General features: G+C 56.1%; 52 protein-coding genes, 1 tRNA gene and 3 pseudogenes (2 of these 56 running past the window's edge). 26 read left to right on the top strand and 30 right to left on the bottom strand.

Annotated elements, in window-relative coordinates:
• Positions 1 to 207, bottom strand: the 5' portion of a protein-coding gene (msbA, locus tag J8G15_RS05055; RefSeq protein WP_210546451.1) for a lipid A export permease/ATP-binding protein MsbA. The gene continues 1,539 nt to the left of window position 1, outside the view; only the first 207 of its 1,746 coding nucleotides appear in the window; its start codon is at positions 205 to 207; its stop codon lies off the left edge, out of view.
• A 111-nt stretch (positions 208 to 318) separates the two neighbouring features.
• Between msbA and J8G15_RS05050 the strand changes: the two genes are divergently transcribed.
• From J8G15_RS05050 to J8G15_RS05020, 7 genes are all read left to right on the top strand, one after another.
• Positions 319 to 1,080, top strand: a complete 762-nt coding sequence (locus tag J8G15_RS05050; RefSeq protein WP_210546450.1) for a glycosyltransferase family 2 protein — start codon at positions 319 to 321, stop codon at positions 1,078 to 1,080.
• 3 nt (positions 1,081 to 1,083) lie between these two features.
• On the top strand, positions 1,084 to 1,935 hold the full coding sequence (locus tag J8G15_RS05045) for a glycosyltransferase (RefSeq protein WP_240538450.1): 852 nt from the start codon (positions 1,084 to 1,086) through the stop codon (positions 1,933 to 1,935).
• Positions 1,936 to 1,968: 33 nt separating this feature from the next.
• Positions 1,969 to 3,246, top strand: coding sequence for a Tol-Pal system beta propeller repeat protein TolB (tolB, locus tag J8G15_RS05040; protein ID WP_210546449.1), 1,278 nt, complete (start codon positions 1,969 to 1,971; stop codon positions 3,244 to 3,246).
• A gap of 18 nt (positions 3,247 to 3,264) precedes the next feature.
• Positions 3,265 to 3,804 (top strand): OmpA family protein, encoded by a 540-nt coding sequence (locus J8G15_RS05035; protein ID WP_210546448.1) that lies wholly within the window; start codon positions 3,265 to 3,267, stop codon positions 3,802 to 3,804.
• Positions 3,805 to 4,587: a tol-pal system protein YbgF gene (gene ybgF, locus J8G15_RS05030; protein WP_210546447.1), complete on the top strand. Its 783-nt coding sequence runs from the start codon at positions 3,805 to 3,807 to the stop codon at positions 4,585 to 4,587. It begins immediately after the preceding gene.
• Between the two features lie 222 nt (positions 4,588 to 4,809).
• Positions 4,810 to 5,553 carry a ThiF family adenylyltransferase gene (locus tag J8G15_RS05025; protein WP_210546446.1) on the top strand — a complete coding sequence of 248 codons (744 nt, stop codon included), beginning with the start codon at positions 4,810 to 4,812 and terminating at the stop codon, positions 5,551 to 5,553.
• Positions 5,554 to 5,620: 67 nt separating this feature from the next.
• Positions 5,621 to 5,696, top strand: a tRNA-Lys gene (locus J8G15_RS05020).
• A gap of 109 nt (positions 5,697 to 5,805) precedes the next feature.
• On the opposite strand, the gene purM is transcribed toward J8G15_RS05020, so the two are convergent.
• Positions 5,806 to 6,849: a phosphoribosylformylglycinamidine cyclo-ligase gene (gene purM / locus J8G15_RS05015; protein WP_210546445.1), complete on the bottom strand. Its 1,044-nt coding sequence runs from the start codon at positions 6,847 to 6,849 to the stop codon at positions 5,806 to 5,808.
• A 93-nt stretch (positions 6,850 to 6,942) separates the two neighbouring features.
• On the opposite strand from purM, the gene J8G15_RS05010 reads away from it, so the two are divergent.
• From J8G15_RS05010 to folK, 5 genes are all read left to right on the top strand, one after another.
• Entirely contained in the window at positions 6,943 to 8,034 is a 1,092-nt protein-coding gene (locus tag J8G15_RS05010; RefSeq protein ID WP_210546444.1) for an AI-2E family transporter, read from the top strand.
• Positions 8,035 to 8,721 (top strand): DnaA regulatory inactivator Hda, encoded by a 687-nt coding sequence (gene hda, locus J8G15_RS05005; RefSeq protein ID WP_210546443.1) that lies wholly within the window; start codon positions 8,035 to 8,037, stop codon positions 8,719 to 8,721.
• 3 nt (positions 8,722 to 8,724) lie between these two features.
• Positions 8,725 to 9,396: an HAD family phosphatase gene (locus tag J8G15_RS05000; RefSeq protein WP_210546442.1), complete on the top strand. Its 672-nt coding sequence runs from the start codon at positions 8,725 to 8,727 to the stop codon at positions 9,394 to 9,396.
• A gap of 72 nt (positions 9,397 to 9,468) precedes the next feature.
• Positions 9,469 to 11,046, top strand: a complete 1,578-nt coding sequence (pcnB, locus tag J8G15_RS04995) for a polynucleotide adenylyltransferase PcnB (protein WP_210546441.1) — start codon at positions 9,469 to 9,471, stop codon at positions 11,044 to 11,046.
• 5 nt (positions 11,047 to 11,051) lie between these two features.
• Entirely contained in the window at positions 11,052 to 11,525 is a 474-nt protein-coding gene (gene folK, locus J8G15_RS04990) for a 2-amino-4-hydroxy-6-hydroxymethyldihydropteridine diphosphokinase (protein ID WP_370627495.1), read from the top strand.
• Between the two features lie 41 nt (positions 11,526 to 11,566).
• Here folK and J8G15_RS04985 read toward each other — a convergent pair whose 3' ends face one another.
• The 4 genes from J8G15_RS04985 to J8G15_RS04970 all read right to left on the bottom strand — a co-directional run bounded on the left by J8G15_RS04985 (position 11,567) and on the right by J8G15_RS04970 (position 16,930).
• Complete coding sequence (locus tag J8G15_RS04985) at positions 11,567 to 12,022, bottom strand: RidA family protein (protein WP_210546440.1); 456 nt, start codon at positions 12,020 to 12,022, stop codon at positions 11,567 to 11,569.
• A gap of 96 nt (positions 12,023 to 12,118) precedes the next feature.
• A complete protein-coding gene (locus J8G15_RS04980; protein ID WP_210546439.1) occupies positions 12,119 to 13,090 on the bottom strand; it encodes a transglutaminase family protein in 972 nt (323 codons plus the stop codon).
• Positions 13,087 to 15,765, bottom strand: coding sequence for a circularly permuted type 2 ATP-grasp protein (locus J8G15_RS04975; protein WP_210546438.1), 2,679 nt, complete (start codon positions 15,763 to 15,765; stop codon positions 13,087 to 13,089). The genes J8G15_RS04980 and J8G15_RS04975 overlap by 4 nt, the downstream gene beginning before the upstream one ends.
• Positions 15,766 to 15,838: 73 nt before the next feature.
• A complete protein-coding gene (locus tag J8G15_RS04970; protein ID WP_210546437.1) occupies positions 15,839 to 16,930 on the bottom strand; it encodes an SPOR domain-containing protein in 1,092 nt (363 codons plus the stop codon).
• An 84-nt stretch (positions 16,931 to 17,014) separates the two neighbouring features.
• On the opposite strand from J8G15_RS04970, the gene J8G15_RS04965 reads away from it, so the two are divergent.
• Entirely contained in the window at positions 17,015 to 17,752 is a 738-nt protein-coding gene (locus tag J8G15_RS04965; RefSeq protein WP_210546436.1) for a ProQ/FINO family protein, read from the top strand.
• On the opposite strand, the gene J8G15_RS04960 is transcribed toward J8G15_RS04965, so the two are convergent.
• Both J8G15_RS04960 and J8G15_RS04955 read right to left on the bottom strand, forming a co-directional pair.
• Positions 17,727 to 21,263, bottom strand: a complete 3,537-nt coding sequence (locus J8G15_RS04960) for a DUF2126 domain-containing protein (protein ID WP_210546435.1) — start codon at positions 21,261 to 21,263, stop codon at positions 17,727 to 17,729. The genes J8G15_RS04965 and J8G15_RS04960 overlap by 26 nt on opposite strands.
• Positions 21,264 to 21,383: 120 nt before the next feature.
• On the bottom strand, positions 21,384 to 22,520 hold the full coding sequence (locus tag J8G15_RS04955) for an iron-containing alcohol dehydrogenase (protein WP_210546434.1): 1,137 nt from the start codon (positions 22,518 to 22,520) through the stop codon (positions 21,384 to 21,386).
• 52 nt (positions 22,521 to 22,572) lie between these two features.
• Between J8G15_RS04955 and J8G15_RS04950 the strand changes: the two genes are divergently transcribed.
• On the top strand, positions 22,573 to 23,535 hold the full coding sequence (locus J8G15_RS04950) for an alpha/beta hydrolase (protein ID WP_210546433.1): 963 nt from the start codon (positions 22,573 to 22,575) through the stop codon (positions 23,533 to 23,535).
• Positions 23,536 to 23,548: 13 nt separating this feature from the next.
• A complete protein-coding gene (locus tag J8G15_RS04945) occupies positions 23,549 to 24,427 on the top strand; it encodes a YbgC/FadM family acyl-CoA thioesterase (protein WP_210546432.1) in 879 nt (292 codons plus the stop codon).
• A gap of 18 nt (positions 24,428 to 24,445) precedes the next feature.
• On the opposite strand, the gene J8G15_RS04940 is transcribed toward J8G15_RS04945, so the two are convergent.
• Complete coding sequence (locus J8G15_RS04940) at positions 24,446 to 25,363, bottom strand: folate-binding protein YgfZ (protein WP_210546431.1); 918 nt, start codon at positions 25,361 to 25,363, stop codon at positions 24,446 to 24,448.
• Here J8G15_RS04940 and mltG point away from each other — a divergent pair.
• Genes mltG through J8G15_RS04910 form a run of 6 tightly spaced genes read left to right on the top strand, consistent with a single transcriptional unit; the run spans position 25,362 to position 29,956 of the window.
• Positions 25,362 to 26,393, top strand: a complete 1,032-nt coding sequence (gene mltG, locus J8G15_RS04935) for an endolytic transglycosylase MltG (RefSeq protein ID WP_210546430.1) — start codon at positions 25,362 to 25,364, stop codon at positions 26,391 to 26,393. The two genes, J8G15_RS04940 and mltG, sit on opposite strands and share 2 nt — an antisense overlap.
• Positions 26,394 to 26,399: 6 nt before the next feature.
• Positions 26,400 to 27,047, top strand: coding sequence for a dTMP kinase (gene tmk / locus J8G15_RS04930; RefSeq protein ID WP_210546429.1), 648 nt, complete (start codon positions 26,400 to 26,402; stop codon positions 27,045 to 27,047).
• Positions 27,044 to 28,060, top strand: a complete 1,017-nt coding sequence (locus tag J8G15_RS04925; RefSeq protein ID WP_210546428.1) for a DNA polymerase III subunit delta' — start codon at positions 27,044 to 27,046, stop codon at positions 28,058 to 28,060. Before tmk ends, J8G15_RS04925 begins: the two co-directional genes overlap by 4 nt.
• Positions 28,057 to 28,437, top strand: coding sequence for a PilZ domain-containing protein (locus tag J8G15_RS04920; RefSeq protein ID WP_210546427.1), 381 nt, complete (start codon positions 28,057 to 28,059; stop codon positions 28,435 to 28,437). The genes J8G15_RS04925 and J8G15_RS04920 overlap by 4 nt, the downstream gene beginning before the upstream one ends.
• Before the next feature lie 44 nt (positions 28,438 to 28,481).
• Positions 28,482 to 29,279, top strand: coding sequence for a TatD family hydrolase (locus J8G15_RS04915; protein WP_210546426.1), 798 nt, complete (start codon positions 28,482 to 28,484; stop codon positions 29,277 to 29,279).
• Between the two features lie 8 nt (positions 29,280 to 29,287).
• On the top strand, positions 29,288 to 29,956 hold the full coding sequence (locus J8G15_RS04910) for an ankyrin repeat domain-containing protein (protein ID WP_210546425.1): 669 nt from the start codon (positions 29,288 to 29,290) through the stop codon (positions 29,954 to 29,956).
• A gap of 320 nt (positions 29,957 to 30,276) precedes the next feature.
• Here J8G15_RS04910 and J8G15_RS04905 read toward each other — a convergent pair.
• The 6 genes and pseudogenes from J8G15_RS04905 to guaB form a co-directional block, all read right to left on the bottom strand.
• Positions 30,277 to 30,588, bottom strand: a pseudogene (locus J8G15_RS04905) (hypothetical protein); the annotation flags it as partial.
• A gap of 300 nt (positions 30,589 to 30,888) precedes the next feature.
• Entirely contained in the window at positions 30,889 to 31,803 is a 915-nt protein-coding gene (locus J8G15_RS04900; protein ID WP_210546423.1) for an adenylate/guanylate cyclase domain-containing protein, read from the bottom strand.
• 79 nt (positions 31,804 to 31,882) lie between these two features.
• Positions 31,883 to 32,935 (bottom strand): LD-carboxypeptidase, encoded by a 1,053-nt coding sequence (locus J8G15_RS04895; RefSeq protein ID WP_370627493.1) that lies wholly within the window; start codon positions 32,933 to 32,935, stop codon positions 31,883 to 31,885.
• Positions 32,892 to 34,262 carry a tRNA adenosine(34) deaminase TadA gene (tadA, locus tag J8G15_RS04890; RefSeq protein WP_210547469.1) on the bottom strand — a complete coding sequence of 457 codons (1,371 nt, stop codon included), beginning with the start codon at positions 34,260 to 34,262 and terminating at the stop codon, positions 32,892 to 32,894. Before tadA ends, J8G15_RS04895 begins: the two co-directional genes overlap by 44 nt.
• A 140-nt stretch (positions 34,263 to 34,402) precedes the next feature.
• Complete coding sequence (guaA, locus tag J8G15_RS04885) at positions 34,403 to 36,013, bottom strand: glutamine-hydrolyzing GMP synthase (protein ID WP_210546422.1); 1,611 nt, start codon at positions 36,011 to 36,013, stop codon at positions 34,403 to 34,405.
• 14 nt (positions 36,014 to 36,027) lie between these two features.
• Positions 36,028 to 37,497 carry an IMP dehydrogenase gene (guaB, locus tag J8G15_RS04880; protein WP_210546421.1) on the bottom strand — a complete coding sequence of 490 codons (1,470 nt, stop codon included), beginning with the start codon at positions 37,495 to 37,497 and terminating at the stop codon, positions 36,028 to 36,030.
• Between the two features lie 141 nt (positions 37,498 to 37,638).
• On the opposite strand from guaB, the gene J8G15_RS04875 reads away from it, so the two are divergent.
• Entirely contained in the window at positions 37,639 to 38,142 is a 504-nt protein-coding gene (locus J8G15_RS04875; protein WP_210546420.1) for a DUF4124 domain-containing protein, read from the top strand.
• A gap of 22 nt (positions 38,143 to 38,164) precedes the next feature.
• On the opposite strand, the gene J8G15_RS04870 is transcribed toward J8G15_RS04875, so the two are convergent.
• Complete coding sequence (locus tag J8G15_RS04870) at positions 38,165 to 38,509, bottom strand: RnfH family protein (RefSeq protein ID WP_210546419.1); 345 nt, start codon at positions 38,507 to 38,509, stop codon at positions 38,165 to 38,167.
• Entirely contained in the window at positions 38,499 to 38,942 is a 444-nt protein-coding gene (locus J8G15_RS04865; protein ID WP_210546418.1) for a type II toxin-antitoxin system RatA family toxin, read from the bottom strand. Before J8G15_RS04865 ends, J8G15_RS04870 begins: the two co-directional genes overlap by 11 nt.
• 68 nt (positions 38,943 to 39,010) lie before the next feature.
• Here J8G15_RS04865 and smpB point away from each other — a divergent pair, with 68 nt between their 5' ends.
• A complete protein-coding gene (smpB, locus tag J8G15_RS04860; RefSeq protein WP_210546417.1) occupies positions 39,011 to 39,484 on the top strand; it encodes an SsrA-binding protein SmpB in 474 nt (157 codons plus the stop codon).
• A 131-nt stretch (positions 39,485 to 39,615) separates the two neighbouring features.
• On the opposite strand, the gene J8G15_RS04855 is transcribed toward smpB, so the two are convergent.
• Positions 39,616 to 40,845, bottom strand: coding sequence for an IS256 family transposase (locus J8G15_RS04855; protein WP_210546416.1), 1,230 nt, complete (start codon positions 40,843 to 40,845; stop codon positions 39,616 to 39,618).
• Between the two features lie 140 nt (positions 40,846 to 40,985).
• On the opposite strand from J8G15_RS04855, the pseudogene J8G15_RS04850 reads away from it, so the two are divergent.
• From J8G15_RS04850 to J8G15_RS04840, 3 genes and pseudogenes are all read left to right on the top strand, one after another.
• Positions 40,986 to 41,301, top strand: a pseudogene (locus tag J8G15_RS04850) (hypothetical protein).
• Between the two features lie 51 nt (positions 41,302 to 41,352).
• A pseudogene (locus J8G15_RS04845) lies at positions 41,353 to 41,892 on the top strand (RNA polymerase sigma factor).
• Between the two features lie 294 nt (positions 41,893 to 42,186).
• On the top strand, positions 42,187 to 42,765 hold the full coding sequence (locus J8G15_RS04840; RefSeq protein ID WP_370627492.1) for an anti-sigma factor: 579 nt from the start codon (positions 42,187 to 42,189) through the stop codon (positions 42,763 to 42,765).
• Here the strand turns inward: J8G15_RS04840 and J8G15_RS04835 are convergent.
• The 12 genes from J8G15_RS04835 to J8G15_RS04780 form a co-directional block, all read right to left on the bottom strand.
• Positions 42,762 to 43,862 carry an enoyl-CoA hydratase/isomerase family protein gene (locus J8G15_RS04835; RefSeq protein ID WP_210546415.1) on the bottom strand — a complete coding sequence of 367 codons (1,101 nt, stop codon included), beginning with the start codon at positions 43,860 to 43,862 and terminating at the stop codon, positions 42,762 to 42,764. The genes J8G15_RS04840 and J8G15_RS04835 overlap by 4 nt on opposite strands.
• A gap of 26 nt (positions 43,863 to 43,888) precedes the next feature.
• Complete coding sequence (locus J8G15_RS04830; RefSeq protein WP_210546414.1) at positions 43,889 to 44,764, bottom strand: DMT family transporter; 876 nt, start codon at positions 44,762 to 44,764, stop codon at positions 43,889 to 43,891.
• 80 nt (positions 44,765 to 44,844) lie between these two features.
• On the bottom strand, positions 44,845 to 46,668 hold the full coding sequence (gene typA / locus J8G15_RS04825; RefSeq protein WP_210546413.1) for a translational GTPase TypA: 1,824 nt from the start codon (positions 46,666 to 46,668) through the stop codon (positions 44,845 to 44,847).
• A gap of 12 nt (positions 46,669 to 46,680) precedes the next feature.
• Positions 46,681 to 47,664, bottom strand: a complete 984-nt coding sequence (gene truB / locus J8G15_RS04820) for a tRNA pseudouridine(55) synthase TruB (protein WP_210546412.1) — start codon at positions 47,662 to 47,664, stop codon at positions 46,681 to 46,683.
• Positions 47,665 to 47,668: 4 nt separating this feature from the next.
• Positions 47,669 to 48,037 (bottom strand): 30S ribosome-binding factor RbfA, encoded by a 369-nt coding sequence (gene rbfA, locus J8G15_RS04815; protein ID WP_210546411.1) that lies wholly within the window; start codon positions 48,035 to 48,037, stop codon positions 47,669 to 47,671.
• A gap of 16 nt (positions 48,038 to 48,053) precedes the next feature.
• A complete protein-coding gene (infB, locus tag J8G15_RS04810; RefSeq protein WP_210546410.1) occupies positions 48,054 to 50,978 on the bottom strand; it encodes a translation initiation factor IF-2 in 2,925 nt (974 codons plus the stop codon).
• Between the two features lie 24 nt (positions 50,979 to 51,002).
• Entirely contained in the window at positions 51,003 to 52,499 is a 1,497-nt protein-coding gene (gene nusA / locus J8G15_RS04805) for a transcription termination factor NusA (RefSeq protein ID WP_210546409.1), read from the bottom strand.
• Positions 52,500 to 52,521: 22 nt separating this feature from the next.
• A complete protein-coding gene (gene rimP, locus J8G15_RS04800; protein ID WP_210546408.1) occupies positions 52,522 to 53,136 on the bottom strand; it encodes a ribosome maturation factor RimP in 615 nt (204 codons plus the stop codon).
• A gap of 123 nt (positions 53,137 to 53,259) precedes the next feature.
• Positions 53,260 to 54,870 (bottom strand): ABC transporter ATP-binding protein, encoded by a 1,611-nt coding sequence (locus J8G15_RS04795; RefSeq protein WP_210546407.1) that lies wholly within the window; start codon positions 54,868 to 54,870, stop codon positions 53,260 to 53,262.
• The gene (locus tag J8G15_RS04790) at positions 54,867 to 55,943 is read right to left on the bottom strand and encodes an ABC transporter permease (RefSeq protein ID WP_210546406.1); all 1,077 of its coding nucleotides are present in this window, start codon (positions 55,941 to 55,943) and stop codon (positions 54,867 to 54,869) included. The genes J8G15_RS04795 and J8G15_RS04790 overlap by 4 nt, the downstream gene beginning before the upstream one ends.
• Entirely contained in the window at positions 55,909 to 56,937 is a 1,029-nt protein-coding gene (locus tag J8G15_RS04785) for a microcin C ABC transporter permease YejB (RefSeq protein ID WP_210546405.1), read from the bottom strand. The genes J8G15_RS04790 and J8G15_RS04785 overlap by 35 nt, the downstream gene beginning before the upstream one ends.
• A gap of 3 nt (positions 56,938 to 56,940) precedes the next feature.
• Positions 56,941 to 57,011, bottom strand: partial view of an extracellular solute-binding protein gene (locus J8G15_RS04780; protein WP_210546404.1) — the 3' end only. Its footprint extends 1,726 nt past the window's final position; only the last 71 of its 1,797 coding nucleotides appear in the window; its start codon lies off the right edge, out of view — the gene reads right to left on this strand; it ends in the stop codon at positions 56,941 to 56,943.

Genomic DNA, 57,011 nt, shown 5'->3' with positions numbered 1-57,011 from the left:
AACTGGTATCACCCAGACCATACGAGGATCAGCGGTTTTGAATCCGTTGTCCAGCAAGTACTTCATGATGGCCGGAAAAACGGGTTCTGTTGCAGCTGTTCCAATCATGCCAATCACAGCAAGAACGACAACCTTCCAATGTGGTTTGATATACGACAGCAATCGAAGATATAAGTCCTGATTGCTTTTGGGCTGGTCTTTCGTCATCTGTGATTTGAATTCACGGCATCTCAAACCGCCGTCGTGATCAGGATCCACTCCTGAAGAGGGGCGCTTCGCTTGATTATGCCGGCAACTTGCTACACTCCTAACATTCCTATGCGCCTTTCAGTTATCGTCATCACTCGCAACGAACGAGCTAACATTGTGGACTGTCTGTCGAGTGTCGACTTTGCTGATGAAATTGTTGTTGTCGACAACGCCAGTACGGACGGAACGGCAGACTTGGCTCGAAGTTTGGGCGCACAGGTTTCTGTGACATCAGATTGGCCTGGATTTGGGCCCCAGAAGAGCCGAGCGTTGTCGCTGGCTCGAGGTGAATGGGTTCTCTCTATTGACGCAGACGAGCGGGTGACACCCGAGCTTCGTGCAGAAATAGTTTCGCTCATAGTAAGTTCATCGTCTCTAAATGTTTACCGCATTCCAAGACTTTCCAGCTATTGTGGTCAATTCATGCAGCACTCTGGGTGGAATCCAGACTACGTAACTCGACTTTTTCGGCGTGGGCTGGCGAATTTTTCCGATGACTTGGTGCATGAACGCTTGGTCACAACCGAGGCTGTTGGAACACTTCGATCTCGGATCGTGCATTTGAGCTTTCCGAATTTTGAGTCAGTGCTTGATAAAGTGAATCGGTATTCGACGGCCGGCGCCCTTAGTATGGAGAAAAAGGGACGATCAGCAAATCTATGGAGCGCGTTGGGCCATGGGTTCTGGGCATTTTTTCGCACGTATTTTTTGCGCCTCGGTTTTCTCGATGGACAGTTGGGACTGGCGTTGGCGATTTCCAATGCAGAGGGTACTTACTACCGGTACCTAAAAAGATGGCTTGTGTTACGCAATCGTTCTGAATTGAAGTAGCAAATGAAAGAAGTGACAACCGCATTCATCGTTTTGACCTATAACAATCCGGGAAACTTGCTTAAGGTTTTGCAGGGACTCGCCGATCAGTGCGATGAGCGACATGAGATCATCATCGCCGACGATGGATCGACGGCCGAATCGATAGCCAGGGTGGGCGCTGGATTGCCAAAGTTCAATTGCCGCGTGACGCACGTATGGCACCCGGACAGCGGATTTACAATTTCTCGAGCTCGAAACTTGGCGGTTGCGTCAAGCAGCGCCGATTATTTGGTTTTCATGGATGGCGACTGCATTCCAAATCGTCACTTTGTTCAGGGGCATGAATACTTGGCGGAGCGAGGTTGCTTTGTGAATGGCAGTAGAGTCCTGTTAAGCGAGCGATTGTCGGCGTCAGTGTTAGCAGGGAATACTGATGTCGTGCACGCAACATGGGTAACCTGGATCAAGTGGCGCTTCCAGGGGGATTCGAACAAGATTGTTCATTTGGTGCGAGTTCCAGACATCAAAATGAGACGGGAAAAACGTTTCAGATGGAAACAAATTCGTGGGTGTAATCTGGCTGTTTGGAAGGAGGATTACATCTTGGTCAACGGATTTGATGAGTCCTTCGAGGGGTGGGGGCATGAGGATGCCGACTTTGTTTTGAGGCTACACAATTCAGGGCGGCAGCGAAAGAACGGGTTTTGTGCCACAGAGGTTTACCATTTGTGGCACAAAGAGAATAGTCGGAGTAACGAGTCAGTCAATCGAGATCGGGTTACTTTGAGGCTTAATTCCGGAGTGATCAGGGCCACGGAGGGAATTGATAATCCACTGATGGCGAACGATGCTGTTGTCAGAGTCATCAATTGATTCTTTTTCAAATTGAAAAACAAAAAAGGCAAGATGAGAAAATTAGTATTCAGGGTTTTGTTTGGCTTGGCGATACTTCAAGCATGGCTACCCGCGGTGGCCCAGTTTCGAGTAGAGGTCTCTGGCGTGGGGGTAACCCAACTGCCCATCGCCATTTCGGCATTTCGTGGCCAGGACTTGGTGTCTCAGAAGATCGCGGCTGTTGTTCAGGCGGATCTGGAGCGAAGCGGTCAGTTTCGGATTGTTGACGCGGGCGGGGCTGCGCTGGACGAGATGACTCGTCCTGACTTGGCACTTTGGAGGTCGAAGGGCGCCGACTCACTGGTCAATGGGAGCATTTCACGCTTGGTTGATGGTCGGTTTGATGTTCGATTTCGACTTTGGGATGTCGTGCGTGGGCAGGATATTGGGGCACAGAGCTATGCAGTGACTCAGACTGATTTGAGGTTGGCTGCTCATCAGATTGCGGACTATGTGTATGAACGCTTGACCGGTGAGAAGGGTGTTTTTTCCACGCGAGTTGCTTACGTGACCAAGTCCGCGCAGCGGTATCAGCTTTGGGTCGCGGACGCGGATGGCGAAAATGCACAGGCTGCATTGGCAAGCCCGGAGCCCATCATCTCACCTGCTTGGTCGCCCAACGGCGCTCAGTTGGCCTATGTTTCATTTGAGTCTCGCAAACCGGTGATATACACCCACGATGTGTTGACAGGCAAACGCCGTTTGATTGCGAATTTTCGAGGATCCAATAGCGCCCCTGCTTGGGCTCCTGATGGCCGGTCTTTGGCCGTCACACTTAGCAAAGACGGTGGGTCGCAGCTTTATGTGATCGATGCCAATGGTGGAGAGCCTCGCCGTCTGCTTCAGTCAAGCAGCATCGATACCGAACCCGCGTTTTCCTCGGATGGAAAAACACTTTACTTTGTAAGCGACCGGGGTGGCTCGCCCCAAATCTACAAAATACCGCCAAGTGGTGGCAATGTTGAGCGGGTCACATTTACCGGGAACTACAACATTTCACCTGCTATCAGTCCTGATGGACGTTGGTTGGCCTATATCACTCGGGTGAATGGAGCGTTTAAGTTGCAATTGATGGAGATGATTACTGGTACCGTCACGTCATTGACAGATACTGTTGCGGACGAAAGCCCGGCATTTGCACCCAATAGCAAGTTAATTGTCTATGCCACACAACAACAAGGGCGAGAGGCGTTGATGACGACGACTTTGGATGGCAAGGTCAAGGCCAGCCTGAGTGGGCAAGGCGGCGACTTGAGAGAGCCTCATTGGGGCCCATTCTCGAAACAATAAATTTACAGGAGTATTTACATGAAATCCGCATTGACAATTTTTTTAGGTGCCGCGCTATTGGCGGGATGCAGTTCTGCAGTGAAACTTGACGATGTCCCTGTCGTTGATCGCGCCGGAACAGCGCTGCAACAGGGTGGTGGAATTGGTGCCGGTTCCGGTTCTGGCGTCGGTAATGGCGGTGTGGCGCCGATTGATATTGGGCGAAGCAATGACCCATCTGCCCCTCCGGCCGGCCCAAGAATCGTGTATTTTGATCACGACAGCTTCGTCATCAAACCTGAGTTTCAAGGTTTGGTTGAGACCCATGCTCGGCATATCAAGGCGCTACCAAAGCGCAACGTTTCAATTGAAGGCCACACAGATGACACTGGCGGGCGTGAATACAACCTCGCATTGGGACAAAAGAGGGCAGAGTCAGTGCGAAACGCATTGAGTCTTCTCGGAGTAAGTGACGGGCAAATGGAAGCGGTCAGTTATGGCAAGGAAAAGCTTGCCGCCGTGGGCAACGACGAGGTCTCTCGAGCCAAAAACCGCCGTGCGGAACTCAATTACCGATAAATGAAAGGGACTGATACTGTGCGCTTGACATATGCCACCATTTTTTCCTTGTTCCTTTCGCTGGGGGCTGTATCCGCTCATGCGGCGCTCTTTGAGGACGAAGAGGCACGACGTGCAATTCTCGACCTGCGCCAGCGCGTCGAGTCCTCCCGGGTTGCGTCCGAGCAGTCCTCAGCCAAAATAAATGAGGATGTTCTCGTTGTTCGGCGAAGCTTGCTTGATTTGCAGAATCAAATAGAGATGCTTCGGATGGATGTGGCCAAATTGAGAGGCCAAAACGAACAAATGGTGCGCGAGTTGTCCGACACGCAGCTGCAACAAAAAAATATTGTTCAAACTGTAGATGAGCGGTTGCGCCCACTTGAGCCTGTCAAGGTTACCCTTGATGGGCGAGAGTTCACTGTGGAGCCAGCAGAGAAACGTGAGTTTGATGCTGCCCTGGCCGTCTTTAGAAAAGGCGAGTTCGCGACTGCGCAGACTGCTTTCTCCAGTTTCCTGAAGCGTTTTTCCTTGAGTGGCTATCGGCCATCGGCTTTGTTCTGGTTGGGCAATGCCCAATATGCGAATCGAGAATACAAAGAGGCTATGTTGAACTTTCGGAGTTTGATCGTTAGCGAGCCTGAGCACATGCGTGTTCCCGAAGCAGTTTTGTCAATTGCCAACTGCCAAGTTGAATTGAAAGACAACCGTGCCGCTCGGAAAACGCTGGAAGATCTCATCAAGGCATATCCTCAAGCAGAAGCTGCTGCCGCAGCAAAAGAGCGCTTGGCACGATTGAAATAAGTCGCTAATCGTATTACTGGGGTTGCGAGGCGAGCCCTTGGCTCGCCTCGACTGCTCTGAATATTGCTGGCATTCCTTAGCCCGACGTGGCATCTACTCCACGCCCTGATGGGCTCTTTGCAATTATCTAGCAGGGCCCCATGGCTGGGTTGGGGAGATGTCACCGATGAGTTGCATATTGATGCCAGTTATGCGTTTCCATTTTAGTTTTTTAGGATTTTGATGGATCGTCGTTTTTCTGGTCTGGAGCGGCTGTTTGGTATGGGTGGCGCCGGGCGTATTCGCGATGCTCATGTCGCTGTGGTGGGTGTCGGCGGTGTGGGGTCTTGGGCGGTGGAAGCATTGGCCCGTAGTGGTGTAGGGCGTCTTACATTGATCGACATGGATCATGTGTCTGAGTCCAATATCAATCGGCAACTTCATGCAGTCGACGCAACGATTGGTCAGTCCAAGGTTCTCGCCATGAGGGACAGAGTCCACTCGTTTCACAGTGAATGCCAAGTCGAATGCGTGGATGAATTCGTGGATGCGGTGAATTGGCCGTTACTGGTTCCTGATGGCGTGAGCGCTGTCATTGATGCCTGTGACCAGGTCAAAGCCAAGACGGCGATGGCTGTGTGGGCCCGCCAAGCCAAGAGGCATTTTATTTCGGTTGGTGCCGCTGGCGGCAAACGACAACCACACCTCGTTGATGTCAGTGACCTTGCCAGCGTGACTCATGATCCACTGTTGGCCCAACTGCGATACCGTCTGCGCAAGGAACATGGCGCCCCCAAGGACGGTAAAAAAATGGGTGTCACTTGTGTTTTCAGCCGAGAATCTGTCGCGCCTCCCGACGCGTCTTGCGCCGTTGATGGTGATGGCAGTCTCAACTGTCATGGTTACGGGTCGGTCGTTAGCGTGACCGCCACATTTGGTCAGTGTGCAGCGGGCTGGGTATTGAACCAAATAGCGAAAAAGTGCTAAACCTAGAAAGAACTGGGTTATAATTTAAGGCTTGGAGAAATGCAACTTTTTTGTTTATTTTTTCAAAGGGATGTTAGCTCAGTTGGTAGAGCAGCGGACTTTTAATCCGTTTGTCGTGGGTTCGACCCCCGCACATCCCACCAATTCGGCCCTCTGGGCAAAAAAAGCCTGATCATTAATGTGGTCAGGCTTTTTTGTTTGCGGGTGCGTTAAGAAAGCTCCTTGGCGCTTGACGCCAAGGAGCTTCTTTAATTAGCGGATGATGACCGACGCGCCATCGCCGCGGGGGGCAATTAAACCAATCACGTGAACTTGTTCGCCGGCAGCCTGCAGGGTTGCCTGGCAGGCGGAAGCGTGCTCAGCGTCTATCACGACGACCATTCCAATGCCGTTGTTGAAGGTTCGGTTCATTTCAATGTCGTCGATTCCGGCAGTTGTTTTCAGCCAGGCGAATAATTCAGTTTGCGGCCAGCTTCCCTTTTGCAGGTGGGCCGCTGTTCCTTCTGGCAAAACACGGGGAATGTTTTCGAGCAAGCCGCCACCTGTAATGTGGGCCAATGCCTTAATAGGGTGCGCGGCCAGCGCCGCCAGCACAGTCTTGACATACAGACGGGTGGGCTCCATCACTGCTTGTTTGAACGGTTTGCCGTCCAACGTGGCCGGCAAAGCGTCGCCGACCCGCTCAATGCACTTGCGCACCAAGCTGAAGCCATTCGAGTGCACGCCGCTGGAAGCCAATCCCAGAACAACGTCACCCGGTTTGATTGTTTGGCCAGTCAAAATTTTTGACTTTTCGACTGCACCAACCGCAAAGCCGGCAAGGTCGTATTCGCCCGCCGGGTACATGCCGGGCATTTCAGCCGTTTCGCCGCCAATCAAGGCGCACCCAGACAGTTCGCAGCCTTTTGCAATACCGCCAACGACGGCCGCAGCGGTGTCAATGTCCAATTTTCCGCAAGCAAAATAGTCCAGGAAAAAGAGGGGTTCTGCGCCTTGCACCAGAACATCGTTGACACTCATGGCTACCAAGTCGATGCCAACGGTGTCGTGCATGGACCATTCAAATGCCAATTTAAGCTTGGTGCCAACGCCATCAGTGCCGCTGACCAACACCGGCTCCTTGTAGCGCTTGGGAACTTCGAACAGTGCGCCAAATCCGCCAATTCCGGCCAACACGCCTTCGCGCATGGTTTTCTTGGCCATTGGCTTGATGCGCTCGATCAGTGCATCACCTGCGTCAATGTCGACGCCTGCATCTTTGTAAGACAGGGGGGCGGGATTCAGGGGAGTTGTCATGTAAAGTGCGTTCGTAGTTGCGTTGGAGCGGGCGATTCAACAGCGCCCTATAAAATTTGCCCTGATTTTAAGGGTTCCATCCCATCTATCCCTATGCAATTCACCCCAACTCAAAAAAGAGCCGCCAGCTGGTGCCTATTGACGGCGTTCATTTCGTTCGCGTTGTGGCTGTTGGCGCCTGTTTTGACGCCCTTTGTCATTGCCACGGTATTGGCCTACGCTCTAACCCCGTTGGTCGATTGGCTGGACAACGTCGGCAACCGCCGCCTGCCGCGCATGCTCGCGGTGCTGGTCGTGGAATTGTTGTTTATTGTGGTCGTCCTTGCCGTGATGCTGCTCGTTGTCCCAATTTTGGTGAAACAGTTGCCACTGATGCGGGAGCAGGTGCCGGTGCTTCTGGATACATTGAACTCAACGTTAAAGCCGTTCTTTGCACAGTTCGGAATCGCCTTCTCATGGGATGTCGGCAGTATCAAGGCCTTCATGTTGAAGTATCTCAACGCCAATGCTGACAATGCTTTCGCCTCGGTCATGACATCACTCAAGCTGGGCGGCAGTGTGGCGTTTGCCATTTTTGGCAATGCCGTGCTGATACCCGTGGCCCTGTTCTACTTGTTGACGGATTGGCACAAACTTGTCCCCCGCGTTCTTTTGTTTGTGCCGCCGCATATGCGTACCTCATTTGACAGTTTCACTGCCGAAGCTGATGCTGTGTTGGGCCAGTATTTGCGCGGTCAGTTGTTGGTGATGTTAGTGTTGGCGGTTTTTTACAGCATTGGATTGGCGTTGTTTGGCCTGGATCTGGCATTGCCAATTGGTGTCTTTACGGGGTTGGCGGTTTTTGTGCCTTATGTCGGCTTTGGTTTGGGCTTGATATTGGCCACTCTCGCCGGTTTTTTGGAGTTTGCGACGTCGGCGGGGCCAACCAAGGCGATTGTGATGGTCGCTGTCGTTTATGGCTTGGGTCAGTTCATTGAGAGCCTTTTTTTAACCCCTCGATTGGTGGGCGAGCGAATTGGTCTGCATCCGCTGGCTGTAATTTTTGCGCTGCTGGCATTTGGACACCTTTTTGGATTCGTGGGCGTCTTGGTGGCCTTGCCTGTTAGTGCGGTCTTGCTTGTCGCAGTTCGGCGTGCGCAAGCCCACTATCTGTCCAGCCAGCTTTACCAAAAGGGAGGCCAATAGATGAAACAAATCGCACTTGATATTGGTTTGGCAACCGAACCAACACTTAAAACTTTTTTTGCCGGTCCGAATGACGCTGTGTTGAGCCACCTCGCGCTGTGGGTGGGTCAAAAGGCCGGTGGGGCGGTCCGATCGCCGGTGCCTACCTATTTATGGGGCAGCAGCGCAAGCGGGAAAACGCACTTATTGAAGGCGGTTCTGGAAGCGCTGCGGGAGCAGGGCGCCAGCGTTGGCTGGCTGGACGCCAATGTGCAAGAGCCACCGGAGTTTGATGAACGCTGGGCCACGATCCTGATGGATGACGTACACCAGTACAACTCCGTGCAGCAGCAAGCCGCATTCAACTGGTTCATCAACGCACAAACACATCAACGCTGGATTTTGGCCGCCGGCGCATTGCCTCCGGCTGATCTGAAATTGCGCGACGACCTGCGCAGCCGTTTGGGTTGGGGTCACGTGTTTCAGTTGCATGTACTTAGTGAGTCTGAGCGACGGTCCGTACTTCGCCAGGCGGCTGACGCGCGGGGCGTCTTTCTGGGCGACGAAGTCATGGACTTCATGCTCAACCGGTTCAGCCGTGACTTGGGCAGCCTCATGGAGCTGCTCGAGCACCTGGATGGCTACGCGCTTCAAACCAAACGTGCCATCACCATACCGCTTATCAAATCCATGCTGGAGAACACCTGATTCATGAAGTTGGCACTTTTCGATCTTGATCACACCCTTATACCTCTGGATTCGGACCATTCCTGGGGAGTGTTTACAACAAGTTTGGGTTGGAATGATCCGATTGACTTCACCCTGCGCAACGACGACTTCTATGCGGATTACAAGGCAGGCACGCTCGATATTCGAGAGTACATTCGCTTTTCGACGGCAGCCATGCGAACGCATGGCGCTATCGAATCAGAAGTAGCTCACGCTGACTTCATGAGGGATGTGATTGCGCCAGCGATCAAGCCTCAGGCCCTGAATTTGGTCGCGGGGCACCAGGACGCTGGTGATCAGGTGCTGATCATCACCGCGACCAATGAGTTCGTGACACGTCCCATCGCTAAGGCGTTTGGGGTGGATGAACTTCTGGCGGTTGAGTTGGAGCGCGAAGATACAGTTGGTGGTAGCTGGTTCACGGGTGAAATCAAGGGTGTTCCTTCGTTCCGCGAAGGCAAGGTGACGAGGCTTGAGGCGTGGCTTGCATCGCGGCAGCTGCGCTTGGCCGACGTGGAAAGCACTTTTTACACAGATTCCATCAACGATCTCAGTCTGATGGAAAATGTGACCCATCCCGTCGCAACAAATCCGGACGAGCGCCTGCGCGCCATCGCGGTTCAACGGGGATGGCGCATACTTGACTTGTTTTGAGTCTTTTTTTAGTGAAGAGAATCCGGGCTGCGTTGTAAATTGCGCGGTTGTCTCTCAAAGTTTCAGGTTTCAATGATTAAAAATTTTATCGACAAGCTACTGGGCAAGTCCGCCGTAGCGGCCAAAGGCAAAAAACAGCAGTTTGGCAAGCGAGAGGAAGTGGGTGTTGCCACCCACGGTATTAACCCCGCCTTGGTGGATGAGCGTGCGCTCAATGTTGTTCGCACCTTGAAAGCGGCCGGTTTTGAGGCTTACATTGTGGGTGGCGCTGTGCGAGACCTGATGGTTGGGCTGGCCCCCAAAGACTTTGATGTGGCCACCAATGCCACGCCAGAGCAGGTCAAGGGGTTGTTTCGCCGCGCCTTCATTATTGGACGGCGCTTTCGCATTGTTCACGTTGTTTACGGGCGTGGGCGAGAGCATGAGGTGATTGAAGTCTCGACCTTTCGAGCCTATATGGACAATGCTGCCGCTGAGGCGGTAGCTGGCAACGAGCGCACCAGCAAGAGCGAGCTCGCCGGCATGAAACACGCCGTAGACGCTTCAGGGCGGGTTTTGCGTGACAATGTTTGGGGGCCGCAAGAAGAGGACGCAGTTCGGCGTGATTTCACCATCAACGCCATGTACTACGACCCGGAAACCCAGGTTGTGGTGGACTATCACAACGGAATTCGGGATGCTCAGAAGCGCATCATTCGCATGATTGGCGATGCGGCCACCCGCTACCGGGAAGACCCGGTGCGAATTATTCGCGCGGTACGTTTCTCTGCAAAACTTAGCGCGCTGGGCTTCGAGTTGGAAGCCAAAACAGCCGCGCCTTTAGTCAAGTCACAGCAATTGTTGGCCGATGTGCCACAAAGTCGATTGTTTGATGAAATGCTCAAGCTTTTGCAGACCGGCCACGCACTGGCTTCTATTGAGCAATTGAAAGCACTCGGCATGGCCCGGGGTATTTACCCCTTGCTGGATGTGGTGGTTGAGCGCGCCGCTCAGACTTTTGTCAATGCCGCGCTTCGCGACACTGACCGTCGGGTAGGCGAAGGCAAGCCGGTGGCCCCGAGCTTCTTGTTGGCTTGTGTTTTGTGGGCGGACGTGCGGGACGGATGGGCGCTTCGGCTCAAGCAAGGGCAGCACTCGCACCCAGCCCTTCAGGACGCGATTGACGATGTGTTCAATGCCCGCATCGGTGATGTGTCAGGGCGCGGCAAGTTGGCCGGCGACATGCGCGAAATCTGGATGATGCAGCCGCGCTTTGAGAAGCGGGTAGGCAGTGTGCCCTTTGGCATGGTCGACCAACCCCGTTTCCGTGCAGCGTTCGACTTCATGCGACTTCGGGCCGACGCAGGGGAAGTCGAGGAAATGCTGGCCGACTGGTGGCAGGAGTTCAGCATGGCGCATGATGATGTGCGCCAAGACATGGTGGACCAGGTCCGGGACGAGCAACAACAGCGCCAGCGGGCGCCACGGGTCCACAAGATGCCTAAAGCCGCCCCCGTTGATGACGCCAATGTGTCTGCACCTTCACAATCAGGTGCGGAAAACTCTGAACCCAGTGGTGAAATCGGCGATGCGCCCAAGAAGCGCCGCCGGCGTCGGCGCAGCACGGGCCCTAAAACCGCGGGAGAGGTGGCGCCGGACTCCGGCGTTTGAACGGTGTGAGTCGTCCCTTGGTGACTGCCTATGTCGCTCTGGGGGCGAACTTGGGTGATCCCATTGTCGCTATCCAAAAGGCCATCCAAGATCTTCAAGCACTTGTCGGGGTTCGATCGGTACGTTGCTCCAGCTTGTACTTGACCGCACCCGTCGATTCAAGTGGGCCGGACTATGTGAACGCGGTTGCTGAGCTTCAAACTGACTTAACCGCTCCAGATCTTCTGGCCGGCTTGCAGTGCATTGAAAACACAGCAGGGCGCGCGAGACCCTATCGCAATGCCCCTCGTTTGTTGGATTTGGACATACTGACATACGGCCAAGGAGTGATCAACAGCCCTTTATTGCATGTGCCGCACCCCCGTATGTTCGAGAGGGCGTTTGTTTTAATTCCCTTGGCGGAAATCTCACCTGAACAGGTCAGTGACGCGCAAATGCAGGCAGTGGCGGGTCAAGCAATCACTCGCCTGACCGCGTAGGGCGGGACGGGCAACACGCCGCGCCACCGGGCGGCCGTTGGTTACTCCAGTTCAGCGATCAACTCGATCTCAACGCAGGCACCCATTGGAATTTGCGCGACGCCAAAAGCGCTGCGTGCGTGAGCGCCCTTGGCCGCAAAGACTTCGCCAAACAACTCGCTGGCGCCATTGGTCACCAAGTGTTGCTCGGTGAAGTCACCGGTCGAATTGACCAATGACATCAGTTTGACGATACGTTTGACCCGGTTCAGGTCGCCCACTGCGGCATGCAAGGTGCCCATCAGATCGATGGCGATGGCGCGGGCGGCCGCTTTGCCTTGCTCTGTTGAGGTGTCCTTGCCTAACTGGCCAACCCAGGGTTTTCCGTCCTTCTTGGCGATGTGACCACTCAAGAAAACGAGGTTGCCGGTCTGAACGAAGGGCAGGTAGGCCGCTGCGGGCACTGAAACCGGTGGCAGTGTGATGTTGAGCTCGCTCAGCTTTTCATAAATACTCATGATGTCTCCTTGGTGGTTTGATGATCAAATTGGCCGTTGGCCCCTATTTTACCTGCACATACAGCTACTATATTAATAGCATTAATGCCCAATTAGCTAAGCTTGAAACTGGTTTTGCGATGCGCCGCCTGGGGCCATCGGGCTGAACGGCGGCAGGGGCGGCAAAGAAAGGTCATCGAGCAGGGGTTCTACGGTGACACCGACTGTCAAAGTATGACTTGCGCCGCCGTGAATGACCCCCCGAATCGGGGACACATCAGCAAAGTCGCGCCCAGTGCCCAAAGTCACATAGTCCTCGCCAGGGGAGTGCCATCCGGCCCGGTTGTTGGTGGGGTCCAGGTCACACCAGCGATCCCCCTCAGGCAAGTCGGGCACGTAAACCGCCACCCAGGCGTGGGATGCGTCACTGCCTTGAAGTTTGACGGTGCCTGGTGCTGGCTGAGTCAACAAGTAGCCGCTGACATAGCGTGCGGGTAGGCCGAGAGCACGCAGGCAGGCAATCATGATGTGCGCAAAGTCTTGGCAGACGCCTTTGCGCTGAACCAGAGCCTCGCGAGCCGGGGTGTTGATTTGCGTGCTCTCACTTTCGTAAGTGAAGTCGGTGTAGATCCGGCGCATCAGGTCTGCGGCGCCGTCCAGTACGCCAACGCCAGGTCCGAAGCTCGGGCGTGCGTAGCTGGCAAAGTCCGCATGACGTGGGCAAAAGGGTGACGAGAAAACATACTCGGATGCCTTGTCCAAGTGTCTTCCAGACTGATACTGAAAGTAGTTTTGTGTGCCTTCCCAAGATAGCGTGCTTATCGGTAACTCGCGGGCGCTCGTGAGCACCACACTCTTGGCCACCACGCGGAGTGTTTCATGGGCAGAGTCCAATGAGAAAAAACTGCGCAGGTTGCCAAATACATCCAAATTTTGTGTTAGTTGAGCGGGTGGCGGGTCGATGCTCATCGTATGACTGAGCAGTTGTTGGTAAGCCGAGTGAAGTGGTCTCAGGTAGGCCAGATGTTGGGCTGTTTCAACTGCCGGGGCGTAGTCATAGAACGTGTCGTGGGTGACCTGCAGCCTCATGGTGCTGTTTTCCGAGTTTTCGCTTGCGCCGAGTGGGTGAAGTAAGTGGTACTGATGGCGTCAGACACCTTATTGGACGCTGCTGAGCATTGCAACATCAACTCGTTCAGGGCGAAATAGTAGTCTTGCTGGCCATTGACGCTGCCTGACTCGTCTTGCTCCCGAGGTTTGGTTTCGCAAAGTGGTGCCAGTCCATGACGGTTGGGGTCTGGCACTCGCAACGACAGGGCGCTGAGTTGCCCTGGCTCACTACCCGCGAGTTTGGCCAACCGGCCTCTCAAGGTGTGAGCCACCCAGTTGAGTGAGCGGGGGTTGTCCCGATCAAGGACCAGTAAATCAATTAGGGCTGGCAAGTCCCGGTTCTGCTGAAACTGGGCGTGAAAGGTAATGGTGCTGTCAAACAGGGACAGCATGGCGTCAAAACCGCCGTCCGATTCGATCGAGCCGGTATCAAATCCGCAGAAAAGCGCGTTGGCCAAAAAGCTAAGCCGCTCAATATGGCGCCCAATGCTGAGCAGACGCCAGCCATCATCGCGGGTCATCCGGTCCGTCTGTGCGCCGGTGATGGCAGCCATGTGGTCGCTACTGTCCCGCAATATTTGCAGGGCCTCCACATGCGAGAAGTCCCGCGCCACAATGGGCTCGGCGCAGCGTGAAAACAATTGCTCCTCAGCACGGATGAGAATGCGCCAATGCTCCTGGGACAGGCGCTCACGCACACTTGCCCCCGCTTGTTTAAGAGCGCGCAAGTAGTAGCCCACACTGGTTGCACCTGTTGATGAGCTCAGCCCTGCGATTAAAGAGCGCTCAAAAACGCGGCGAGAAAGCCCGGCCGGGGGCACGTCCGGTAACACTAGTGTGTTGGACACAGCCATCTGGCTCAGCCAATCCAGTAGCGGTTCGGAGGAGCGCTCCTCGCCATTCAGACACTCCAGTGTCAGGCGGGCGAGGCGGATCGCATTTTCAGCACGTTCGGTGTATCGCCCCAGCCAAAAGAGATTTTCCGCCGCGCGGCTCGTCACCATCCGTTTGCGTTGTGCCAGTGCCGCTGGTGTGAAATTGGGTAGCAAAAGAGTGGTTTGATCGACTTCGCCACCGGTCAGGGCCCAGACATCGGCGCTGCTCCCCCCTCGTTGCATGGAGGCCACCTCCGATGATGGGCTGGCCACCCGCGCCAGCCCGCCAGGCAATACACGCCAAGACTGAGTGCCGTCACTGACGGCGAAGACGCGCAAGACAACCGACCGCATGGAAACCTGGGGAGGCTTCTGAGTTGCCGCGGCCGCTGATGCCGAGGGCGGCCAAGTGGGCATTTGTGAAAGTGGCAGGTAGCGCTGTACGGTGTGCCAGTCGGGGTTGTCCTGGATCCGCTTTTCCCATTGATCCAGCGCGGCGGGAGAGAGGGCGCGACCCAACACGGCATTGAAGCTTCCTTGTGCCACTGAGCCGGGGTAGGTCGGCTTGACCACGCAGGCTGACAGCTGTGCCAGTGCCTCCTGCATGGCCGAGGCTTCACCACACCACCAAGTTGGCAACGACGGAAGCTGCAATTCTTCCTGAATCAAATGTTCTGAAAGCGCCGGCAAAAATCCCAGCAGAGCGGGAGACTCCAAGAAGGCTGACCCCGGCGCATTAGCGACCAGGACATTGCCTGCGCGAATGGCCTGCAACAGCCCAGGCACCCCCAAGGTGGAGTCCGGCCGCTGCTCCAGCGGGTCCAGATACTCATCATCCACCCGCTTGAGTAGCCCGTGAACAGGCACTAAGCCCTTGAGTGTTTTCAAGTAAACGTGTTCCCGGCGAACCACCAGATCGCTTCCCTCGACCAGGGTGAGCCCGAGGTAACGGGCCAAAAAGGCATGTTCAAAATAAGTTTCGTTGTAGGGCCCGGGCGTCAAGAGAACAAGATGGGAGTTGCTTCCAGCGGGGCTCAAGAGCTTGAGGCTGTCCATGAGCGCCCGGTAGGTGGCGGCAAGCCGCTGAACCCGCATGTTTTGAAAAGCCTGGGGAAACTGGCTTGAAATGGCCAACCGGTTCTCCAGCAGGTAGCCTAGACCCGAAGGCGCCTGCGTGCGTTGGCCAATGACCCACCAGTTGCCGTCCGGTCCATGAGCCAAGTCAAACGCCGCGATATGCAGATAGGTCCCGCCAACGGGGCGGACACCCTGCATGGCGCGCAAATAGCCAGGATGACCTTGAACCAGGGCGGGCGGCAGCATACCTTGCTCAAGCAACGTTTGCGGGCCATACACATCCGACATGATACTTTCCAACAACCGCATGCGCTGACGCACCCCTGCTTCAATTTTTTGCCAGCAGGTGGGGTCAATCAGCAGGGGAAACAAGTCGAGAGACCAGGGGCGTTGAGGCCCTCCGTCGTCGGAGTAGACGTTGTATGTCACGCCGTTGTCGCGAATTTGTCGCTGAAGACTGGTCAGTTGGTGGTTTAGATCGAGTGGGTTCTTGGCATCAATTTGCTCAAAAAAATCACGCCAATCTCCGCTCAGCGCGGATGCATCGGCAAGCGACTCACTAGTCTCCTGCGCTGACTCATGGGCGACCGATAAAAGCTGCCCACGCAATTCGTCGAAATGCCCGGGTCGAGCGGCGCCGGCCAATAGTGGCGGGATCTGGCGGCCTCTATCGGGCTGTTGGTCTTCTCTTGTCTCGTTCATTTCAGCCGAGTATGCCAGTCTGAGGTCGGTCCGGCTTGATCAGGCCTATGGGAAACCCCCGGGCTGACCGGCGTCATTGTTGACGCACGATCGCGTCCAGTCCCATCGCTCGAACTGATCGTGCCGCTGCATCTGCCGCTAAGCGGGTGGGATAGGGGCCCACTCTAACCCGCGAGCGCTGGCCATTGGCCATGTTTAAAGTGTCGGTTTTCACTGCCATCCCGTCGTCCTTCAAGCGCTGGTGGACCCTTTCCGCGTTGTCCGTGTTGGAAAATAAGCCAACGTTGACGTAATAGATCACCTCCGCCGCGGGTTTGGTTTGCGTGGGTTTGATCACTTTGAGCGGTTGCGCTTCAATTGCGACCGCTACTGGCTGAGTGACCGCAGGTTCGGGCATTGGTGGAGGCGGCGCCGGCAAGACCGGATTGGGCGTAGTCTCGGCGACGGATACGGTGGCAGCCAGAGCGGGTACGGGGTCGGCCCCAGGCATTGCCGGCAAGGCGGGACTCGCGCTGGATAAATTGGGTTCTTTCGCTACCGTCGCAGTTTCCGTTACCGGCAACGGCGAGGGGTGGGGTGGCTGCTCTAGATCATTGCCTGCCAGAAAATGGCCTGCCACTGCGCTGATGGCTGCCAAGTTCATCGCAATCAAGCCTAGAAAGCGATTCCTAGAGCTGGATTCAGCCGCCAAACGATCGCAGGCTTGCGCCAGTGATGTGGTCTGGCTCAAGGCTCGCGCCATGCGTTGGCGACAATCGGTGTGCAGCCAAGAGTTGCCAAACAGACCTGGCACTACAAAGCTCAGGGTCAGTATCACGATCGCCAAGCCAAGTTCGATGTCTGTTGACGGGCTAAAGATTGCCCTACCGACTCCAAATATCACGAAGAGGCTGGTGGCCAGCGCTCCGGCATAGATCAAGGCGGCGCTCCACAGTCGGCGAAAGATCATCCAGTTCAGTGTGTACAGACTGGCCGCTGTATTCCATTGCAGCGCAATTTTTGATGTCGATTCATAGCCGCTGAATATCGGTAGGTAGTAGTCCCGGTTCAACGGTCCGATGGCGGCTTTATAAAGTGCTTGGGTCGCACTGTCCGCGGACAGGTCGAGTGTCGTTTTGTTGGGGACTGGTGGCAAGGTGGGCGAGGGCATTCGATATTCTGGCACGGTGCGAAGGGCTCCCGGGTCGCCATTGAACGCCCTGGCATTGAAATTGGTTGACAATCGAAGGTTGACTCAATGAAGGCCTCCATGACCAGCAACACCCCAGACGCTCCCGTTCAGAACGAAGACACCTCCGTGGTGGAGCGCCCTGTGAAGGCAACTTCCAGCGCAGCTTCAGTTCAGCCCGTTCTCGAAAAACTGTTTGAGCTTTATCCCCAATTGTTTGGTGCTGAGTTTCTACCATTGAAACTTGGTGTTTTTCAGGAACTGATGGCGGCACACCCCGATCATTTTGAGCGAGAGACCCTGAAGCTGGCGCTGGGCCAGCACACCCGGTCCACCCGCTATCTCCAAAGCGTGGCGGCAGGCAACAAGCGTCATGATTTGCAAGGCATTCCAGGTGATGAGCTAGCACCCGAGCATGTGTTTTTTGCAGTGGTTGAGTTGTTTCGCCGCCGCCAGCGTCGTTCACGCGACGACTTGCGTCCCAAACTGCGCAATCAATTGATGGCAGCTTTTGAGGCCTCAGGAATGACCCACCAGCTTTATTTGGCGCGAGTGCAGACCAAAGACGAAGCGATCAATGCCCTGCTGGCTGAAGCCTTGGCCGAGCACGAGCAGAAGATGGCGAAAGAAGAGGCAACTCTCCGGGCGTTTGACGGCAGTGGAAAAACGCCTGAAGAGTTTGCTGAGATGTACGGGCTAAACCCCCGTGATGTGGTTGGTGCGCTGAAGCGCCGCGAACGCCGGCAGGCAGAAAATCAGCCTGAAGCGACTGACCAGACTGCGCCGACGCCGATTACACCCGACGAAGATCCAGCGTAAACGGAAATTCCCGGCTGCCTGCCACGTTAATCGTGGCGGGTGGCACGACCAACTTGCTGGGCGTGTGTCCCATGGCGGTAAAGCGAGCCATGCGTCGGCTTTCTGCCTCGTAGGAATTGACCGGGAAGGTGTCCGGGTTCAAACCACCGGGGTGGGCAACGTAGTACTGACAACCGCCAATCGAACGCTTCATCCAAGTGTCCACGATGTCAAACGTCAGTGGCGCATGGATGCCGATGCTGGGGTGCAGGGCCGAAGGTGGATTCCAGGCCTTGTAACGCACGCCAGCCACATACTCGCCCATGGTTCCCGTGGATTGCAGGGGCAACGCGTGTCCGTTGCAGGTCACCACATAGCGGCTCTCGTTGAGGCCGGTGACGCGAACTTCCATCCGCTCCAAAGACGAATCGACGTAACGGGCGGTGCCGCCTGGTGCGCCTTCTTCGCCCATCACATGCCAAGGCTCCAGCGCGTTGCGCATGGTCAGCTCGATACTGGACGACTTGACGGAGCCCACTACAGGGAAGCGGAACTCGTAGTGCGGCGCGAACCAGCTGTCATCGAAGGCGTAACCGGCATCACGCATTTCCTGCATCACATCATTGAAATCCATCTGGATAAAGGTGGGCAACAGGAAACGGTCATGCAACTCGGTACCCCAGCGGGTAGCCGGCGCTTTGTAAGGCGTGTTCCAGAAGCGGGCGACCAAAGCACGAAGCAATAGCTGCTGCACCACGCTCATCCGCGGATGCGGCGGCATCTCAAAAGCGCGCAACTCCAACAGACCCAGGCGACCCGTGGCCGAGTCGGGCGAGTACATCTTGTCGATGGAGAACTCACTGCGATGGGTGTTGCCGGTCGCGTCGATCAGGATGTTGCGCAAGGTGCGGTCTACCAACCACGGGGGCATGCTCTGGCCATGCAACTCGCGGTTTTTGTAGATTTGCTCGATGGCAATTTCCAGCTCGTACAACTGGTCGTTGCGGGCCTCGTCCACGCGAGGAGCCTGGCTGGTTGGGCCGACAAACATGCCGCTGAACAAATAGCTCAGTGAGGGGTGGTTGTGCCAATAGAGCAGCAAGCTGGCCAGCAACTCTGGTTTACGCAAAAAGGGGCTGTCTGAGGGGGTTGCGCCACCCATCACAAAGTGATTGCCGCCACCGGTTCCGGTGTGGCGGCCATCTTTCATGAACTTTTCAGCGGACAAGCGCGACTCAAATGCCGCGTTGTACAGAAACTCGGTGTTCTTGACCAGATCGTCCCAGTTCGTCACCGGGTGGATGTTGACTTCAATCACACCGGGGTCAGGCGTGACTTGAAGCAACTTCAACCGGGGGTCACGGGGAGGTGGGTAGCCTTCCAGAACAATCTGAAGCTCCAGTGACTCTGCCGTGGCTTCGATGGCGGCCAATAGATCCAGATAGTCGTCCAGCTTTTCCAGCGGCGGCATGAAGATGTAGAGCACGCCAGAGTTTTCACCCACAGACTCTGCTTTGGGTCCGCTTGCCCGACGCGGGTCACGCACTTCGACGCACAGCGCAGTACGGGTGATCCAGTGGGCCGACTCTTTGAGCTTAGGCGCTCTGGAGAAGTCGGACGGCTCAACCTGCGTAGTCCCTTGTGCGCTGGCGGCGCTGTGGTTGACGCTGGACGCAGACGGCGTTTGCATCTTGCGGGTTGCTTCGGCTTGAGGCCCGGTTCCTGCAAGGTAGGGCGCAGCGTTGGCCGAGTCATCCCAGGCTTGGCGGGTCGCTGCCTGAGCGGCTGGCGCCGGCGCAGATCCTTGGTAGCGGGCGGCAAGGTTCTGATGGCTGGGCAGGTCAGTGCGAGGGCTCCACGGATCTTGCTCATTGAGGTAAGGGAAATCTGCCTTGCTTACCCACGGCAATGAATCCAGCGGCAAGCGCAATCCCATGGGGGAGTCGCCCGGCATCAGGTACATGCGCTCATCACGCAAGAACCACGAACCCGTTGTCCATACGGGGCGCTCGCCCGCTGCGGTGTCCGACGGTTTGAGTGGCAAAACGTAGCCGACAACCGAGTCGAGCTTCTGCTCAAACACCCGGCGCAGTCGCGCCCGCTCCATTTCATCGTCCAGTTTCGAATTGAACGGGTCGACATTGACCGGCAGGCGACGTTCACGCCAGAGGTAGTACCAAACGTCCTCATGCGCAGCCTGCATGTGCTCGTCACTCATGCTTAGCTTGGCCGCAAGTGTTTGAGTGAATCGGCGCGCATCTTCACTGGTGTAGTGCGTTGGCGAACGCTCATCTGTGAACAGCGCCGGGTTGGACCAGACGGCTTGTTTGTCGGTGCGCCAGTAAATATTGAGTGCCCACCGTGGCAGTTGCTCGCCGGGGTACCACTTGCCCTGTCCAAAATGCAGAAAACCGCCTTCGCCGTATTCGCGGCGTAGTTTGTGGACCAAGGCGGTGGCAAACCCCCGCTTTGTAGGGCCCAGCGCATCGGTGTTCCACTCGCCGGCGTCTCGGTCATTGACGGCGACAAACGTGGGCTCACCGCCCATAGTCAGGCGCACGTCGCCTGCCTGCAATTGCTGGTCTACCGTGTGGCCGAGTGTCATCACCTCGTTCCACTGCTCTTCTGTGTATGGTTTTGTGACCCGTGGGGATTCGTAAATGCGGGTGACTTCCATTAAGTGCTCGAACTCAACCTCGCACTCGTCCATGCCGCCCTCAATGGGCGCCGCGCCGGATGGTTGGGGCGTGCATGCCAGAGGAATATGGCCTTCGCCCGCCATCAGACCGGATGTGGCGTCCAGGCCAATCCAGCCCGCGCCGGGCAAGTACACCTCACACCACGCGTGCAAGTCGGTGAAATCCACCTCGGTGCCGCTTGGGCCGTCCAAGGACTTGACGTCTGGCTTCAGTTGGATCAAATACCCGGAAACAAAACGAGCGGCCAGTCCGCAGTGACGCAGCATTTGAACCAGCAACCAGCCCGAATCACGGCAAGAGCCCGAGCCCAACTTGAGTGTCTCGTCCGGAGTTTGCACCCCTGGCTCCATCCGGATCAGGTAATTGATGTCCTTGTGCAGCATTCGATTGATGTCCACCAGGAAATCAATCGTGCGGCGCTTGGTCATGTTGACCTTGGCGAGGTAGGCCTTCAATCGTTCGGTGGCAGGGTCAACGGCCAGATAGGGAGCCAGTTCTTGTTCCAGCAGTGGCTCGTACTTGAACGGGAACTCTTCCGCCGCTGGCTCCAGAAAGAAGTCAAACGGGTTGTAGACGGCCATCTCGACCACCAGATCGACCGTGACTTTAAATTCTGTCGTTTTTTTGTCAAAGACCAATCGTCCTTGGTAGTTGGCAAACGGATCTTGCTGCCAGTTGATGTAGTGATCAACGGGGTCAATCTTGAGCGAATACGAAATAATTTTGCTGCGGCAGTGAGGGGCTGGGCGCAAACGGATGACCTGAGGACCGAGGTTGACAGGGCGGTCGTATTTGTAATGAGTGATGTGGCTCAGGGCTGCGTGAATTGACATGTTTTCGCCTCTCTTATTGTTCGACAAGACGGGGCCTTGCTTCTCACTATATCCTAGCAAGGTTAGTGCCAATTGCCAAAAAGCGCGAAATTTAACCTTTTGGGACCATGCTTGCCATTGCTACATGGCTTGACTTAGCAGCTCTAGATAGTCCGCCTCAGTCGCAATACGAGGGTTGGTTTTGTGGCAATGGTCCCGCATGGCCCCAGCAATGACCTGATCAAACTGAGCGCGGTTGAGGCCCATGACCTCCAGCCCGCGTGGCAAGCCAAGTCGTGCATTCATGTCTTTGACCGCGTCCGGGATATCGCTGCCGGATTGAAGTCCCATCGCGTGGGCCATGCGTTGCAAACGCTGCTCCTTCACAACGGACTCTGCTTTGGCGTTGAAATCAATCACGGCCGGCAAAAACATGGCGTTCAACGTGCCGTGGTGCATTCGCGGGTCGACGCCGCCCAAGCTGTGACTGAGCGAGTGGACGCACCCCAATCCCTTTTGAAAGGCCATGGCGCCTTGCATGGAGGCGCTCATCATGTTCAGGCGGGCCTCCTTGTCCTGCCCATCCCGGGTGGCTCGCTCGATGTGTGCCCAGCCTCTCGCCAATCCATCCAGGGCAATACCGTCAGCCGGAGGGTTAAATGACGGGGCCATGAAGGTCTCCATGCAATGGGCAATAGCGTCCATCCCGGTGGCGGCTGTCAACATTGGCGGCAATCCAAGCGTGAGTTCGGGGTCGCAAATGGCCGCCTTGGGCACGAGATGCCAAGAGTGAAACCCCAGTTTTCTGTGGTCGTCGACGATGATGATCGCGCCACGAGCCACTTCGCTGCCGGTTCCGCTCGTGGTTGGCACGGCAATCAGTGGCGCAACCCGCTCGGTGATGCGCGGCGAGCCACCTTCAATGGTGGCGTAGTGGGTAAGCGGCCCCTCGTGAGTGGCGGCAATGGCCACGCCCTTGGCGCAATCTATGGCCGAGCCACCGCCCACGGCAATCAGACCGTCGCAGCCATGTGCTTTATAAAGAGCTGCGGCGGCCCGAACCGCTGCTTCTGTCGGGTTGGAAGGTGTTTGATCAAATACAGTAACAGCAACCCCGGGCAAAGCGTCCAACGCCTTTTGTAGCACCCCAGCAGCTTTGACACCCGGGTCTGTGACGATCAGCGGACGGCTGATGCCGACCCGTTGGCACTCCTGCTTGAGGAGCTGGATGGCGCCAAAATCGAACTGAACCTGCGTCACGTAGAAGATGAGTGCCATGGTGTTTGCGGTGTAGGATGAAAACTTCACTTTAACAAGAAGCTTCCAACCTATGAGTCACCACCGTAACCCCCGAGCTTTGTTGACTCCCGCCATGCATGGTGTGTTGGATCGCATGGCACGCGCTGGCCAAGTGCCTCTTCATGCTTTGACACCTTTCCAGGCGAGGCTGGCTTATGAGATTGGCACCGGCGTTCTGGAGGTGCCTGCCCACAAGTTGCAACGCGTCGAAAGCTTCACCGTTCCGGCGCGGGATGGCGTGGAGTTGCCTGTGAGGCTGTATGCGCCGACAGACGAAGTGCTGCCGGTGTTGGTCTACTTTCATGGCGGCGGTTTCACCATTGGCAGTATTTCCACGCACGACACGCTTTGCCGGACGCTGAGTCACCTGGCGCATTGCGCGGTGGTGTCCGTCAATTACCGCTTGGCACCCGAACATTCGTTTCCCGTGGCGCATAACGATGCGTGGGACGCGGTGCAGTGGGTTGCCGCCCACGGCGAGACCCGGGGTTTGGATGCGAGCCGCGTAGCGGTGGGAGGCGACAGCGCCGGCGGCACCTTGGCGGCTGCTTGCGCGATTCACGCCAAAGACGCGGGCCTGCCGCTGGCCTTGCAACTGCTGTTTTATCCTGGGTGTGGGGCACAGGCTGACACGCCATCTCATACAACATTTGCCCATGGCTTCGTGTTGGAACAGGCTGGCATAGAGTATTTTTTCAATCATTACCTGCCCAACCCGGCTGACCGGGCCGATTGGCGTTTTTCGCCCTTGAATGCCCCTGACGTCGAAAGCGTCGCGCCCGCTTGGTTTGGGCTGGCCGAATGCGATCCACTGGTGGATGAGGGCGTGCTGTATGCCGACAAATTGCGTGCCGCCGGTGTTCCCGTCGATCTGGAGATTTACCACGGCGTGGTGCATGAGTTCATCAAAATGGGGCGCGCCATCCCCGAGGCGCTTCGGGCGCATGCCGACGCGGCTCGCGCGCTAAAAGCGGCTTTTTCAATCAATACCTGACGCGCCAACCCCAATGAGTGACCTAAAACGCCAAGCCTTTCGCCTATTTCACCGCCTGCGCGTGCGCTGGGCGGAAGTGGACATGCAGAAAATTGTCTTCAACGCGCACTACTTGATGTACTTTGACACGGCCATGAGCGACTACTGGCGCGAACTGGCGCTGCCCTATGACAGCAGTCTGGAGTCTTTGGGTGGCGACCTGTATGTCAAAAAGGCCACAGTGGAGTACCACGCGTCAGCGCAGATTGACGATCAGCTGGACGTGGCGTTGCGGTGCCATCGCATTGGCACCTCGTCCATGACCTTCAAAGGCGCCATATTTAGAAGGGACGACTGCCTGATCAGCTGTGAGTTGGTTTATGTTTTCGCCGATCCGGCGACCCAAACCTCCAAGCCTGTCCCGGCCGCCTTGCGGGAGATTTTGCTGTCCTATGAAGCGGGAGAGCCCATGGTCTCGGTTGAGGTCGGCACCTGGCAGACACTCAAAGCCGACGCAAGTCAGGTTCGGGCGGACGTATTTCTAAAGGAGCAGCGCATTCCAGTAGAATTGGAGCAGGATGATGCCGACCAAACTGCGATTCACGTGGTGGCGCGTAACCGCTTGGGCGTGGCCGTGGCCACCGGGCGCTTGTTGCAGCACGCAGCAGCCGTGGGCCGTATGGGTCGCATGGCTGTGCACCGGGTATTGCGAGGGACCAATTTGGGGCGTGAGGTGCTACAGGCCTTGATGCAAGCAGCCTCTGAGCGAGGTGACCGTGAGGTGATCCTGCATGCACAACGCAATGCTCAAGGCTTTTATGCCCGCCAAGGCTTTGTGAGCCAAGGCGAGCCATTTGAGGAAGCCGGCATTGGGCACATCGAAATGGTGCTCAAGCTGCCATCCAGCCACTAAATCTCCTGCACCTGCGGCTTAAATATCGGCCAGCAAAGGGTAGGGCGGGGCGCTGGCGACAAGTTCAGGGCCAGTGGCGCTAGTGAGATGAAGGTCTCCGGCTTCAAACGCCGCCACCTGCATGGACACCACCGCGTCATAGCCACCCAATGGCGAGGCGGCTGCTTGCGCGACTGTGCCGCAGGGTTGCCCCTCATTAGCCGATTGATAGACCTCGTCACCAACCGCCATCGGCGCGTCCGAGTGCGCCAGGTAAGCGCGACGCTTGAGCGTGCCCCGAAACTGACTGCGGGCCACCACTTCTTGTCCGGGGTAGCAACCCTTTTTGAAGTTGACCCCACCCACTGACTCATAGTTCAACATTTGTGGCACAAAGGCTTCCACGATGGGCGCGGTGATCAGGGCGATGCCGCTGCGCACCTCTCCCCAGGCCCACAGGTCTTCACTCAGGGGCTCGCCTTTCGGAGCGGCCTGCGCCGAAGGACCCAACCACAAAGCGCGTGCAACCCCGTCCGCAGGGTAAAGATGCACTAGGGTTGAAGCATCAATATCGGTCTTTGTCCAAGCGGAACCTGCGGGAGTAGCTATCTTGTTGATAGCATCACCAGCCAAGCCATAGACCGACATCTCGGCGCTGACGTCACTGAATTTGGCCTTGGCGCGCATCACAAACATCGCCAAGCGCTTCATGGCAGGCGCCAAGACGTCAAGAGGGCAAATCAGCATAATTTCGGCCGGACTTTTCTTGAAGCCAATAAAACTGGCTTGCATGCGACCCTTGGCGCTGCAGAAGGCGGCCAAACGGGCTTCGGTCATGCCCAAAAGTGAAAAGTCCTGGGTCAACTGACCGTGCAGGAACTTGGCCGCGTCCTCACCCTCGACCTTGATAACACCCAAATGGGTGAGGAGGGTAATTCCATTAAGTTTGTTTTGCATGAGTGAATTATCATCCGCACTCAATTCATCGGAAGGCTGTAAGGCTGTGCGTCGTCTCCTCTTCATATTTGTACTTGCCGGCGCGCTCCTGGGGGGCTATGCCGCTTGGTGGCTTCACCATCCCTTGGTGCGGCAATCCGCACCGCTTGATTTGCTGATTCAGTCAGGCGCGTCAGCTCGCGCGGTGGCGGAATCGGTGGTTGAAGCAGGTGCGCAAACCGATCCAACGCTGCTTTACTGGTGGTTTCGCCTGTCAGGGGACGCGCGCCAAATCAAGGCGGGGAGTTATGAAATTGAAACGGGAACGACGCCGCGGCGCTTGTTGGAGAAGCTGGTCAATGGAGAGCAGGCGCTGAGAAGCGTTACCCTTATCGAGGGGTGGACCTTCTCCCAAGTGCTTGAAACACTATCAAAAGCAGAGCATCTTGCGCCCGATAGCAAAGGGCTCAAGCCCGATTTAATCATGAGCAGCCTCGGAAAGCCTGGCGTTCATCCTGAAGGCCGCCTGTTCCCTGACACCTACACCTATGCCAAAGGCAGCAGTGACCTCGGCGTGTTGAAGACCGCCATGCTGGCCATGGACCGCCAACTGGAGGCCGCGTGGAAACTGCGAGCCAGCGACTCTCCGCTGAAAACGCCTGAGCAAATGCTGGTGCTGGCTAGCATCGTCGAAAAAGAAACCGGGCGCGACAGCGATCGCGCCGAGATTGCGGGGGTGTTTGTGAATCGCTTGCGCATTGGCATGATGCTTCAAACGGACCCCACGGTGATTTATGGCCTGGGCGACACCTTTGATGGCAATCTGCGCCGACGCCATTTGTTGGCAGACACGCCATGGAACACCTACACCCGAACCGGTTTGCCGCCAACCCCGATATCCATGCCGGGTAAATCATCATTGATGGCTGCGGTGCAGCCTGCGCAGACCAAGGCCATTTATTTCGTGGCGCGCGGTGACGGCACCAGCCAATTCAGTGCCACGCTGGCAGAGCACAATCGTGCGGTGAACAAATACCAGCGTGGGCAATAAGTACTTATGACAGTGGGTGGAATTTTTATCAGTTTTGAAGGCATTGACGGCGCGGGGAAATCGACCCACATTGACCGTTTGGCCCAGATGTTTCGCGAACAAGGCCGTCAGGTCACCTTGACGCGCGAGCCCGGAGGCACGCCGTTGGCAGAACGCCTGCGCGCCATGGTGTTGAACGACCCTATGGATGCGATGACCGAGGCCTTGCTGGTGTTTGCGGGGCGCAGGGACCACCTTTTGCAATGCATTGAGCCGGCTCTGGTTCGCGGTGACGTTGTCTTGTGTGACCGATTCACCGACGCGACCTTTGCCTACCAAGGTGGTGGGCGGGGATTTGACCTTGAAATGCTATCAACTCTAGAGCGCTGGGTGCAGGCGGTACAGGGGCAGGGTGGCGAATTCACACGGCAACCGGATCTCACTGTTTGGTTTGATCTGGCGCCGGAGATTGCGGCGCAGCGTCTGCAGGGCGCCCGGGTACCAGACAGGTTTGAGGCGCAACCGCTGGAGTTTTTCAAGCGCGTCGCGGCGGCCTATCAGAGCCGAATGAACCAATCGCCACAGCGTTTTGCCCAAATAGATGCCGGCGGCACGCGGGAAAACGTGTGGGATGCAGTCAGACTGGCCCTCGTCAACCGAGGTTGGCTGGCATGAGCGACAGTCGGCTTGCCCCCTGGATCGCCTCGCAGGCCCAAACGTTGCTGGCTCAACGCGGCCACGCGTGGCAGTTGGCTGGCCCGTCCGGCTTGGGGCAATACAGCTTGGCCATGGCGTTGGTTCGGGCGTGGCTTTGTGATCAACCGGGCCCACAGGGCGCCTGCGGTGTTTGCTCAGCCTGCCATGCCATTGATGTCCGAACCCATGCCGATCTTTGCGTGCTCATGCCTGAAACCGTGATGATGGAGTTGGGTTGGCCGTTGAGTGAGAAAGCCCAAACAGACATCGACGACAAAAAACGCAAGCCCAGCAAGGAAATCCGGGTCGATGCCATGCGTGATGCTGTCGAATTTTCTCAGCGGACCAGTGCCCGAGGCCGCGGGAAGGCCGTATTGGTGTATCCCGCAGAGCGCATGAATAACATCACCGCCAACGCATTGCTCAAAACTTTGGAAGAGCCACCGGGCGACGTCAAATTCGTGTTGGCCACCGAGGCTGCCCATCAGTTGCTGCCGACCATTCGCAGCCGGTGCTTGGGTCACAGCATGATTTGGCCCTCCACTACGGCGTCTCTGGCGTGGCTTCAGGCACAAGGGGTTGCCGGTGATCAGGCCGCTATCGCGCTGCGAGCTGCGGGTGGACGTCCGGAGGATGCACTGCAATTCACGTTGGGATCAGGACGCACCGCTCAAGCCTGGGTCAAACTGCCACAGGCCATGGCGCGCGGAGAGGTTGCTGCCCTCAAGGACTGGACGCCTGCCCAGGCCGTTGATGCGCTTCACAAGCTGTGCCATGACATGCTGGCCGTCAAAACAGGCGCGGCGCCGCGTTTTTTTGGGGCATCCGAGCTGCCCGCGGGCGGGTCAATTGGGAGTCTGTCGGCGTGGGGAAAAGCACTGGGGCAGACCATGCGAACCGTCGAACACCCGTTTAACGCGGGGCTAATGCTGGAAGCGCTTGTGAGCCAAGCGCAAATCGCCCTAAACTCAAAGGCATCGCCCACACTATGAGCACAACGACTTCAACGCCAACCTCTTCCAACACTGCGCCACGCCCCAGTGTGATTCAACTCGCGATCAAGCAGAAATCGGCCTTGTATGCGGCATACATCCCCATGTTCACCGAAGGCGGCATATTCATCCCGACCACCAGAAATTACCAATTGGGCGACGATGTATATGTGTTGCTGACATTGCCCGATGACCCACAGCGCTACCCCGTTGCAGGTACCGTGGCTTGGATCACGCCCGACAAGGCGGCTAGCAGCCGGGCCCAAGGGGTTGGCATCTTGTTTCCCAAGGACGAAAAGTCCCGTGCCCTCAAACTCAAAATTGAAGAAATTCTGGGCGACAGCCTGTCTTCTGACCGTCCTACCCAGACCATCTGAGTCCTGACCGTTACCAGCGGCAGGGCGCTTTTAACGACTGCCCCATGTTCACTGACTCCCATTGCCACCTCAATTTCCCAGAACTTGTCGCCAACTTGGCCTCCATTCGCGAATCCATGGCGCAAGCCCGGGTTGATCGGGCCTTGTGCATTTGCACCACGCTAGAGGAATTTCCGGGTGTCCACGCCCTAGCCAGCACTTACGATAATTTTTGGGCCACAGCGGGCGTGCATCCAGACAACGAAGGCGTCACCGAGCCGTCGCTACAAGACTTGCTGACCCTCGGGCAACTGCCACGCGTGGTCGGCATTGGCGAGACGGGTCTCGATTACTACCGGTTGGGTGAGCGCACCGTTGCCGACATGGAGTGGCAGCGGAACCGTTTTCGAACCCATATTCAAGCGGCTCGACAATTGGATAAGCCACTGGTTATTCACACTCGCGCCGCGTCGGACGACACGATTGGCATTCTGAAGGAAGAGGGTGAAGATGGCTCCGCTGGCAGCGCCGGTGGTGTTTTTCATTGCTTTACCGAGACCAAGGAGGTGGCCCGGGCCGCTTTGGATCTTGGGTTTTACATCTCGTTTTCCGGGATTTTGACGTTCAAAACCGCGCAGGATATACGTGATGTCGCCGCTTTTGTGCCTCTGGACCGGATACTGATTGAAACCGACAGCCCCTATTTGGCACCAGTGCCTTACCGTGGGAAAACAAATAATCCATCCTTGGTTCCTTATGTTGCGAAACAGCTGGCAGAGCTCAGGCAATGCTCGGTCGAACAGATCGCCGAAGTGACAAGTCACAACTTCGATGTGCTTTTCAAAGGAGTGCTTACCTCATGATTTCTTCGATGAAAAAAGTAATCCAACGCATTAAGTATGTAGTTCAAGTGTTTGTTTTGATTGGATTTTCAGCAGCCAATGCTGGCTCCTATGACGATTTTTTTGTTGCCATCAAACGCAATGACGCCGAAACTGTGTCGAGCTTGTTGAATAGGGGTTTTGACTCGAATACAGTTGACAAGGATGGAAACGCCGCCCTCTACTTGGCGGTGCGTGAGCCATCCATTGCGGTGGCGACTGTGCTCATCAAATGGCCCAAAACACAGGTTGAGAGTCGAACTGCCAAGGACGAGAGCCCCTTGATGATTGCATCATTGAAGGGGCTGACTGAGATCTGTGCGGCATTGATTGCGCGTGGCGCCGACGTCAACAAAACCGGTTGGACTCCGCTTCACTACGCCGCGACCACCGGTCAGGTTAAGGTCATTGCCTTGTTGCTGGAGAACTATGCCTACATTGACGCTGAGTCTCCCAACGGCAGTACGCCGCTGATGATGGCCGCCCACTACGGATCAGTTGAATCTGTGCAGGATCTGCTGTCTGCCGGCGCAGACCCGTTGTTGAAGAATGAAAAAGGGTTAACGGCAATTGACTTTGCGTATGCAGCAAAGCGTGAGGACGTCGCCAAGCTCATCGCCGCATCGGTGCGGGCAAAAGCACCTAAAGGTGTTTGGTGAGATTTTTATGCCTGCTTGTTCCGATGTATAAACTTGCAAGCTTATGATTTAATTGGAATTTTTTTCATTCTTGGGTTCAGGAATACCGGTTTATCAGGATACGAAACGAGGCTTTAGAGACTCAGGGCGACCACTCGCGACCATCTCCCGTGGGAGACGCTTAGGCCTATGTCTCCATCAGGGACTACGTCCCCGATACCCCTTTCCGTGGCAGTGGCTGCAGAGTAGGGCGCCGACGTTCTAGGCATCGCCACGGCCTGCGCTTTCCCCCCCGTTTGCAGTGCTTTTCCGTAACCTGCCCGAGCCCCCCGTATGCCTTTTTAATTAATTTCCCCCCGTATTACTAGACGTGGGGTAATTGCCCTTTTTGCCTGTTTTTCAGGATGAGCGGCAGACGATGCCGCCACCGTCCCCGCCGTCCCGCTGCGCTTATCGCCGACTGTGCCGGTCGGCGTCGTTTGCAGCAGACCTTTCAAAGTCGTTTGCATGGCGATATCGACCTGGCGTTCGCGTTCGGCCATTTCTCGAAACAGACGATCTTGGCGCACCAACAGCGCACACCAGCTTTGGCAATTCGGCGTGAAGCCAAAACCTTCAGGCGTCCACAGCTTGCCCGAATTCATGTGCCAGCCTTGCCAGCCCTCTCACGGCAGTTCAAACCCCCGCATGACCCGCACCATCCGGTAGGCAGCGTACGGCACCCGGACTTGCCCGGAAATCCAGTACCGAATGGTTCTGGGCGTGACGTGAAGAAGTTTCCCGGCAGCCTCAGGCAATAGCCCGGTGTCGGCCAGCAAAATTTTGAAGCGTGCGCCTAGGAGGACACGGGTTTCACGGGCTTTGAGGGACTTGGCTTTTCCCTGATCGTAATTGATACGATGTATATTATGTTAAGTAATCTGAACGTGTATCGAATTTAAAAGCCACATCATTCACGATAGCGAAAACATTACTGTTGCCGCACTCAGGTCGGCAAAGGATGATCCGAGGCTGATTTCTCCCCGGCCGTGCAGCACGCACTCTTTGCGACGAAGCAATAGATCTGATCCACCACCTGAGAAACGGACCCAGCAACCATAGGAGCTGAGATCGACCAACATAAAACTGCCATTACGCCAGTCGATGCGAGCATGGGTTCGAGATACCCGAGGATCTGTGACGACAAAGTCGGCCTGAGGCACCCTGCCAATATGAATTGGCAGCTCATATGAACGAAAAGTCATTCGAGTGGTCAACCAGCTCAATTCAATCTGTCCGCCAAGCGCATCCCGATCTGGCGTGTCAAAGGATGAGTCAAGCTCAGCCTGCATAGTCAAGAACTCGGTTGAAACGTCCTCTTGCCAATCGATTTGATAAACGGTACAGGATTCGGCCCGGCCTCGAATACTGATGGGACCTAGCGTACGAAAGTGAACGCCTGAGCGTTGTGGAACATCTTGCAGCGACTGACTGCTGGCCCAAATTTGTTGTGGACCCGACATGTCACTCAGTCTGGCGGCGACGTTGACGGCATCACCATAACAGTCGCCATCAACCAGTTCGACCTCGCCGGTGGCAACGCCAATGCGAATCGGCATGCGGCTGGCGCCTGACGGGTGCGCCAACTGCTTTAATCGGCTGCGTTGAATTTCAATGACCGCCGAAATACCTTGATGGTTGTTCTCAAACAGCGCCAACACGCCATCACCCAAAATTTTGACCACCCGTCCGCCATGTGCCTCAATAACGGTTGAAATCCAACTCGTGACTTCAGTCACCACCTGGGTCGCTTTGGCGTTGCCTAGCGCTTCAAAGGCGCCAATACTGCCAAAAAGATCGGTAAAAACTACGGTTCGGATAAGGCCCATGGAGTGCAGTTTGTGGTTCGTGAGTCAGGCTGCAGTTTAAAACAAAGTGCCCATCCTTGGAACTATATACACGCGCTGTTTATAAGTGTCCCCAAAGCAGCAACGCGTCTCTTCCTTCGACAACCAAATCAGTTTTGGCGCCCATCGGTAACAGTACTTTGGTTGCGACATGGCCATAGGGCAAATTTGTTAATACCGGTCGCTTGGTGCGTTGCCTGAGCCAATCAACCACCGTTTGCATTTTGAAGCCCTTGTCATGCGGAACCAGCTTAAATTCGGTGAACTGACCCAACACAATTGCCTTTTGTTCTTTCAAAATGCCGGCATTGAGCAACTGGGTAAGCATGCGTTCAATGCGGTACGGGTGCTCCGCCACGTCCTCCAAATACAAAATACCGCCCGCTATTTTTGGAAAAAAAGGCGTGCCGATCAATGAAGTGAGCACGGTCAGGTTCCCACCCCACAAAGTCGCCTTTTTAAAGGAGAAATCAATTTTAGCCCTCGCAGAATCGGCACTGCCTGCTGCGGAATCAATAGCAGGTGATGAGGGTTCCCGATGCTGTCGCCATCCAGTCCCCTCCCCTTGCCCTGTGATCAAGTCGTCGAAACACGCTTCCATGATGTCATCTGGCTGCTTCGCTTCGCCACACGAGTGGCCATCAACCATGTCTGGCTTGCCTCCAACCCCAAAACCTTCGCACAGGGCTGGCCCGGCCCAAGTGATTTGGCCGATTTTCGCCAACACAGCGCATTGGAACGCCGTGAAATCGCTGATGCCTACAAACTGGGTGCCCTTCTCGATGGCTTTGGCCACCTTCTTGTATTGAATACCATCCAGAATACGGGTCAAGCCATAGCCGCCGCGACTGATCAAGGCGACGTCAGCGCCGCTGGCTGCAGCACGATGAATGGCAGCCAAGCGAGTGTCGTCGTCGCCCGCGAAGCGCAAATGGCTGGCCAAGGCCGCCTCATCGACTTCAACTTCATGCCCCAAGGCCTTGAGCCGCGCGACACCACGGCGAAAAGCGGCTTTGTCACGCACCGCGCCGGATGGCGAGTAAACATAGATGTGTTTCGGTTTCATTGGGTTATGCATGGCGGGCGGATGGTGATAGTTGAGCGATGGCCGCATGAGCGACTGCTTCACCTTGTTCTTGTACAAAGTGACCGGCTTTTGCCAAGCGCAGCGGCGGTGGGCAGTTGCGAATGAATTGATGGAGATGTTCCATCGCGCTTGAACCAAGAACGGGGTCTTGCAAACCAATTGCCATCAACGATTGACCGTTCCACCGATGTTGCCAGAAGTCTCGAGCCAAGCGCGAGACTTCGGCGCCATCTGAGTCCTCAAACTCGGGTACCAAATCGGGGAAAACGCGCAACGCAGCTCGGTGACCGGCATCCGGAAAAGGAGCTGCGTAAGCAGCACATTCGGCTTGGGAGAGTTCTGGATTGGCACGACGCATCAGTCTGGACAGATCGAAGTCCGGATTTTTGGAGCACATGTCTCGCCAGGCGAGAAAACCATCGCTCAAAGGGGCATCACCAGTGGCCAGAGCAGTATTCATCACGAGGAGAGCGCCATATCGCTGCTCCGCAGCCATAGGCAGGGTCAGGCCAAGTAATCCTCCCCAGTCCTGGACAACAAGCACGACATGTTGAAGGTCTAGCTGCTCAATCAACTCCAATAATATTTGGCGATGCCAGGAAAAAGAGTGAGCCGCGTCTTTTTTGGGCTTATCGCTTTTTCCAAAACCAATCAAATCTGGGGCGATAACCCGATGCCCTGCGGCCAAAAACACTGGGAGCATCTTGCGGTACAAATAACTCCACGCCGGGTTGCCGTGCAAGCACAGCCAAGTCAACTCGGCGTCCCTGGGGCCCTCATCCAGGTAATGCATACGCAAACCATTCAACGACGGCAAGTCGCTGACGTAGTTGGGTGCCCACGGGTAATCGGGCAAATCGTCGAAACACTTCGCCGGGGTTCTCAAGGCATCGTCACGTAGCGGTTGACTGGTCATGCGTTTCTCCTTTCGGCGTGCTTCAAAAAAGCGACTGAGAACCTGGGAGCACTCTTGGGTCATTACCCCTCCCTGGACTTGAGTCTGATGGTTGAGTTGTGAGTTCTCGAACAAGTTGATCACTGACCCTGCCGCGCCGGTTTTCGGCTCCGGCGCGCCATAAACTACCCGGGCAATTCTGGCTTGGAGTATGGCGCCTGCGCACATAGTGCAAGGCTCAAGGGTTACGAAAAGCTCACAGCCATCCAATCGGTAGTTGCCCAAGACCGTCGCAGCCTCTCTTATTGCCATGATTTCGGCATGCGCACTTGGGTCATGGCGTGTGAGTGGTGCGTTGTGCCCGCGACCAATGACTTGCCCGCCTTTGACAACAATGGCGCCTACAGGTACTTCGCCTGCTGAAAACGCCAAGCCCGCCTGATCAAGCGCCAGTGCCATCCAGCGCAGGTCGTTCTCTTGAGAGTCATTGGTGAATGACCGTGAAGATGTCACGCGACGCTCCAGTCATCGTTTACTGAGACGATTGTTTCTGAGTCCACACAATCAATGTGTTGACTCAGAAAATCGTCAAGTCTGGTTTATTCCCACTCAATCGTGGCGGGCGGCTTGGTGCTGACGTCGTAGGTGACCCGGTTAATGCCGCGTACTTCGTTGATGATTCGTCCAGAGACCTTCTTGAGCAGCGCGTAGGGCAACTCCGCCCAGTCTGCGGTCATGAAGTCACTGGTTTGAACGGCCCGCAAGGCAACCACGTAGTCATACGTCCGTCCATCGCCCATCACGCCCACACTCTTCACCGGGAGAAACACCACAAACGCCTGGCTTGTCAGGTCGTACCAGCTTTTGCCGGTGGCTTCGTCAATGAAGTTGCGCAACTCTTCGATAAAGATGGCGTCCGCTTCGCGGAGCAAGTCCGCGAATTCTTTTTTGACCTCACCAAGAATCCGAACACCCAAACCCGGTCCTGGGAAGGGGTGGCGATAAACCATGTGGTGGGGCAAACCCAGGGCCACGCCCAACTCACGCACCTCATCCTTGAACAACTCTCGAAGTGGCTCCAGTAATTTGAGCCCGAGCTGCTCAGGCAGTCCGCCGACGTTGTGGTGGCTCTTGATGACGACGGCCTTCTTGGACTTGGCGCCACCGGACTCGATCACGTCAGGGTAAATGGTGCCTTGGGCCAGCCACGCAACATGACGCGAGTGATCGTTCTTCAGCTTGCTTGCTTCGCTTTTGAACACTTCAACAAACTCGCGACCAATGATCTTTCGCTTGGCTTCCGGCTCACTAACGTCTTTGAGTTCACCCAAAAATTGATCGGCCGCATCGACGCGAACGACCTTGGCGTGCAATTTGTTGACGAACATCTCCATGACCATGTCGCCTTCATTCAGACGCAATAGGCCATGGTCCACAAAAACACAAGTTAACTGGTCACCAATGGCGCGGTGGATCAAAGCGGCGGCCACGGACGAGTCAACACCACCGGACAGACCCAGAATGACTTCTTCAGTGCCGACTTGTTCACGAATTTTTTGAACCGCTTCGCTGATGTAGTCGCCCATGATCCAGTCGGCACGAGCTTCGCAGATCTCTAGTACAAACCGCTCCAGCAAGGCCGCGCCACGCTTGGTGTGAGTGACCTCGGGGTGGAATTGCACGCCGTAGAAGCGACGCTCTTCATCGGCCATGCCGGCGATGGGGCAGCTTTCTGTGCTGGCCATTAGTTTGAAACCCGGCGGCAGATCGGTGACTTTGTCGCCGTGGCTCATCCATACCTGCAACATGCCATGTCCGTCAGCATTGGCGTAGTCCTGAATACCCTCAAGCAGGCGGGTGTGGCCATGAGCTCGTACATCGGCATGGCCAAATTCGCGCTTGTGACCACTTTGCACCATGCCACCCAATTGGTGCGCCATGGTTTGCATCCCATAGCAGATACCTAAAACGGGAACGCCCAATTCAAAGATCGCCTGGGGTGCTTTGTCCGTCGTATCTTCGTAAACGCTGGCGTGGCTACCGGAAAGGATGACGCCCTTTAAGTTGCCGTCGCGCGCATATTCGCGCACCCAGTCGCTGGTGACGTCACAGGGGTGAACTTCACAAAAAACATGGGCTTCGCGAATTCGACGAGCAATCAGCTGAGTGACTTGAGAACCAAAGTCCAGAATAAGAATTTTTTGATGCATGAATCTGTATCCGCTTATTCCGCGCGGTAGTTGGGCGCTTCTTTGGTGATTTGGACGTCATGGACGTGGCTTTCGCGAATGCCTGCAGTGGTAATTTCCACAAACTCAGCCTTTTCCTGCATCTCATCAATCGTGGCGCAGCCGCAATAACCCATGCTGGCGCGCAGACCACCGGCCATTTGGAAGATGATGGCGACCATGGAGCCTTTGTAGGGAACGCGACCCTCAATGCCTTCTGGCACCAACTTGTCCGCGTTGGGATTGCCCGTGCTGGATTCCTGGAAGTAGCGGTCGGCGCTGCCCTGCTGCATGGCGCCAATACTGCCCATGCCGCGGTAGCTCTTGTAGCTTCGGCCCTGGAACAGGATCACTTCACCGGGCGCCTCTTCGGTACCGGCGAACATGCCACCCATCATGACGGTGCTTGCGCCAGCCGCGATGGCCTTTGAGATGTCACCGCTAAACCGGATGCCACCGTCTGCAATCAGGGGAACTCCCGTGCCTTTAAGCGCGGTAGCGACGCTATCAATCGCCATGATTTGAGGCACACCAACCCCCGCAACAATACGCGTCGTGCAAATTGAGCCTGGGCCTATGCCGACCTTCACCGCGTCCGCGCCAGCTTCTACCAACGCCAATGCCGCAGCGCCGGTTGCAATATTGCCGCCGACCACGTCAATGTGCGGGTAATTTTTCTTGACCCAGCGAACCCGCTCGATCACACCTTTGCTGTGACCATGGGCTGTGTCCACCACGATGGCGTCAACACCGGCGCGGGCCAAGGCTTCAACGCGTTCCTCTGTCCCCTCACCCACGCCAACGGCCGCGCCCACGCGCAATTTGCCGTGTGTATCGCGAGCAGCATTGGGAAAGCTGGTTTGCTTGGTGATGTCTTTGACGGTGATCAGGCCTTTCAGCTCAAACGCATCGTTGACGACCAGAAGACGCTCAATCTTGAATTGGTTCAACAAGACCTTGGCCTGAGCCAGCGTCGTGCCGTCAGCCACCGTGACCAGCTTGTCACGCTGCGTCATGATGTGGCGAACGGGCAAGTCGTAGCGGGTTTCAAAGCGCAAGTCACGCCCGGTCACAATGCCAACGACCTTGCCACCTTCGCAGACGGGGAAGCCAGAAACTCCCAATTGCTCTGACAAAGACATGACTTGGCGCACGGTGTGCTCCGGCGTGATCACGACGGGGTCACGCAAAACGCCAGATTCGTAACGCTTGACTTTGGCAACCTGGGCCGCCTGTTCTTGAGCGGTCAGGTTTTTGTGAACAATGCCAATGCCGCCTTCTTGTGCAATCGCAATCGCCAAACGAGCTTCGGTGACCGTGTCCATGGCGGCCGATACCAAAGGCAAGTTCAGTGCAATATTGCGGGAAAAACGGGTAGCGAGGGAGGCGTCCTTGGGGAGGACTTGGGAGAACGCTGGCACCAACAAGACGTCGTCGAAGGTGAGCGCTTTGCCGATCAGGCGCATGTCGAAGCTCCAAATCGCGAATTGTACCTTCGTGGCGCCCTGCTACTTTTCACTAAAGCCGCGTCAGACGCTTCGTCTGACGACATTAATCGCCGCAATTTTCGCTTTGAAGTTGACCTGACGGGGCATTAAACTCAGCTCATGAATGTATATCGGCTTATTACCCTTGGGCTAACTTGTCTTGTCGCCACCTCTGCGTTGGCGCAATGGCAATGGACCGACAAAGACGGTCGCAAAATTTTCAGCGATCGACCGCCCCCCTCGGATATTCTGGACAAAGACATCGTAAGGCGGCCACATGGACGGTCGGTGCAGCAACCTGCTGCCCCAGCGGAGTCCGTCCAGGTTCTTCCTGCCAAACAGAGCGCCAACACACCGCAGTTGAGTGGTGTTGACAAAGACCTGCTAGAGAAAAAGAAGCAAGCAGAGGATGCTGAGGCCGCCAAGAAGAAGGCAGAGGAAGAGAAGGCGTTGAAGGCACGTGGTGAAAATTGTGCCCGTGCCAAACAGGCCATGGCAACGTTTGACTCTGGTGTGCGGGTGGCCCGCCAAAACGCCAAGGGTGAGCGGGAAGTGATGGACGACGCTGCCCGTGCGAACGAGACCAAGCGCATTCAAACCATCATCGACACAGACTGCCGCTAGGCACTTCCATGGGTTGCTGGGATCAGTAGCCAGCCTTTGCCCCTAGGCGTTTTTTGGCGAAAAGTCCGGCTGCTTTGGCGCCCTGCTTGGTAAAGCGCTCGCGTCGCGCCACCTTGGGGTCAACGGTGAGTGGTCTATAAACTTCAATCCGGTCTTTGTCTCTCAGAATCTGAGTCAAATTTGACAGACGCCCCCAAATTCCGATCTGTGTCTCGTCGTTTAGCAAGTCTGGGTATTCCACCACCAACACCGACCTCATCAGCGCTTGATGGACAGTCGTTCCGTCGGGCACGCCCATTATTTGCTCTCGCACAACCCGTGGCGTGGGCGAGTAGACCAATGTAATTTGAATCAGTTCACTCGCCATAAACTTGGGTCGCTCGTTTGACGAAGGCATCGACGAGGCTGCTCGCGATTTTGTCGAACACGGGGCCAACCAGTTTTCCCAGTGTGGCGTTTTTGAATCCGTAGTTCAGTGTCAGCTCAACCCGGCAGGCCCGCTGACTGCCGTCGCCTAGTGGAACAAAGTTCCACTCGCCGTCCAAGCGTGAGAAGGGGCCGTCCACGAGCTTCATGGCGACTTGCCGATCTAGGGTGTGTTCGTTTCGAGTCGTGAAGGTTTGGCGCACTCCACTGAAGGAGATGCCTACTTCGGCCGTCATGCCGGCTTCATCTTCAGAGATCACCTTGGCATGGTCGCACCAAGGTAAAAATTGAGGGTATTGGCCAACCTCAGTGACAAGAATATACATTTCTTGCGGGCTGTACCAGATAAGAACGGACTTGCTAACGGTTTTCATAGAATAGGGGTCTGCGCGGGATTGTAGACAAGCCTTGAACGCACGACAGACAACCCCAACTTCACGCCATGGCCAAAAAACCTGACACCGCTGCCCGAATTGCTGACAATAAAAAGGCCGCTTACAACTATTTCTTTGAAGATCGTCTTGAAGCGGGCCTTGTCCTGGAAGGTTGGGAGGTCAAGTCGCTTCGCGCCGGCAAGGTGCAGTTGACGGACGGCTATGTGGTTATTCGTCAGGGCGAGTTGTTCTTGATTGGGCTTCAAATTCACCCTTTGAATACAGCCTCTACTCACATCAGTCCCGACAAGGTTCGCACCAAAAAGCTGTTGCTGCACAAGGAGGAAATCAAGCGGCTGATTGGCAAGGTGGAGCAAAAGGGCTACACCCTGGTGCCGATCAACCTGCATTGGAAGGCAGGCAAGATCAAATGTGAAATTGCGCTGGCCAAAGGCAAGGCCGAGCACGACAAACGCGACACGATCAAAGACCGCGAGGGCAAGCGAGAGGTCGAGCGGGCCATGAAGAGTCGACAGCGTTAAAAAATATTTGGCCCGCGTGGGAATAAACCGGGCGCTCTTGGTGTTTGTGTCTGTGCAACGATTGGTTTGCATTCAATTTCCAGGACACACTCATGGAGGGTGTCCCGAATTTTGTGTAAACGGCGGTTAAGTTAGACGCGCTGCATGCGCTCGTCAAGCTGAATGGTAAAGCGGTTCAGAGCAGCCTTCCAATCCCGAATCGGCATCGTCCATTTCTGGCTGATGTTGTTCAGTGCCAGATAGAACAGCTTGAACACTGCGTCCTCAGATGGGAACGAGCCGCGGGTCTTGGTTATTTTGCGCAGGCTCATGTTCACGGACTCAATGGCGTTGGTCGTGTAAATCACTTTTCGGATGTCTGGCGGGTATTCAAAGAACGGTATCAAGTGTGTCCAGTTGCGCCGCCAGGAGCGCCCAATCGGAGCGAAGGAATCGTCCCATTTGACCTCGAATGCCGTGAGTTGTCGCTCAGCTTCGGATTCAGTGGGCGCAGCGTAAATCAGCCGCAAATCCGCGGCGACTTCCTTGCGCTGTTTCCACCCCACGAAGTTCAGGCTGTGACGCACCATGTGAACAATGCAAAGCTGCACCGTCGCCTTGGGGAAGACTGCCTCAATGGCGTCAGGGAAACCTTTGAGCCCATCTACGCAGGCGATAAAGATGTCAGCCACGCCCCGATTCTTCAGTTCAGTCACCACCTGCAGCCAGAACTTGGCCCCTTCGGTTTGGGCCATCCACAGGCCCAGTACCTCTTTGAGGCCGTCCAGGTTGACGCCAATGGCCAAGTACAGGGCCTTGACCCGCACAGTACCGTTGTCGCGCACCTTGACGTGAATGCAGTCCATGTAGACGATGGGGTACAGCGCCTCCAAGGGGCGCGACTGCCAGGCTTTGACCTCGTCCATGACGGCGTCGGTCACGGATGAAATCAGGGTAGGAGACACTTCGGCGCCGTACATCTCCTGCAGATGGCCTTGAATCTCGCGTACCGTCATGCCTCGGGCATACAGCGACAGTATCTTGTCGTCAAAGCCGCTCCAGCGGGTCTGGTGTTTGCCAATCAGTTGGGGCTCGAAGGTGCCGGCGCGGTCACGGGGGATTTCTATGGGTAGCTGGCCAAAATCGCCTTTGAGCGTTTTCTTGCTGCACCCGTTGCGGGTGTTGCCCGCTTCATTGGCAACCAACTGGTTCTTGCCGTGACCCAGGTGGCCGGTCAATTCGGCTTGCAAAGCTCGCTCGACCAAGGCTTTGGTGAGCTGCGTCAAGAGGCCATTCTGGCCAATCAGGTCTTCGGGCTTTTTGTAGTCGGCCAACAGGGCGTCAATCAGCTCGGCGGGTAAGGGTTTCATCTCTACGGTCATCTCGGCTCCATGCAAGACAGCAGTTTCCTGCCAAATAACCGTTTACACAAAACTTCTTACACCCTCCACTCATGAAACTCAAGTCCCGTTCCTTCATCGCCGTCGCATTCACATTGGCCCTGCTGGGCGGCTGTGCTGCCATGGCTGCATCGCCGGCAACTGTTGCCGGTGGGGGTGCTGGTTGGTCCCAATGGCATGACGCTGTATACCTTTGACAAAGATGCGGAGGGTAGCGGAAAGTCTGTTTGTAACGGCCCCTGTGCCACCAATTGGCCACCGCTGATGGTCAGCGCCACCGACCAGGCCAGTGGCGACTTCACGGTCATCACCCGCGACGACGGTTCCAAGCAATGGGCCGTCAAAGGCAAACCGGTTTACTACTGGGTTAAAGACAGCAAACCTGGCGATAAAACGGGTGATGTTGTCAACAAGGTGTGGCAAACCGCCAAGCCTTGATCTTCATTCGACGATGAACTTCAAACCGTCACGATTTGAGACATCTTGGGCATGAACCGTCAGCTCATCGTCGATCAGATTCCCAGCTTGCGTCGATATGCCAGAGCCCTGACTGGCAATTCCTGGGCCGCTGATGACTTGGTCCAGGACACCTTGGAAAGGGCATGCCGCAAATGGAGTCTATGGATTGTGGGCTCTGACCTGAGGGCATAGCTGTTCACGGTTATGCACAATGTCTATGCCTATCAGGTTCGCAAAGCCACTCCACGGAACCAGGCGCCCATGTTTGACGTCGATGATGTGGCGCCTGAGTTGGCGGCACCCTCCTCTGTCGGCGCAACACTGGACCTGCAACGGTGCTTGGCCCGGTTGCCCGAGGACCAGCGTGCGGTATTGCTGCTAGTGGGTGTTGAGGAAATGAGTTACGCCGAAGTGGCCAAGATACTGGCCATTCAGCTGGGGACGGTGATGTCACGGCTGTCTCGCGCGCGCCACCGTTTGCAGGAGATGATGGATGCACCTGCCACCAGTTCTTCCCATTCAGAGGCCGACGCCCAAAAAAGAAAACGACACCGATGCTGCAACGTCTGAAATAAGTCAATGAATTCACCATGAACAGAAAGACCTACCAACCGCTAACTGATGAAGAAATCCATGCACTGGTGGACGGACAGGTGCCCTCCCGTGAACGGGTGGCATTTGAGGTTCGCCTGTAGCATGATCCGGCGGCCCAAGCTACTTTGCTGAAGTGGCAACAACAACGGCTTGCATTGAAGCAGCTTTATCAGGGCATCGTGGATGAACCCATCCCAAGCACCCTCATCAACACGGTCATTCCGAGTGCCGCACCGCACAGTTCTGCTGCTTGGGGCCGCTGGGGGGGGCATGGCGGCCAGCGTTTGTCTGGCTTTTACGGTGGGTTGGGTGTCCCACTCGGCCTGGTTGAGCGAGGCCGGGAGAAATACACAGCCTCAGAGACTGGCAACAGTGTCTTCGAACCTGGCATTTGCCCGCCAGGCTGCTGTAGCCCACGCTGTATACAGCCCGGAGGTGCGACATCCTGTGGAAGTGGCTGCGGCTGAGCAGGAACACTTGGTCAAGTGGCTGTCCAAGCGCTTGAACAAGCCGCTCAAGGTTCCGCAGTTGACAGCGCTCGGGTTTGAATTGGTGGGCGGCCGTCTGCTGCCTGGAGAGTCAGGTGCTCGTGCCCAATTCATGTTTCAAAACGTTGACGGTCTACGCCTCACGCTGTATCTGGGCGCTGTCGATGCGGCCGCAGGTAGCGTAGATACGCAGGTGACCGCCTTCAAGTATCTGGACGACGGCGCTTCCCCGAGCTTCTACTGGGTGGACCAAGGGTTTGGCTACGCCTTGGCGGGCACTCTGCCCCGCGCCGAATTGCTGAAGGTCGCTGAGACGGTCTATCGGCAGCTTGAGGGCGCTGAGCCGACTTTGAACCGTTAGTTTAGGTCTCTCAATGGGTGCGCCTGTGCCGGCCAGGGGCTTGCAAAGAAGGGGTCAACCATTGCCGGAGTGACTTCTTCGATGCGCTGGGGATTCCATTGCGGGGCGTGGTCTTTGTCCACCGCCAAGGCGCGAATTCCCTCGACGGTCTCACTTTGCAAGGGACTGCGACTCAGGTGGGTGGGATGAAAACAATGGCGCACCATGTCGCGCTCCATGCGCAGGTCATCGGCCAGGTTGAGTTCACGGGCTTTTCGGACCTGGGCCAAGGAGACATGCAGCATGAGGGGCGACCGCTTGCGCAGCGTGGCAGCCGTGTGCTGCGCCCAGTCGCTGGCATCAGCCTCAAGGGCTTGAATCATGGCTGTGACGTCTGGCAGTGAGAAAATAAGGTCAATTTTTGCATCAACTGGCGCAGAATGAGCGGGGGAAGCTATTGAATGCATAGCAACCCATTCACTCAAACTGTTCGACTGGCCCCAATCCAGTTGGGTGAGCGTCTCCCACGCTGTTGGCAGTTTTTCCGCATCAAAACACTGATCGGCCAGGCCAAAAGTCAATGCGCCGCCTGCGCCCAGCAATTCTCCGGTCAGGGCGAGGTACTCGCCGCTGTGTCCTGGACAGCGGCTCAGAAAGTAGCCACCCCCGACATCAGGAAAGAGACCAATATGAGTCTCTGGCATCGCCATTTTTGTGGTTTTCGTCACGATACGAACCTTCGCTCCTTGGCTGATACCCATGCCGCCGCCCATCACAATGCCATCCATGAAAGCAATATAGGGTTTAGGGAAGTTGTGAATCAGGTGGTTGAGGGCGTACTCTTCAGTAAAAAAGTCATCCAGCTCCGCATTGCCAGCCAAAGCTGCTTTGTGAAAGAAACGTATGTCCCCGCCAGCGCAGAATCCGCCAAAGACGCCATTTTTGTTGCTTCCACGAATGGCGACGGCTTTCACCGTCGCGTCGTCGCGCCATGCCAGCAGGCAGGCTGTCAATGAGCGAATCATGCCCAATGACAAGGCATTCAAGGCCTTGGGCCGATTCAATGTGATTAGGCCCACTTGGCCCCGCACCTCGGTCAACACGTCTTTGTTGTTCATATCTGTGGGGTTCTCCGTTGCTTGCGTCATCGTCTTTGTCTCCATCCAATTAATTCATTTACGACGAGGGCGCCAATTACCAATGTGCCCCCAGCCAATACATTCGGGCCAGGCACCTCATTGGCGCCCAACCAGGCCAGCAAAATACCAAAAACCACCTCCAGCAAGCCCAGTAGCGACACTTCTGGCGCTTTGAGCACACGGGCGCAGATCACCGCCAAGGTGCAGGGAATGGCCAATTGAAACAGGCCCAAGCCCGCCAGCAGCGTCAAGTCAAACGCCGATGCCTGAAACGGCAGCGCCAGAGGCAGCATGATCAGCGCCGACAGAAACGCACCGATCAATACCGCCGGCAATAAGTCCACATCCTTTCCTTTGGCGTGGGCGTGTTGCATGACGGTCCAATTGGCCGCCGCAGAGATGGGAACCGCCAGGGCCACCATCGTGCCGGTCAGACTGGCGCCTTTGGTTAACTGGCTGCCGTAAATATAGCCAATGCCACATCCCGCCACCACGATGGCGACCCAGGTCCGCTCAGGAATCCGGTGCCCGATGAAAATGCGGGCGGCTAGCGCGGTCAACAGTGGCCCGAGCGACATGGTGATGAGTACATTGGCGACGCTGATCATGGTGATGCCCAGCATGAAAAAGGTAAACATGCCGCACCAGCACACCCCAGAAATCCACAACGCCGCTTCGGCACGACCAATGCGCCGAAACACCTCTCGCCCTTGAAACCAGGGCAAGATCACCAACAAGGACAGCACGGTGAAGAAGCTGCGCCAAAAGGTGACTTCAAATCGCTGTGCGTGTTCCAGATGGCGCGTAACCACGCCAGCAATAGACCACATCAGGGTCACTGCCACCATCACTAGAACCGCCCGGTTGTGGCTCAGTTTCATGAAAAATCCAAAAAAAAGCGGGCTGCAAAGCCCGCTTTGTGTCCGATGCAAGTCGGAACTTTAGTCTGCTTGACTAAGAATTAACGGCCAGCGCGCTTGCGTTCGCTTTCGGTCAGGTAACGCTTACGCAGGCGAATCGACTTGGGTGTGATCTCAACCAGCTCGTCGTCCTCGATGAATTCCACGCCGTACTCCAATGTGCAGTCAATCGGCGGTGTGATCTTGATCGCATCTTCCTTGCCGCTGACGCGGAAGTTGGTCAACTGCTTGGTACGGGTGGCGTTCACCACCAGATCGTTGTCACGACTGTGGATACCCACAATCATGCCTTCGTACACGGGGTCGTTCGGCTTTACGAACATACGGCCGCGGTCGTCCAACTTGCCCAAGGCGTAAGTAAAGATCTCGCCCGCATCCATGGAAATCAACACACCGTTTTTACGGCCGCCGATTTCACCTTTATGGGCTTCGTAGCTGTCAAAAATGTTGGAAATCAAACCGCTACCGCGGGTCAAGTTCAGAAATTCATTGGTGAAACCGATCAAACCACGCGCGGGAATACGGTATTCAAGTCGCACACGACCACGGCCGTCGGACTCCATGTTGACCAAATCCCCTTTGCGCTCACCCAGGGCTTGCATCACGCCACCTTGGTGGATCTCTTCAATATCCGCGGTCACCAGCTCGATCGGCTCGTGCTTTTCACCGTTCACGTCACGAAACACAACGCGTGGCTTGGAGACGGCCAACTCGTAACCTTCACGACGCATGTTTTCCAGCAGAATGGTCAGGTGTAGCTCGCCGCGGCCCATGACTTCGAAGATACCTTCTTCGTCTGTTTCGCTGACGCGCAAAGCCACGTTGTGTTGCAGTTCTTTTTGCAGACGGTCCCAGATCTGACGGCTGGTCACGTACTTGCCTTCGCGACCGGCCAGGGGGCTGGTGTTAACGCAGAAGTTCATGGTCAATGTAGGCTCGTCCACCTTGAGCATAGGCAGGGGCATCGGGTTGACTGGATCAGTGATCGTCACCCCGATACCGATGTCACCCAGACCGTTGATCAAAACGATTTCACCGGGGCCGGCTTCAGTCGCCTGAACACGCTCCAGGCCCTGGAAAGTCAAAACTTGGTTAATACGGCCTTTGACGGGTTTGCCGTCCGGACCTTCCATGACCACTACATCCATCATGGGCTTGATCGTGCCTTGGCTGATACGGCCAACACCTATTCGACCGACGAACGTCGAAAAGTCAAGGGCGGAAATCTGCAGCTGCAATGGCGCGGCAGGGTCACCTTTTTGGGCCGGAACGTGGGACAGCACAGTGTTGAACAGGGCAGACATGTCTGGACCCCACTGCTCACCTTGTGGGCCCTCTTCCATTGACGACCAACCATTGATACCCGAAGCGTAGACCACCGGGAAATCAAGCTGTTCGTCAGTCGCGCCGAGTTTGTCAAACAAGTCAAAAGCGGCATTGACCACGAAGTCAGGGCGTGCGCCTGGCTTATCTACTTTATTCACGACCAAAATTGGCTTCAAGCCAAGGGCCAAAGCCTTCTTGGTCACAAAGCGGGTTTGTGGCATGGGGCCTTCTTGCGCGTCGATCAACAGCACAACGCCGTCAACCATGGACAGTGCGCGCTCGACCTCGCCACCGAAGTCCGCGTGTCCGGGGGTGTCCACAATATTGATGTGGGTGCCCATCCAGGTAACAGCGCAGTTCTTGGCCAGAATCGTGATGCCACGTTCTTTTTCAATGGCGTTGTTGTCCATCACTGTGTCGACTATTTTTTCGTGTTCGGCAAAGGTGCCGGACTGGCGCAGCAACTGGTCAACCATGGTGGTTTTGCCATGGTCAACGTGCGCGATGATGGCGATATTTCGGATTTGTTTAATGCTCATGATTGCTTTCTCTTAAATCTTCTCAAACTCTGTACTCGGGGCGCTTGTCGCGACACCAGCCAATATTTGCTCTATTTCAATCGGGCTCAATAGCCGCCCCGGTATCAGTTCGCCGCCCTTGGTGTGGGCCGTTCCCAGCAGGGCGTGAGGCGATTCACCGTAAACGGCTACTTTCTCATCGTCCGACCAGCCGCCCCGGCGGCGTACACCGCTCAGGAAACGTCCTGCATTCTCACTGTCCAGCGTGACAACTGTGTGTTCGCCCAACAAGGACTCCACAGGCATCAGGCAGTTCAATCTCTCGGCCTCACTCATGGCCTCCAGCGCCTCAAGGGTCACACTTTGTGCGACCGTAAAGCCACCAGTTTCAATTCTTCGCAGCGCGCTCAGATGAGCACCACAACCCAGCGCTTCGCCCACATCTTCACCCAGTGTTCGGATGTAGGTCCCTTTGCTGCACTTAACTATCATATTGATAGCTGGTTGCGCTTGATCCGCCTGCGTTAGCGTCATATTTAACGCATGAATGGTAACTTCCCGTGCTTCACGCTCGACCACTAGGCCAGCGCGCGCATATTCATACAACGCCTTGCCATCTTTCTTTAACGCACTGTGCATGGGCGGGATCTGCCGAATTGGGCCGGTGAACTGTGGGGCAACACCTTGAAGGTCTTGCTCTGAAACATTCACCTCACGGGTTTGCAACACTTCGCCTTCCGCATCACCCGTGCTGGTTTTAATCCCGAGTCGGGCGACGGCTTCATAAGTTTTGTCTGCATCCAACTGAAGCTGACTGAACTTGGTGGCCGCACCAAAACACAAAGGTAGCACCCCTGTTGCCAGGGGGTCAAGTGTTCCGGTGTGGCCGGCCTTCTCGGCCCGCAGCAACCATTTCACCTTTTGCAAGGCGTCATTACTCGACCAACCTAAAGGTTTGTCCAACAAGAGCACCCCATGCACGGGGCGCCTGGCAACCCGTGCACGTGGCGCATTCATCGGCTTAGTCCTCTTTGGCCCGCGACGCAACCGCGCGGGCAATCAGTGCGTTCATGTCAGCGGCTTTCTCAGTCGTCTGATCAAACAAGAAATGCAGGGTCGGCACCGTGTGAATATGCAGACGCTTGAACAGGCCAGACCGCAAGAATCCCGCGGCCTGATTCAGACCTTCCGTGCATGCTTTTGGGTCGCCGTTCAGCAAGCTGAAAAAGACTTTGGCATGCGCGTAATCCGGGGTTACCTCAACGGCTTGAATCGTCACCATGCCCACTCGCGGGTCTTTCAACTCGCGAGCGATCAATTCGGTCAGATCCCGTTGGATCTGATCGGCGACTTTAAAACTCCGATTCGGAGTATTCGACTTTTTGCGCACGTCTTTTACCGTTTCATCAAAGCGTACGGGCGATTTCGCGAATCTCGAAGAACTCCAGCACGTCACCCTCTTGGATGTCGTTGTAGTTCTTGATGTTCAAACCGCACTCGAAGCTTTCCTTGACTTCCTTGGCATCGTCCTTGAATCGCTTGAGCGACTCCAGCTCACCCGTGAAGATGACCATGTTGTTGCGCAGCAAACGAAGACGAGCGGCGCGGCGAACCACACCAGCCGTGACCATACAACCGGCAATGGAGCCAATCTTGGACACCTTGAACACCTGGCGAATCTCGGCAGTACCGATGACTTCTTCCTTTTTGTCCGGTGTCAGCATGCCCGACATGGCCAGTTTCAAGTCGTCAACTGCGTCATAAATGATGTCGTAGTAGCGGATGTCCACACCGTTGTTTTCGGCCAACTTGCGCGCGCCAGAATCGGCACGGGTGTTGAAGCCAATGATCACGGCCTTGGCAGCGATTGCCAAATTCACGTCCGACTCGCTGATACCGCCGACTGCTGAGTACACCAACTGAACTTTGACCTCGTCAGTCGACAGTTTGAGCAGCGACTGTCCAAGAGCTTCTTGCGAACCTTGTACGTCGGCCTTGATGATGATCGGCAGCATTTTGACTTCACCAGCGGAGATGTCGGAGAACATGTTCTCCAGCTTCGCCGCCTGCTGTTTCGCCAACTTTGTATTGCGGAATTTGCCGGCACGGTAAGTTGCAATCTCACGGGCGCGGCGCTCGTCCAGCATCACCATGAAATCGTCACCCGCTTGCGGTACTTCGGTCAAACCTTGAATTTCAACAGGGATTGAAGGGCCGGCTGTCTTGATGGGCGAACCATTCTCGTCCAGCATGGCGCGAACACGTCCATACGTGGAGCCAGCCAACACAGTGTCACCCGCTTTCAACGTACCCGACTGAACCAGAACGGTAGCCACAGGGCCACGGCCTTTGTCCAGACGCGCTTCGATCACCAGACCTTTGGCCATGGAATCGACCGGTGCGCGCAACTCCAGCACCTCGGCTTGCAACAACACTTGCTCGAGCAAGTCATCAATGCCTTGACCGGTTTTCGCTGAGACCGATACAAAGGGTGTGTCTCCACCCAGTTCTTCGGAAACGACCTCTTCAATCAGCAGTTCATTGCGAACGCGATCCGGGTTGGCTCCCTGCTTGTCGATCTTGTTGATCGCCACGACCAGAGGAACACCAGCCGCCTTGGCGTGCTTGATCGCTTCCTTGGTTTGCGGCATGACACCGTCGTCCGCAGCAACCACCAAAATCACAATGTCAGTGGCCTTGGCACCGCGGGCACGCATGGCGGTAAACGCCTCGTGTCCCGGGGTGTCCAAGAACGACACCATGCCGCGCGGAGTTTCCACGTGGTAGGCGCCGATGTGTTGAGTGATACCACCCGCCTCGCTTGACACAACCTTCGCACGGCGAATGTAGTCCAGCAGAGAGGTTTTACCGTGGTCAACGTGACCCATCACGGTCACCACTGGCGCGCGCGGCAGGGCTTCTGCTTGGTGCAAATTGGTTTCGTCGTCAGTAAATGCCTCTGGATCGTCCAACTCAGCCACGATGGCGGTATGTCCCATCTCTTCAACCACAATCATGGCCGTGTCTTGGTCCAGTGGTTGATTGATCGTGACCATCTGGCCCAGCTTCATCAGGTGCTTGATGACTTCAGAAGCCTTGACAGCCATCTTGTGGGCCAACTCGGACACCGTGATAGTTTCGGGTACATGAACTTCAATGATGCGCACTTCAACCGGTGCCGATGGCGTCCGTTGGTGATCGTCGCGATCGTTGCTGCCACGTCGCCCACGTGGGCCTGCACGCCAGTTGTTGCCACGGCTTGGTGTCGCAGTCGCGCCGCGAGTAGGCATGCCTTTTTTCTTGGCAGGATCACCCGCCCAGCTGCTCGACAACTTGGCTGACTTGACTTCCTTGCCTGCACCACCAGGTGCTGCGCCGGCGCCAGTTGCTGGTGCACCTGGCTTGGCCACCGTGACGGGCTTGTGCAATGTACCTTTGAGCCCCGCTGCCTTGGCGGCCTCGGCACGCAATTCTTCAGGCTTCTTGACCGGGGGGGCCTTTTTGGCCGGTGAGGACATCATCTGACGAATCGCAGCGGCTTCTGCCTCTGCTTTGCGTCGACGGTCACCCAGATCTTCGGCACGGGCCGCTTCTTCGGCACGGGCGATAGACTCAGCAGCAGACTTTTCTGCAGCTGCCACTTTGGCCTTCACCACGGCTTCGGCCTTGGCGGCGATCGCTTCAGTCACCGAGGCTTCGTCTGAAACACCTGCGACATCAGATCCAGACTCTGCGGCCTGAGTTGTCACGGCAGCAGGTTTGGCTTTCTCAGTCAGTTTTTTAGTTGCTTCTTCAGCGGCTTCAGCTTCGGCTGCCTTTTTGGCGGCCTCTTCTGCAGCCTGAGCATTCTTTGCCTCTTGCTCCTCGCGTTGGCGACGGCGCTCAGCCAGTTCTTCCTCTTGGCGGCGGATCAGCTCAGCCTGACGGCTGGCTTCCACTTCGCGGCGGGCGAGCTCGGCGGTCTCAAGAGCCAATGCGGCATCGGATTCTTGCGTTGACTCGGAGGTATCCACAGGCAGGTCGGCGCCATCTTCACGGCGAACAAAGGTACGCTTTTTACGCACTTCCACTTGGATCGTGCGCGCTTTCCCGGAGGAGTCAGCTTGCTTGATCTCAGTGGTGGATTTTTTAACAAGCGTGATCTTCTTGCGCTCACCAGCGGCATTGCCATGGCTGGCTTGAAGATAGCTCAACAAATTCTGCTTGTCAGCGTCGGTCAGTGTGTCAGTCGCTATGGACTTGGCCACACCGGCGGCCTTCAACTGCTCAAGCAGAGTTTCGTTTGATTTCTTGAGTTCGGTTGCAAACTCTGCGACGGTCGTACTGGACATATTTTTTGTAGCCTTTCATAACCGTTACTCTTGAGAGGCAGCGTCATTGGTAAACCAATGTTCGCGTGCCTTCATGATCAGGGTCGTGGCCTCGTCCGCAGACTGGCCGGTAATTTCAGTGAGTTCGTCAACGGCCAGGTCAGCCAGGTCATCACGGGTGTGAATGCCTGCGTCGGCCAGTTTTCCGATCAATTCGTGAGAAATGCCTTCCAGGTCGCGCAGGTCAAGCGCAACACTTTCGACGTTCTCTTCGTGGGCGATTTCCATCGTCAACAGGGCGTCCTTGGCGCGGGTCCGCAACTCATTGGCGGTGTCCTCGTCAAAGCTCTCAATCTCAAGCATTTCCTCGAGTGGCACATAGGCCACTTGCTCCAGACTGGTAAAGCCCTCTGCAATCAGCAAATCGGCGATTTCCTCGTCCACGTCAAGCTTTTCCATGAAAAGCTTGCGGCCGGAATCGGTTTCGTCTGCCTGCTTCTGTGCGGATTCGGCGGCGTCCAGAATGTTGATCTTCCAGCCCGTCAACTCGGAAGCCAGGCGCACGTTTTGTCCGCCGCGACCAATCGCGATAGCCAAGTTTTCCTCGTCTACCACCACATCCATGGCGTGACGCTCTTCGTCAACCACGATGGATGACACATTGGCGGGTGCCAAAGCACCAATCACGAACTGGGCTGGGTCTTCGCTCCACAGCACAATGTCAACGCGCTCGCCAGCCAACTCGTTGGTCACGCCATTGACTCGGGTACCACGCACGCCCACACAGGTGCCGATGGGGTCGACCCGCTTGTCATGTGATAGCACAGCGATCTTTGCGCGTGAGCCAGAGTCACGGGCGCAGGATTTGATCTCCAGCAAACCTTGCTCGATCTCGGGCACTTCCTGGCGGAAAAGCTCGATCATGAATTCTGGTGACGAACGAGACAACACGATGGGTGCGCCACGCAGTGTCAAGTCCACTTCCATGATCATCGCGCGAACCCGGTCGCCGATGCGCAGGTTTTCCTTTGCGATCATTTCATTGCGACGCAGGCGTCCTTCAACGCGACCACTTTCAACAATGATGTCGCCCTTGTCCATGCGCTTGACGGTGCCGACGAAAATCTTGTCACCACGTGACATGAAGTCGTTGAGCAACATTTCGCGTTCCGCATCACGGATTTTCTGCAAAATAACCTGCTTGGCCGCCATGGCGCCGATGCGGCCAATGGGCATGGACTCGATGGTCTCTTCGATGTATTCATCGACTTCAATATCAGGGATCTGTTCTTTGGCTTCGAACAACAGGATTTCCTGATCGGGCAGCTGCAAACCTGCTTCATCCGGGACAACGTGCCAGCGGCGAAACGTTTCATAGTTTCCGCTGTCCCGATCCAGCGCCACGCGAATATCGACGTCGCCTTCATGGATCTTTTTGGTTGCCTGTGCCAGCGCTGCTTCGACAGCGCCAAAAACCACATCACGCTCCACATTTTTCTCGCGTGAGATAGCCTCCACCAGCATTAACATTTCGCGATTCATGCCATGACTCTCCTGTTTCAATTCAAACCAAATTTGTTTCGGGACCGCTACTGGACCCCAGGCTGTCGCTGCGGCCTTTGAAGCTCACAATCGGCGCCAAGCGAGACTCGCGCAATTCGTCGAGCGTGAAGCCAAGCGCCTGCAGCGGCGCAGGTACGCGCTTTTTGCTCACACGCTGCCCTGGCTTGACAGCCGGCTCATCGCTCCAGACGACTTGCCAACTTGTGGTGCCGTCGTCCCCTTGCACACGCTCAAGCGTGCCCCGAAATTTTTTCCGATTGGCGCTGACCTGACCGGCAGCCGCCACACCCATGGGCGACTTCAAGGTAATGTCAATCACATGACCCACAAAGCGCTCAAAATCCTGCTTATGCCGCAGTGGGCGATCAATGCCCGGCGAGGAAACCTCAAGCCGCGAATATTCGATCGCATCCACTTCCAGTGCGAACTGAAGCTGGCGATTTACCTTTTCACAATCTTCAACCGTGATAAATTGCTCGGTCAGATCAGATTCAGTGGGTGGCGACCACGGCAAGTCAATTGTGATGCGCAGCAGACCACCAGCGGAACGTTCTATTTCCACCAGGTCATAGCCTAGACCGGCCACAATTTGTTCAACAATTTCCTTGAGCGCCACGTGTATCCACTTGAAGTGCAAAAACAATCGACCAAAAAAAACGGGCGGTAGATACCCGCCCGTTTGGTCGCGAGCTTGGATTGTACTCGAAAAAGGTAGAAAAGGCCTTGATTTTGAACGTTTTTACTCAGCTGCGGCTAGCAATACCTGTGAGTAAGCGTGAGTCGGCGTGTTCAATACGGTCGCAGCCGGGCCCGACTCGACGATCTCCCCTGCTTTCATTACCAGCACATGGTGGGCCATGGCGCGAATAACGGCCACGTCGTGGGTGATGAGTAGGTAACTGAGCCCGCGTTCGCGCTGCAAGCGCTGTAACAATTGCAGCACTTGTTTCTGAATGGTCACATCAAGCGCGCTGGTAGGTTCATCCAAAACCAGGATTTTGGGATCAATGATCAAAGCTCTTGCAATGGCAAGGCGTTGGCGTTGGCCGCCGGAAAACTCGTGAGGGTAGCGTTGTAAAAGCGCATGGCTGCTCTCGTTGCCGCTCCCCGAACCCAGGCCAACATCGGCCAGGGCCGCAACGACACGGGCGCGGCGCTCCGCGGTTGAAAGCTGAGGTTGATGCACCAACAAGCCCTCCCCCACAATTTCTTCGACCGTCAACCGGGGAGACAGCGAAGAAAAGGGATCTTGAAACACCACTTGCACAGTGCTTCGAAGGGCCCGATCCTGGAGGGTCCCCTCGCCCCATGACTTGGCGGCAACGGTCAATGCGCCGCCAAAAGGCAGCAGGCCAAGAGTCGCCAGCGCCAATGTGGACTTGCCCGAGCCAGACTCACCGATGACCCCCAAGGTTTGACCGGGCGGCAATTCAAAATCAGCACCTTTGACGGCGACGAATTCCCCGTGCCGGAACCAGCCAGAGAGGCTAGGTAAAGAAATGGAATAGGCCACCCGCAGCGCACGTGCGCTCAACACCGGTTCGGCATTCGCCTGCGCCGCCGGTTCATGGGTGTCACGCTCGGGCCGGCTGTCGATCAAGCGCCGGGTATAGGGGTGTGACGGTTGGTTAAACACGTCGGCAACGTCGCCCTGCTCCACAATGCGCCCGTTTTCCATGACGATGACCCGATCCGCAAAACGGCGTACCAGATTCAAGTCATGGGTAATCAGCAGGACCGCCATGCCATTCTTCATTTGAAGCTCGGCCAGCAAGTCCAGTATCTGGCCTCGCAGCGTCACGTCCAGCGCCGTAGTGGGTTCATCGGCCAATAACAATTGGGGCTTGCAGGCAAGCGCCATGGCGATCATGGCCCGCTGGCGCTGTCCGCCACTCAGTTGATGTGGATACGCCCTGGACCGTCTCTGCGGCTCGGTGATGCCGGTGGTTGATATCAATTGAATAGCTGTCTGTGAAGCTTCTTTGCGGGCTAGACCTTGTTTTAGCTCCAAAACCTCGGCAATCTGGTCGCCGATGGTGAAGAGGGGGTTGAGCGCGGTCATCGGCTCCTGGAAGATCATCGAAATGTCTTGCCCCCGCAGCGCCCGCATCTCTCTCTCGGGCAGTGACACCAGGTCACGCCCTCCAAACAGACATTGCCCGCTTAACTGCGCGTCCTGAACCAACCTCAGCAAACTCAGGGCTGTCACGGTCTTTCCGGAGCCGGATTCACCCACCAGCGCCAGTTTTTCGCCGGGTGCGATGTGAAAGTCAATCCCGTGGACCACGGCATGGCCGCCAAAAGACACCGTCAGTTGCTTGACTTCCAGCAAAGGTGCGACTTGGGTCATGACTGGGCCTTTCTGGGGTCGAGCGCGTCGCGAAGCGCATCGCCCATGAAGGTAAGCAGCAGCAGCGTCACCACCAGCACCGAAAAGGTCGAAAGGGATATCCACCATGCGTCAATATTGTTTTTGCCCTGAGACAACAGTTCACCCAGCGAAGGCGTACCCGGTGGCACGCCCAGCCCGAGAAAATCCAGCGAGGTCAGCGCCAGAATGGCGCCGCTCATGCGAAACGGCAGAAAGGTGACGACCGGGGTCAGGCTGTTGGGAAGCAAGTGGCGGGTGATGATGTGCCAGTTACTGACGCCAAGCGCACGGGCGGCGCGAACATAGTCCAGTTGGCGGTTGCGCAAAAACTCAGCCCTGACGTAATCGGACAAGCCCATCCACCCAAACAGACTCAACAGCACCAGCAACAAGCCCAGACTGGGCGCAAAGACGGCGCTGAAGATGATCAGCAGGTAAAGCTCTGGCATGGCGCTCCAGATTTCAATAAAGCGCTGAAACGCCAAATCCGTCTTGCCACCAAAAAAGCCTTGAATAGCCCCCGTGATGATGCCCAACAAGGTGCCCGTCACCGTCAACGCCAGAGCAAACAGCACGCTGACGCGAAAGCCGTACAGCAGCTGGGCCAGCAAATCACGTCCCCGGTCGTCAGTGCCGAGCCAGTTGTCCCGGGTCGGCGCCGAAGGGTTCGGCTCCTTGGCAAAGTAATTCAGCGTCTTGGGGCCGTAGCGGTTCGGGGCAAAGACCGCCCAATTGCCGTCCAGGCGCAGGCGCTCTTGAATAAAGGGGTCCAGGTAGTCGGTGGCCGTTTCAAAATCACCACCGAACACCTTTTCAGGATAGTCCATCACCATCGGGAAATAGGTTTGTCCTTCATAGCGGACGATCAGCGGACGGTCGTTGGAGACCAGTTCGGCCCCGAGGCTGATGAGAACCAGCACGCAAAAAACCACTCCGCTCCAATAGCCCAATCGATTGCGCTTGAAGCGCAACCATGCCCGGCGCGAAGGGCTTTGGCTGGGTCGGTTGTGGGCTGACTCAGTCGAACTTGACACGCGGATCCACCCAGACATAAGACAAATCGGAAATCAGTTTGGTCACCAAACCAATCAGCGTGAAGAAAAACAAGGTGCCCAGCACCACCGGGTAATCCCTGCGAATAACGCTCTCATAGCTGAGCAAACCCAGCCCATCGAGCGAAAACAGGGTCTCAATCAGCAGCGAGCCCGTGAAGAACGCGCCGATGAAGGCGGCCGGAAAGCCGGTGATGATGGGAATCAAGGCGTTTCGAAACACATGGCGCCACAACACTTGGCGCTCATCCAGCCCCTTGGCACGTGCCGTCACCACATATTGTTTGCGAATCTCTTCCAGAAAAGCATTTTTGGTGAGCATGGTGGTGACCGCGAAGCTGCCCAGCACCATCGCAGTAACCGGCATGGCAATGTGCCAGAGGTAGTCTACGATGCGCGCACCCCAAGTCAGATCATCCCAGTTGCTGGAAGTCAAACCTCGCAGGGGAAACCATTGCAACTGGCCGCCGAAGATAACCAGCATCGCCACGCCCAGAACGAAGCCCGGAATGGCATAACCCACCAATACCAGCAAAGTCGTGACCAAGTCGAACCGCGTGCCTGCCCGCACCGCTTTGGCCACGCCCAGCGGCACGGCAATCAGGTAGCTGATGAAAAACGTCCACAGCCCCAAGCTGATCGAGACCGGCAGCTTTTCCCAAAGAAGTTGTGACACCTCTTTGTTCTGAAAGAAGCTGGTGCCCAGGTCAAACCGGGCAAATTGGCTCAACATCTGGAAAAACCGCTCATGCGCAGGTTTGTCAAAACCATACAAAGCCTTGATTTGCTCCAGCCGCTTCGGGTCCACACCCTGTGCGCCGCGGTAACTCAGGCCGCCGCCCTCTGCGCTAACGCCGGTGCCTGCTCGCGCTTCGGCCATGTACTGCTCAACGGGCCCGCCCGGCACGAACTGAACCACCAAGAAGGTGATCAGCAACACGCCAAACAGCGTCGGGATCATCAACAGAATGCGTTTAAGGATGTAGGCCAGCATGGTTTATTTGGCCCACCAAGTGTCGATCACCCAGGCTTCGCCCGGTGCGTAGGGCGGCATGGCGCCCGGTTTGG

The organism is Rhodoferax sp. PAMC 29310 (assembly GCF_017948265.1).
In the GTDB taxonomy this organism is placed as follows: Bacteria; Pseudomonadota; Gammaproteobacteria; order Burkholderiales; family Burkholderiaceae_C; genus Rhodoferax.
Note: the sequence above shows the minus strand (reverse complement) of the source record. Positions and strands in the feature narration are given on the sequence as shown.

Excerpts from the sequence above, each read along its gene's own strand:
- hda (WP_210546443.1), top strand. The coding sequence starts at position 8,035 with ATGAAACAAATCGCACTTGATATTGGTTTGGCAACCGAACCAACACTT.
- J8G15_RS04865 (WP_210546418.1), bottom strand. The coding sequence starts at position 38,942 with ATGAAAACCGTTAGCAAGTCCGTTCTTATCTGGTACAGCCCGCAAGAA.
- truB (WP_210546412.1), bottom strand. The coding sequence starts at position 47,664 with ATGAATGCGCCACGTGCACGGGTTGCCAGGCGCCCCGTGCATGGGGTG.
- J8G15_RS04965 (WP_210546436.1), top strand. The coding sequence starts at position 17,015 with ATGACCAGCAACACCCCAGACGCTCCCGTTCAGAACGAAGACACCTCC.
- J8G15_RS05045 (WP_240538450.1), top strand. The coding sequence starts at position 1,084 with ATGAAAGAAGTGACAACCGCATTCATCGTTTTGACCTATAACAATCCG.
- J8G15_RS04895 (WP_370627493.1), bottom strand. The coding sequence starts at position 32,935 with ATGCGGCCATCGCTCAACTATCACCATCCGCCCGCCATGCATAACCCA.
- J8G15_RS04835 (WP_210546415.1), bottom strand. The coding sequence starts at position 43,862 with ATGAACAACAAAGACGTGTTGACCGAGGTGCGGGGCCAAGTGGGCCTA.
- pcnB (WP_210546441.1), top strand. The coding sequence starts at position 9,469 with ATGATTAAAAATTTTATCGACAAGCTACTGGGCAAGTCCGCCGTAGCG.
- J8G15_RS05035 (WP_210546448.1), top strand. The coding sequence starts at position 3,265 with ATGAAATCCGCATTGACAATTTTTTTAGGTGCCGCGCTATTGGCGGGA.
- J8G15_RS04920 (WP_210546427.1), top strand. The coding sequence starts at position 28,057 with ATGAGCACAACGACTTCAACGCCAACCTCTTCCAACACTGCGCCACGC.
- infB (WP_210546410.1), bottom strand. The coding sequence starts at position 50,978 with ATGTCCAGTACGACCGTCGCAGAGTTTGCAACCGAACTCAAGAAATCA.
- mltG (WP_210546430.1), top strand. The coding sequence starts at position 25,362 with ATGAGTGAATTATCATCCGCACTCAATTCATCGGAAGGCTGTAAGGCT.
- J8G15_RS04985 (WP_210546440.1), bottom strand. The coding sequence starts at position 12,022 with ATGAGTATTTATGAAAAGCTGAGCGAGCTCAACATCACACTGCCACCG.
- tmk (WP_210546429.1), top strand. The coding sequence starts at position 26,400 with ATGACAGTGGGTGGAATTTTTATCAGTTTTGAAGGCATTGACGGCGCG.
- J8G15_RS04980 (WP_210546439.1), bottom strand. The coding sequence starts at position 13,090 with ATGAGGCTGCAGGTCACCCACGACACGTTCTATGACTACGCCCCGGCA.
- J8G15_RS04960 (WP_210546435.1), bottom strand. The coding sequence starts at position 21,263 with ATGTCAATTCACGCAGCCCTGAGCCACATCACTCATTACAAATACGAC.
- J8G15_RS04855 (WP_210546416.1), bottom strand. The coding sequence starts at position 40,845 with ATGACCGTAGAGATGAAACCCTTACCCGCCGAGCTGATTGACGCCCTG.
- J8G15_RS04875 (WP_210546420.1), top strand. The coding sequence starts at position 37,639 with ATGAATGTATATCGGCTTATTACCCTTGGGCTAACTTGTCTTGTCGCC.
- J8G15_RS05000 (WP_210546442.1), top strand. The coding sequence starts at position 8,725 with ATGAAGTTGGCACTTTTCGATCTTGATCACACCCTTATACCTCTGGAT.
- J8G15_RS04945 (WP_210546432.1), top strand. The coding sequence starts at position 23,549 with ATGAGTGACCTAAAACGCCAAGCCTTTCGCCTATTTCACCGCCTGCGC.
- J8G15_RS05025 (WP_210546446.1), top strand. The coding sequence starts at position 4,810 with ATGGATCGTCGTTTTTCTGGTCTGGAGCGGCTGTTTGGTATGGGTGGC.
- J8G15_RS04785 (WP_210546405.1), bottom strand. The coding sequence starts at position 56,937 with ATGCTGGCCTACATCCTTAAACGCATTCTGTTGATGATCCCGACGCTG.
- J8G15_RS04910 (WP_210546425.1), top strand. The coding sequence starts at position 29,288 with ATGAAAAAAGTAATCCAACGCATTAAGTATGTAGTTCAAGTGTTTGTT.
- J8G15_RS04840 (WP_370627492.1), top strand. The coding sequence starts at position 42,187 with ATGGCGGCCAGCGTTTGTCTGGCTTTTACGGTGGGTTGGGTGTCCCAC.
- J8G15_RS05050 (WP_210546450.1), top strand. The coding sequence starts at position 319 with ATGCGCCTTTCAGTTATCGTCATCACTCGCAACGAACGAGCTAACATT.
- J8G15_RS04955 (WP_210546434.1), bottom strand. The coding sequence starts at position 22,520 with ATGGCACTCATCTTCTACGTGACGCAGGTTCAGTTCGATTTTGGCGCC.
- guaB (WP_210546421.1), bottom strand. The coding sequence starts at position 37,497 with ATGCGCCTGATCGGCAAAGCGCTCACCTTCGACGACGTCTTGTTGGTG.
- J8G15_RS04975 (WP_210546438.1), bottom strand. The coding sequence starts at position 15,765 with ATGAACGAGACAAGAGAAGACCAACAGCCCGATAGAGGCCGCCAGATC.
- J8G15_RS04795 (WP_210546407.1), bottom strand. The coding sequence starts at position 54,870 with ATGACCCAAGTCGCACCTTTGCTGGAAGTCAAGCAACTGACGGTGTCT.
- J8G15_RS04870 (WP_210546419.1), bottom strand. The coding sequence starts at position 38,509 with ATGGCGAGTGAACTGATTCAAATTACATTGGTCTACTCGCCCACGCCA.
- tadA (WP_210547469.1), bottom strand. The coding sequence starts at position 34,262 with ATGGCACTGGCGCTTGATCAGGCGGGCTTGGCGTTTTCAGCAGGCGAA.
- typA (WP_210546413.1), bottom strand. The coding sequence starts at position 46,668 with ATGAGCATTAAACAAATCCGAAATATCGCCATCATCGCGCACGTTGAC.
- tolB (WP_210546449.1), top strand. The coding sequence starts at position 1,969 with ATGAGAAAATTAGTATTCAGGGTTTTGTTTGGCTTGGCGATACTTCAA.
- J8G15_RS04830 (WP_210546414.1), bottom strand. The coding sequence starts at position 44,764 with ATGAAACTGAGCCACAACCGGGCGGTTCTAGTGATGGTGGCAGTGACC.
- guaA (WP_210546422.1), bottom strand. The coding sequence starts at position 36,013 with ATGCATCAAAAAATTCTTATTCTGGACTTTGGTTCTCAAGTCACTCAG.
- purM (WP_210546445.1), bottom strand. The coding sequence starts at position 6,849 with ATGACAACTCCCCTGAATCCCGCCCCCCTGTCTTACAAAGATGCAGGC.
- J8G15_RS05010 (WP_210546444.1), top strand. The coding sequence starts at position 6,943 with ATGCAATTCACCCCAACTCAAAAAAGAGCCGCCAGCTGGTGCCTATTG.
- J8G15_RS04790 (WP_210546406.1), bottom strand. The coding sequence starts at position 55,943 with ATGTCTGGGTGGATCCGCGTGTCAAGTTCGACTGAGTCAGCCCACAAC.
- J8G15_RS04950 (WP_210546433.1), top strand. The coding sequence starts at position 22,573 with ATGAGTCACCACCGTAACCCCCGAGCTTTGTTGACTCCCGCCATGCAT.
- ybgF (WP_210546447.1), top strand. The coding sequence starts at position 3,805 with ATGAAAGGGACTGATACTGTGCGCTTGACATATGCCACCATTTTTTCC.
- J8G15_RS04925 (WP_210546428.1), top strand. The coding sequence starts at position 27,044 with ATGAGCGACAGTCGGCTTGCCCCCTGGATCGCCTCGCAGGCCCAAACG.
- nusA (WP_210546409.1), bottom strand. The coding sequence starts at position 52,499 with ATGAATCGCGAAATGTTAATGCTGGTGGAGGCTATCTCACGCGAGAAA.
- J8G15_RS04900 (WP_210546423.1), bottom strand. The coding sequence starts at position 31,803 with ATGGGCCTTATCCGAACCGTAGTTTTTACCGATCTTTTTGGCAGTATT.
- J8G15_RS04940 (WP_210546431.1), bottom strand. The coding sequence starts at position 25,363 with ATGCAAAACAAACTTAATGGAATTACCCTCCTCACCCATTTGGGTGTT.
- smpB (WP_210546417.1), top strand. The coding sequence starts at position 39,011 with ATGGCCAAAAAACCTGACACCGCTGCCCGAATTGCTGACAATAAAAAG.
- J8G15_RS04915 (WP_210546426.1), top strand. The coding sequence starts at position 28,482 with ATGTTCACTGACTCCCATTGCCACCTCAATTTCCCAGAACTTGTCGCC.